Source organism: Mesorhizobium sp. P3_B5, assembly GCF_056402815.1.
On the sequence record NZ_JBFUGR010000004.1, the window covers coordinates 335959 to 393253 of the forward strand.

At 63.4% G+C, this 57295-nt stretch carries 54 protein-coding genes (1 of these 54 cut by a window edge); 18 read left to right on the forward strand and 36 right to left on the reverse strand.

Annotated elements, in window-relative coordinates; translation table 11 throughout:
* Positions 1-920, forward strand: the 3' portion of a protein-coding gene (locus AC1DVW_RS13705; RefSeq protein ID WP_477323694.1) for a GlxA family transcriptional regulator. It extends 28 nt beyond the left edge of the window; 920 of the gene's 948 nt are visible here — the last part of the coding sequence; the start codon falls outside the window, past its left edge; it ends in the stop codon at positions 918-920.
* Positions 921-949: 29 nt separating this feature from the next.
* Here the strand turns inward: AC1DVW_RS13705 and AC1DVW_RS13710 are convergent, their stop codons facing one another.
* Positions 950-1393: a CatB-related O-acetyltransferase gene (locus tag AC1DVW_RS13710; protein WP_477323695.1), complete on the reverse strand. Its 444-nt coding sequence runs from the start codon at positions 1391-1393 to the stop codon at positions 950-952.
* Positions 1394-1739: 346 nt separating this feature from the next.
* On the opposite strand from AC1DVW_RS13710, the gene AC1DVW_RS13715 reads away from it, so the two are divergent.
* Positions 1740-2747 carry a dihydroxyacetone kinase subunit DhaK gene (locus tag AC1DVW_RS13715; protein ID WP_477323697.1) on the forward strand — a complete coding sequence of 336 codons (1008 nt, stop codon included), beginning with the start codon at positions 1740-1742 and terminating at the stop codon, positions 2745-2747.
* A 26-nt stretch (positions 2748-2773) separates the two neighbouring features.
* Complete coding sequence (gene dhaL / locus AC1DVW_RS13720) at positions 2774-3415, forward strand: dihydroxyacetone kinase subunit DhaL (protein WP_477323698.1); 642 nt, start codon at positions 2774-2776, stop codon at positions 3413-3415.
* 79 nt (positions 3416-3494) lie between these two features.
* On the opposite strand, the gene derI is transcribed toward dhaL, so the two are convergent.
* From derI to AC1DVW_RS13785, 13 genes are all read right to left on the reverse strand, one after another.
* Positions 3495-3932 carry a D-erythrulose-4-phosphate isomerase gene (derI, locus tag AC1DVW_RS13725; RefSeq protein WP_477244275.1) on the reverse strand — a complete coding sequence of 146 codons (438 nt, stop codon included), beginning with the start codon at positions 3930-3932 and terminating at the stop codon, positions 3495-3497.
* 25 nt (positions 3933-3957) lie between these two features.
* Positions 3958-4725, reverse strand: a complete 768-nt coding sequence (locus AC1DVW_RS13730) for a triose-phosphate isomerase (protein ID WP_477323700.1) — start codon at positions 4723-4725, stop codon at positions 3958-3960.
* A 42-nt stretch (positions 4726-4767) separates the two neighbouring features.
* A complete protein-coding gene (locus AC1DVW_RS13735) occupies positions 4768-5706 on the reverse strand; it encodes a sugar phosphate isomerase/epimerase family protein (RefSeq protein WP_477323803.1) in 939 nt (312 codons plus the stop codon).
* The gene (locus AC1DVW_RS13740; RefSeq protein ID WP_477323702.1) at positions 5706-7223 is read right to left on the reverse strand and encodes a glycerol-3-phosphate dehydrogenase; all 1518 of its coding nucleotides are present in this window, start codon (positions 7221-7223) and stop codon (positions 5706-5708) included. Before AC1DVW_RS13740 ends, AC1DVW_RS13735 begins: the two co-directional genes overlap by 1 nt.
* A complete protein-coding gene (locus AC1DVW_RS13745; protein WP_477323704.1) occupies positions 7220-8779 on the reverse strand; it encodes an FGGY family carbohydrate kinase in 1560 nt (519 codons plus the stop codon). Before AC1DVW_RS13745 ends, AC1DVW_RS13740 begins: the two co-directional genes overlap by 4 nt.
* 109 nt (positions 8780-8888) lie before the next feature.
* Positions 8889-9830 carry a D-ribose ABC transporter substrate-binding protein gene (locus AC1DVW_RS13750; protein ID WP_081725422.1) on the reverse strand — a complete coding sequence of 314 codons (942 nt, stop codon included), beginning with the start codon at positions 9828-9830 and terminating at the stop codon, positions 8889-8891.
* A 37-nt stretch (positions 9831-9867) separates the two neighbouring features.
* The gene (locus tag AC1DVW_RS13755) at positions 9868-11001 is read right to left on the reverse strand and encodes an ABC transporter permease (RefSeq protein ID WP_477323706.1); all 1134 of its coding nucleotides are present in this window, start codon (positions 10999-11001) and stop codon (positions 9868-9870) included.
* A gap of 24 nt (positions 11002-11025) precedes the next feature.
* Positions 11026-12564 carry a sugar ABC transporter ATP-binding protein gene (locus AC1DVW_RS13760; RefSeq protein ID WP_477323708.1) on the reverse strand — a complete coding sequence of 513 codons (1539 nt, stop codon included), beginning with the start codon at positions 12562-12564 and terminating at the stop codon, positions 11026-11028.
* Positions 12561-13217, reverse strand: coding sequence for a DUF2291 family protein (locus AC1DVW_RS13765; protein ID WP_477323709.1), 657 nt, complete (start codon positions 13215-13217; stop codon positions 12561-12563). The genes AC1DVW_RS13760 and AC1DVW_RS13765 overlap by 4 nt, the downstream gene beginning before the upstream one ends.
* Positions 13218-13250: 33 nt before the next feature.
* On the reverse strand, positions 13251-14264 hold the full coding sequence (locus tag AC1DVW_RS13770) for a sugar-binding transcriptional regulator (protein ID WP_477323711.1): 1014 nt from the start codon (positions 14262-14264) through the stop codon (positions 13251-13253).
* A 383-nt stretch (positions 14265-14647) separates the two neighbouring features.
* On the reverse strand, positions 14648-16360 hold the full coding sequence (locus tag AC1DVW_RS13775; RefSeq protein WP_477323713.1) for a glycerol-3-phosphate dehydrogenase/oxidase: 1713 nt from the start codon (positions 16358-16360) through the stop codon (positions 14648-14650).
* Positions 16357-17133: a DeoR/GlpR family DNA-binding transcription regulator gene (locus AC1DVW_RS13780; protein ID WP_477275274.1), complete on the reverse strand. Its 777-nt coding sequence runs from the start codon at positions 17131-17133 to the stop codon at positions 16357-16359. The genes AC1DVW_RS13775 and AC1DVW_RS13780 overlap by 4 nt, the downstream gene beginning before the upstream one ends.
* Entirely contained in the window at positions 17130-18653 is a 1524-nt protein-coding gene (locus tag AC1DVW_RS13785) for an FGGY-family carbohydrate kinase (RefSeq protein WP_477323715.1), read from the reverse strand. The genes AC1DVW_RS13780 and AC1DVW_RS13785 overlap by 4 nt, the downstream gene beginning before the upstream one ends.
* Before the next feature lie 283 nt (positions 18654-18936).
* On the opposite strand from AC1DVW_RS13785, the gene AC1DVW_RS13790 reads away from it, so the two are divergent.
* The 7 genes from AC1DVW_RS13790 (at position 18937) to AC1DVW_RS13820 (ending at position 27031) form a co-directional block, all read left to right on the forward strand.
* Entirely contained in the window at positions 18937-20583 is a 1647-nt protein-coding gene (locus AC1DVW_RS13790; RefSeq protein WP_477323717.1) for an acetolactate synthase large subunit, read from the forward strand.
* Positions 20584-20809: 226 nt separating this feature from the next.
* The gene (locus AC1DVW_RS13795) at positions 20810-22165 is read left to right on the forward strand and encodes a glutamine synthetase family protein (RefSeq protein WP_477323719.1); all 1356 of its coding nucleotides are present in this window, start codon (positions 20810-20812) and stop codon (positions 22163-22165) included.
* 147 nt (positions 22166-22312) lie between these two features.
* The gene (msuE, locus tag AC1DVW_RS13800; protein ID WP_477244248.1) at positions 22313-22870 is read left to right on the forward strand and encodes an FMN reductase; all 558 of its coding nucleotides are present in this window, start codon (positions 22313-22315) and stop codon (positions 22868-22870) included.
* 60 nt (positions 22871-22930) lie between these two features.
* Positions 22931-24295 carry an LLM class flavin-dependent oxidoreductase gene (locus AC1DVW_RS13805; RefSeq protein ID WP_477244247.1) on the forward strand — a complete coding sequence of 455 codons (1365 nt, stop codon included), beginning with the start codon at positions 22931-22933 and terminating at the stop codon, positions 24293-24295.
* Between the two features lie 43 nt (positions 24296-24338).
* Positions 24339-25187 (forward strand): ABC transporter permease, encoded by an 849-nt coding sequence (locus tag AC1DVW_RS13810; protein WP_477244245.1) that lies wholly within the window; start codon positions 24339-24341, stop codon positions 25185-25187.
* A 54-nt stretch (positions 25188-25241) separates the two neighbouring features.
* Entirely contained in the window at positions 25242-26240 is a 999-nt protein-coding gene (locus AC1DVW_RS13815; protein WP_477244244.1) for an ABC transporter substrate-binding protein, read from the forward strand.
* 26 nt (positions 26241-26266) lie between these two features.
* The gene (locus AC1DVW_RS13820) at positions 26267-27031 is read left to right on the forward strand and encodes an ABC transporter ATP-binding protein (RefSeq protein ID WP_477244242.1); all 765 of its coding nucleotides are present in this window, start codon (positions 26267-26269) and stop codon (positions 27029-27031) included.
* A gap of 13 nt (positions 27032-27044) precedes the next feature.
* Here AC1DVW_RS13820 and AC1DVW_RS13825 read toward each other — a convergent pair whose 3' ends face one another.
* Positions 27045-27284 carry a BrnA antitoxin family protein gene (locus tag AC1DVW_RS13825; protein WP_477244240.1) on the reverse strand — a complete coding sequence of 80 codons (240 nt, stop codon included), beginning with the start codon at positions 27282-27284 and terminating at the stop codon, positions 27045-27047.
* A 271-nt stretch (positions 27285-27555) separates the two neighbouring features.
* Between AC1DVW_RS13825 and ftsZ the strand changes: the two genes are divergently transcribed.
* Positions 27556-28557 (forward strand): cell division protein FtsZ, encoded by a 1002-nt coding sequence (ftsZ, locus tag AC1DVW_RS13830; RefSeq protein ID WP_477244238.1) that lies wholly within the window; start codon positions 27556-27558, stop codon positions 28555-28557.
* Between the two features lie 68 nt (positions 28558-28625).
* Here ftsZ and AC1DVW_RS13835 read toward each other — a convergent pair whose 3' ends face one another.
* The 9 genes from AC1DVW_RS13835 to AC1DVW_RS13875 form a co-directional block, all read right to left on the reverse strand.
* Entirely contained in the window at positions 28626-29285 is a 660-nt protein-coding gene (locus AC1DVW_RS13835; protein ID WP_477244236.1) for a GntR family transcriptional regulator, read from the reverse strand.
* Positions 29286-29370: 85 nt separating this feature from the next.
* Entirely contained in the window at positions 29371-29703 is a 333-nt protein-coding gene (locus AC1DVW_RS13840) for a hypothetical protein (RefSeq protein WP_477244235.1), read from the reverse strand.
* 77 nt (positions 29704-29780) lie between these two features.
* Positions 29781-30896, reverse strand: coding sequence for an ABC transporter substrate-binding protein (locus AC1DVW_RS13845; protein WP_477244233.1), 1116 nt, complete (start codon positions 30894-30896; stop codon positions 29781-29783).
* A 65-nt stretch (positions 30897-30961) separates the two neighbouring features.
* Entirely contained in the window at positions 30962-31897 is a 936-nt protein-coding gene (locus AC1DVW_RS13850) for an SMP-30/gluconolactonase/LRE family protein (RefSeq protein WP_477244231.1), read from the reverse strand.
* Positions 31898-31925: 28 nt separating this feature from the next.
* Positions 31926-32981, reverse strand: a complete 1056-nt coding sequence (locus tag AC1DVW_RS13855) for an ABC transporter permease (RefSeq protein WP_477244229.1) — start codon at positions 32979-32981, stop codon at positions 31926-31928.
* Positions 32982-33000: 19 nt separating this feature from the next.
* Entirely contained in the window at positions 33001-34497 is a 1497-nt protein-coding gene (locus tag AC1DVW_RS13860) for a sugar ABC transporter ATP-binding protein (RefSeq protein ID WP_477244227.1), read from the reverse strand.
* 80 nt (positions 34498-34577) lie between these two features.
* A complete protein-coding gene (locus tag AC1DVW_RS13865) occupies positions 34578-35462 on the reverse strand; it encodes an NAD(P)-dependent oxidoreductase (RefSeq protein ID WP_477323721.1) in 885 nt (294 codons plus the stop codon).
* A 1-nt stretch (position 35463) separates the two neighbouring features.
* Entirely contained in the window at positions 35464-36036 is a 573-nt protein-coding gene (locus tag AC1DVW_RS13870) for a gluconokinase (protein WP_477244223.1), read from the reverse strand.
* Positions 36005-36742: an SDR family oxidoreductase gene (locus AC1DVW_RS13875; protein WP_477245001.1), complete on the reverse strand. Its 738-nt coding sequence runs from the start codon at positions 36740-36742 to the stop codon at positions 36005-36007. Before AC1DVW_RS13875 ends, AC1DVW_RS13870 begins: the two co-directional genes overlap by 32 nt.
* Before the next feature lie 125 nt (positions 36743-36867).
* Between AC1DVW_RS13875 and AC1DVW_RS13880 the strand changes: the two genes are divergently transcribed.
* A complete protein-coding gene (locus AC1DVW_RS13880; RefSeq protein ID WP_477323723.1) occupies positions 36868-37836 on the forward strand; it encodes a 2-hydroxyacid dehydrogenase in 969 nt (322 codons plus the stop codon).
* A gap of 14 nt (positions 37837-37850) precedes the next feature.
* A complete protein-coding gene (locus AC1DVW_RS13885; RefSeq protein WP_477323725.1) occupies positions 37851-38882 on the forward strand; it encodes an L-idonate 5-dehydrogenase in 1032 nt (343 codons plus the stop codon).
* A 14-nt stretch (positions 38883-38896) separates the two neighbouring features.
* Here the strand turns inward: AC1DVW_RS13885 and AC1DVW_RS13890 are convergent, their stop codons facing one another.
* Complete coding sequence (locus tag AC1DVW_RS13890) at positions 38897-39940, reverse strand: LacI family DNA-binding transcriptional regulator (RefSeq protein ID WP_477323726.1); 1044 nt, start codon at positions 39938-39940, stop codon at positions 38897-38899.
* A gap of 607 nt (positions 39941-40547) precedes the next feature.
* On the opposite strand from AC1DVW_RS13890, the gene AC1DVW_RS13895 reads away from it, so the two are divergent.
* Both AC1DVW_RS13895 and AC1DVW_RS13900 read left to right on the forward strand, forming a co-directional pair.
* Positions 40548-42407 (forward strand): ABC transporter ATP-binding protein, encoded by a 1860-nt coding sequence (locus AC1DVW_RS13895; protein ID WP_477323728.1) that lies wholly within the window; start codon positions 40548-40550, stop codon positions 42405-42407.
* Complete coding sequence (locus AC1DVW_RS13900) at positions 42407-44299, forward strand: ABC transporter ATP-binding protein (protein WP_477323730.1); 1893 nt, start codon at positions 42407-42409, stop codon at positions 44297-44299. Before AC1DVW_RS13895 ends, AC1DVW_RS13900 begins: the two co-directional genes overlap by 1 nt.
* 112 nt (positions 44300-44411) lie before the next feature.
* Here the strand turns inward: AC1DVW_RS13900 and AC1DVW_RS13905 are convergent, their stop codons facing one another.
* Positions 44412-45398 carry a hypothetical protein gene (locus tag AC1DVW_RS13905; RefSeq protein WP_477323732.1) on the reverse strand — a complete coding sequence of 329 codons (987 nt, stop codon included), beginning with the start codon at positions 45396-45398 and terminating at the stop codon, positions 44412-44414.
* A 114-nt stretch (positions 45399-45512) separates the two neighbouring features.
* Here AC1DVW_RS13905 and AC1DVW_RS13910 point away from each other — a divergent pair, with 114 nt between their 5' ends.
* On the forward strand, positions 45513-46178 hold the full coding sequence (locus AC1DVW_RS13910; RefSeq protein WP_477323734.1) for a hypothetical protein: 666 nt from the start codon (positions 45513-45515) through the stop codon (positions 46176-46178).
* 19 nt (positions 46179-46197) lie between these two features.
* Positions 46198-47451, forward strand: coding sequence for a cytochrome P450 (locus AC1DVW_RS13915; protein WP_477323736.1), 1254 nt, complete (start codon positions 46198-46200; stop codon positions 47449-47451).
* 427 nt (positions 47452-47878) lie between these two features.
* Here AC1DVW_RS13915 and AC1DVW_RS13920 read toward each other — a convergent pair whose 3' ends face one another.
* The 3 genes from AC1DVW_RS13920 to AC1DVW_RS13930 all read right to left on the reverse strand — a co-directional run bounded on the left by AC1DVW_RS13920 (position 47879) and on the right by AC1DVW_RS13930 (position 50192).
* A complete protein-coding gene (locus AC1DVW_RS13920) occupies positions 47879-48964 on the reverse strand; it encodes a DUF930 domain-containing protein (protein ID WP_477323738.1) in 1086 nt (361 codons plus the stop codon).
* A gap of 72 nt (positions 48965-49036) precedes the next feature.
* Positions 49037-50020, reverse strand: a complete 984-nt coding sequence (locus AC1DVW_RS13925; RefSeq protein ID WP_477275322.1) for an aldo/keto reductase — start codon at positions 50018-50020, stop codon at positions 49037-49039.
* A gap of 16 nt (positions 50021-50036) precedes the next feature.
* Positions 50037-50192, reverse strand: coding sequence for a YjiS-like domain-containing protein (locus AC1DVW_RS13930; RefSeq protein ID WP_477275324.1), 156 nt, complete (start codon positions 50190-50192; stop codon positions 50037-50039).
* A gap of 234 nt (positions 50193-50426) precedes the next feature.
* Here AC1DVW_RS13930 and AC1DVW_RS13935 point away from each other — a divergent pair, with 234 nt between their 5' ends.
* Positions 50427-51296, forward strand: a complete 870-nt coding sequence (locus tag AC1DVW_RS13935; protein WP_477323740.1) for a LysR family transcriptional regulator — start codon at positions 50427-50429, stop codon at positions 51294-51296.
* A 155-nt stretch (positions 51297-51451) separates the two neighbouring features.
* Here AC1DVW_RS13935 and AC1DVW_RS13940 read toward each other — a convergent pair whose 3' ends face one another.
* The 7 genes from AC1DVW_RS13940 to AC1DVW_RS13970 all read right to left on the reverse strand — a co-directional run bounded on the left by AC1DVW_RS13940 (position 51452) and on the right by AC1DVW_RS13970 (position 57199).
* Complete coding sequence (locus AC1DVW_RS13940; RefSeq protein ID WP_477275328.1) at positions 51452-51655, reverse strand: M20/M25/M40 family metallo-hydrolase; 204 nt, start codon at positions 51653-51655, stop codon at positions 51452-51454.
* Positions 51656-52012: 357 nt separating this feature from the next.
* Positions 52013-52228 carry a MurR/RpiR family transcriptional regulator gene (locus AC1DVW_RS13945; RefSeq protein ID WP_477244157.1) on the reverse strand — a complete coding sequence of 72 codons (216 nt, stop codon included), beginning with the start codon at positions 52226-52228 and terminating at the stop codon, positions 52013-52015.
* Between the two features lie 99 nt (positions 52229-52327).
* Entirely contained in the window at positions 52328-53350 is a 1023-nt protein-coding gene (locus AC1DVW_RS13950; RefSeq protein WP_477323742.1) for a Gfo/Idh/MocA family oxidoreductase, read from the reverse strand.
* Between the two features lie 28 nt (positions 53351-53378).
* On the reverse strand, positions 53379-54125 hold the full coding sequence (locus tag AC1DVW_RS13955; protein ID WP_477323805.1) for a TIM barrel protein: 747 nt from the start codon (positions 54123-54125) through the stop codon (positions 53379-53381).
* Between the two features lie 76 nt (positions 54126-54201).
* A complete protein-coding gene (locus AC1DVW_RS13960; protein ID WP_477323744.1) occupies positions 54202-55002 on the reverse strand; it encodes an ATP-binding cassette domain-containing protein in 801 nt (266 codons plus the stop codon).
* A gap of 2 nt (positions 55003-55004) precedes the next feature.
* Positions 55005-56123 carry an ABC transporter permease gene (locus tag AC1DVW_RS13965; RefSeq protein ID WP_477275335.1) on the reverse strand — a complete coding sequence of 373 codons (1119 nt, stop codon included), beginning with the start codon at positions 56121-56123 and terminating at the stop codon, positions 55005-55007.
* Positions 56124-56251: 128 nt separating this feature from the next.
* A complete protein-coding gene (locus AC1DVW_RS13970) occupies positions 56252-57199 on the reverse strand; it encodes a sugar ABC transporter substrate-binding protein (protein ID WP_477323746.1) in 948 nt (315 codons plus the stop codon).
* Positions 57200-57295: the final 96 nt, after the last annotated feature.

Genomic DNA, 57295 nt, shown 5'->3' on the forward strand with positions numbered 1-57295 from the left:
CCGACGTCCAGCTCCTCGATGTCAGCGGGCCGCTGCAGGTTTTTGCCAGCGCCAACGACTTCAGGATGCAGGCCAGCGAACCAGCTCCCTACGAGGTCGCGGTCGTCGCCGCCTCGCCGCGGATCAGGACATCGGCCGGTCTCGTGCTGGAGGCAGCGGCACTGCCGGCGCACGGGCTGGAGATCGACACGCTGATCGTGCCTGGCGGATGGGGCGTCAACGCGGCCTGCGAGGACTCCGAGCTGATAGATTGGGTGACCGGGCGCTCGCGCGACGCCACACGAACGGCCTCCGTCTGCAGCGGCGCCATGCTGCTGGCTACGGCAGGCCTGCTCGACGGCCGCCGCGCCGTTACCCATTGGGCACGTTGCGCCGAGTTCGCCCGGCGCTTTCCGGCGGTCCATCTCGAACCCGACCCGATTTTCATTCGTGACGGCAATGTCTGGACGTCCGCAGGCGTGACAGCGGGAATCGATCTCGCGCTTTCCTTCGTCGAGGCCGACCTTGGCCGGCATATGGCTCTTGCGGTGGCTCGCCAGTTGGTTGTCTTCCTGAAACGTCCCGGTGGCCAGGCGCAGTTCAGCCAGACCCTCAAGCTGCAGGATGGCGACGAGCGCTTCGACCGGCTGCATGGCTGGATCCTCGAAAATCTGGCCGGCGACCTCTCCCTGGCGCAGTTGGCCGACCACGCCAATATGAGCCCGCGCAGCTTCTCGCGCCGCTATCACGAGGCCACAGGCCGGACTCCCGCCCGCGCGATCGAGGAAATCCGGATCGAGGCGGCGAGGCGGATGCTGGAGCGGGGCCTGGCCGTCAACCAGACGGCCCGCCGCTGCGGCTTCGGCTCGGAAGAGACGATGCGGCGCGGCTTCCTGCGCGTCCTCGGCACGAACCCGCGCGATTATCGCGAGCGTTTTTAACACGTTAGCTGACGATCTATGACTGCCCTTCAGCAGCCGCCAAACCGGGCGACGAACTGTTCGGCCGGCAAGTCGAAGGCCGACTTTTCCTGCATCAATCTTTCCAAGGGCCAGTCCCACCAGCGGATGTTCAGCATCGCCGCGATTGTCTCGTCGGAAAACCGCTTCCTGATGAACTTGGCCGGATTGCCGCCGACAATGGCGTAAGGCGGGACGTCCTTCGTCACCACACTGCCGGCAGCGACCACGGCGCCGTCGCCGATGGTCACGCCGGACAGGATGATGGCATCCGTTCCGACCCAGACATCGTGGCCGAGTTTGATCGGGCCGTTTGTTCGCAGATACTCGTAGGTCGATTTGGTTTTGAACAGCTGGTGCTGAAGCGCGTAGTTCGCGGCTGTCTCCGTCGGATGATTGGCTTGGCAGAAAAACCTGACGCCGGGCCCGATGGCGCAGAATGCGCCAATGTCCACCGGGGATTGTTCGCTGCAGTTCACGAACGATCCACCGCGCAGGCTCTTTGAGTATCGGCCAATCCTGGCGTGGCGCGGGATAGAATTGGGGTCATCCTTCAACCCCAGCAATATTCGCAATCTTTTGAAAGCCATGGTTTTCAGGATCCCCACCCTTTGCGCCGGATCGCCGGCGGCATCAGAGAAATCCACAGCCTATGCACCAACGCAATCCTGATCTTGGCTGGAAGCGGGTGTTGGTGTGGTCTGGCACCATTTTGCCCGAACGACATAGCCAGCCGGCCACATGTCTTTTCCTTTGACGACCGCAATGGCATGGTCGACTGGCACTGTGGGAGGACACTTGTTGAAAACCAAGAAGCTCATCAACGACGGCGGCAAAGCGGTCGACGAGATGCTGGCCGGAATCCTCGCCGCGCATCCAGGACATCTTCACGCCGTGCCCGGCAGCCCGCGCTCGATCATTGCCAGGAACGGTCCGCGCCCCGGCAAGGTCGGTCTGGTCATCGGTGGCGGCTCCGGCCATGAGCCGACCTTCCTTGGCTACGTCGGCAAGGGCCTCGCCGACGCGGCGGCAATCGGCAACGTCTTTGCCTCCCCTCCTCCCGACCCGATCCTCGAATGCGCCAAGGCGGTCAGCGGCGGTGCCGGCGTGCTTTTCATGTATGGCAACTATGCCGGCGACGTCATGAACTTCGACATGGCGGCCGAAATGGCCGCGATGGACGATATCGAAGTGCGCACGGTTCTGAGCACCGACGACGTCGCATCCGCGCCGCGCGGCGAAAAGCACAAGCGTCGCGGCGTCGCCGGCAATTTCTTCATCTTCAAGGCGGCGGGTGCAGCTTGCGACCGCATGCTGTCCTTCGACGAGTGCGAGCGCATCGCCATAAAGGCCAACGACCACACCTTCACCATGGGTGTTGCGCTTTCCCCTTGCTCTCTGCCGCAAACAAGGCGGCCGAATTTCGAGATCGGCGACGACGAGATGGAGATCGGCATGGGCATCCATGGCGAGCCAGGCGTCGCGCGCGGGCCGCTGAGAAGCGCCGACGAAGTCACCGACGAAATGCTCGATCACATATTGCAGGACATGGCGCCGTCGCGTGGCGACCGCGTCGCCATTCTCGTCAATTCGCTCGGGTCGACACCCTTGATGGAACTCTACATCATGAACCGGCGGCTGTCGCAAAGGCTGGCTGACATCGGCGTCGGCGTCCACGCAACCTGGGTCGGCAATTACTGCACCTCGCTGGAGATGGCCGGCGCCTCGATCACGCTGCACCAACTCGACGGCGAGTTGCAGACGATGCTGGACCACCCTTGCGACTGCGCCATGTTCCACACCGGGTAAACTTGGTCAAGGGCAAGGAACAAGAGATGACGAGAATCGACAGCGCCCGCCTCGCCGGCATGTTTGCGACCATCGCCGACGCCATGTCAGCCGACCGGGACCGTCTGTGCGCGCTTGACGGCGTGATCGGTGACGCGGACCACGGCATCGCTATGGAGCTTGGGTTCTCCGCCGCCCGCGATGCGGTCGCGGCATTGGACGCTGGGGCGACCGATCCAACCGCCTTGCTGAATACGGCGGCGAAGTCGTTCCTCAACGCCGTCGGCGCCTCCTCGGGCCCGCTCTACGCCACGGCATTCATGCGCGGCGCGGCAGCGGTGAAAGGCAAGGCGACGCTTGATGATGCGGACACGGTCGCCTTGTTCCAGGCCATGGCCAAAGGCATCCAGGATCGCGGCAAGGCCGAGCCTGGGGAAAAGACGATGATCGACGCGTGGGCGCCGGCCGCCGCGGCGGCGGGCGAGGCCCTGGCCGCCGGCAGGGGGCTGGCCGGCAGCCTCGCCGCTGCAGCCGAAGCCGCAAGGGCCGGCGCGGAAGCGACCAAGACGATGATCGCCACCAAGGGACGGGCCTCCCGCCTTGGCGAGCGCTCGCTTGGCCATATGGATCCAGGTGCCGCGTCCGCCGTAACCGTAATCGAGGCGATGCGGATCGCCTTGACCGAATAGACCAACTCCCTTTCGGGAAAGATCATATTCAAACAATAGGATAGAGGCTTACCTTGACTCTATCCGGCAAGGCCCGTCTTCAGCGCTTCGCATCGAGCCTGTCGATGGCATCCACGTTTCCGGCAGAGGGGCCGTTCGGATCGAACTCCGAGGCCAGCCACGCATCGGCGATCGATTTCGCCAGTTCAGGGCCGATGACGCGGGCACCCATGGTGATGATCTGCGCATTATTCGACTTGGCGGCGCGCTCCGCCGAATAGGTGTCGTGGGTGAGCGCGGCGCGGATGCCCGGCACCTTGTTGGCCGAAATGCTGACGCCGATGCCGGTGCCGCAAAACAGGATGGCGCGGTCATAATTGCCGTCGACAATTTCGTGGCCGACTGCGGCGGCGATATCGGCGTAGTAGCCGGCCTGGCTGAGATCGACGACCTGCAGCTCGGGCTTGGTGGCGAGATGCTTGGCGATGACATCGAGCAGAGGCTTGCCGGCGCTGTCGGCTCCAAGTGCGATCTTCATGGCAATAACTCCTTTTGCCTCGTGGTCAGCGCGCGATGACGGCCGACGCCTTTTTCAGAATGTCGATATAGCCTTCCGCTTGCCATGCCGAGCGGCCGATGAAAAGGCCGTCTATATGCGGCTGACCGATCAGTTCGGCGGCATTTCCGGGATTGACGCTGCCGCCGTAGAGCACAAGCGGGGCGTCCGGCAATCGGCTGGCGGCGACCTGTTTGATCAGCGCCTGCTGCTTGTCGGCGTAGTCGGCGCTGGCCGGGATGCCCTTTTCGCCGATCGCCCACACTGGCTCATAGGCAAACAGGATTTCCGCCGACAATTCATTGTCCGCGAGGCCTTGCAGCGCGCCCAGCACCTGCGCGGTCAGGATTTCATCGGCGCGGCCGCCCTCGCGCTCGGCCAGCGTCTCTCCGACGCAGATCAACGGCACCAGGCCGTGCCTGACCGCCGCTGCCGTTTTCAGTCCCACGGTCTTGTCCGTCTCGCCAAAATGCTCGCGGCGCTCGCTATGGCCGAGCTCGACCAGGTCAAGCCCGCAATCCCTCAGCATCAGCGGCGAAATCTCGCCCGTCCAGGCGCCGGCATCGGCCCAGTGCATGTTCTGCGCGCCGACCTTGACGCGGGTGTCGGCGAGTGCCGCCTTCACCTGCCGCACGGCGGTGAAAGGCGGAATGACGAAAGGCTGTATCGCCGGATCGAAGCCCGGCGCGAAGGCCGCCAGCGCCTCGGCGAATTGCAACGCCTCCGCCAGCGTCTTGTTCATCTTCCAGCTCGTGCCGACCCAATATGGGGTCATTCTTTGTCTCCTTCGATCCGAAATTCGGATGATGCGTTTGCCTCAGGCGCGGGGCTTGAGACTGTCGCGGCCGCTGTCGATGTAGGGCGCCCAGAAATCCACCGACTCACGGATCATTGCAATCACCTGATGATCGACCGGTTCCCGCTCCCGGAAGGAAAGCTCAAGGCAGATCTCATTATCGGTTCCGCCACCAGCCCGCACGGTGTCGAGCAGCTTCTGCGGAAGGATGCGGCCGTCCTTGTTGTAGGCGGCGGTGAACGGCCAGTGTCCGCCCTTGTTCATGGAGGACTGCTTGATGTGGATGATCGGCGATTGCAACGGAAAGGCTTTCGCCCACGCATAGGGATCGGTGTCGTCAGGGTTGGGCGAGGTGACGTCGCCATGGTCGATGTCGACCATCATCTGCATCGGTATCGGCAGCTTCGCCGTATCGATGGCGGCCTGCAATTCGACGCAGCTTTCGATCGTGTGGCCAAACTCGCGCCCCACCGACATCGGTTCCCAGAACAAATAGGTCAGGCCCGCCGCCTTGGCGTGCTCGGCCACCTCGCGCCAGCATTCGAGCGCGATGTCGAGAAGGGCCGCGCGCCGCTGCGGATCGTCAAAATCCTTGTAGGTGAATATGGCGAACTGCGTGCCCATGCCCGATGCGCCCAGCTCGGCGGAAATGTCGGCAAAAGTCTTGAACCAATCGACATAGTAGCGCCGCACATCCGCGTCCGGGTGACCGAAATGGTTGAGCCGGCCATACGGACCGGTCATCCCCGAGGTGATGCGCATGCCGGTCCGCGCCAGCGCGCCGTTGAACCGGCGAATGAATTTGGCAATCGTTGCCGCCGGCCAGGCCGGATTGACGAATTCATGCGTCAGCTGCACGTCGCGAATGCCGATGCCATAGGCGATGGCGTCGATCAGATCGTCGGGATCGGCGAAGCGATTGACCAGCGGGTTAGTGTTGAGGGAAAGCGTGAAGGCCATCAGTTCGCCGCCGCCATGATCTTGGTGCACCAGTCTTCGAATGTCTTCCGCTCGGCCGCATTGACATGCAGGCCGTGTTTGGTCCGGCGTTCGAGAACGTCGGCGGCGGTCATCGCCCATTCGGTGTCGAACAGGAAAACAGCTTCCCGCTCGTAGAAATCCGGGCCGAAACGACGGCCAAGATCGGCTTCGCCTTTGACCCCTTTCAGCAAAGCGCGCGTGCGCGTGCCGTAGCTTCGCGCATAGTGCTTCACCAGCGACGGGCTAAGCCAGGAAAACTCGGCATGCAGATCGCCCAGGAACTGCTCGAAATCGGCGTTCGCCAGGTCGCCGCCCGGCAAGGGAATTTTGGCCGTCCAGGCTTTCTTCATCGTCGGAAAGAACGGCTGGATTTTTTCCAGCGCATGTTCGGACAGCTTGCGGAAGGTGGTGATCTTGCCGCCAAACACCGACAGCAGCGGCGCACCGCCATTCGGGGCATCGAGTTCAAAGATATAGTCGCGGGTCACCGCGCTTGGATTGTCGGCATTGTCGTCATAGAGCGGACGCACGCCCGAGAAACTGTAGACCACGTCTTGCGCGGTGAGCTGTCGCTTGAAGTAGCGATTGACCACCTTGATCAGATAGTCGATTTCGCCGGCCTCGGCTGCCACTTCCTCGGGCCTGCCCTCGTAGGGAATGTCGGTGGTGCCGATCAGCGCCAGATCGTTCTCATACGGGTTGACGAAGATCACCCGCTTGTCGTTGTTCTGGATCAGATAGGCCTGCCGTCCCTCCCAGAATTTCGGCACGACGATATGGCTGCCCTTTACCAGGCGAACGTTGCGGGTGGAATTTTGCCCAGCGACGCGGCTGACGATGTCATTGACCCACGGCCCCGCCGCATTGACCAGCCCTCGTGCGCGAACTTTCGTTACCGCGGCGGTGCGGCCGTCCTGCATGTCGATCGACCACAGGCTGCCTTCGCGCCGGGCCGCAATACAGGCGGTGCGGGTGAACACTTTTGCGCCGCGCTGACTGGCGTCGAGCGCATTGAGCAGCACCAGGCGGGCATCATCGACCCAGCAGTCGGAATATTCGAAGCCGCGCTTGAATTCGTCCTTGATCGGCGCGCCTTCCGGCGCGGTCCGCAGGTTCAGAGTTCTTGTTCCGGGCAGCCGCTTGCGGCCGCCAAGGTGGTCGTAGAGAAACAGTCCGAGCCGAACCAGCCAGGCCGGCCTGTCTTCGGGGCTGTGCGGCAGAACGAAGCGCATCGGCCAGATGATGTGCGGCGCCGCCTCCAGCAACACCTCGCGTTCGATCAGCGCTTCGCGCACCAGCCGGAACTCGTAATATTCGAGATAGCGCAGGCCGCCATGCACCAGTTTGCCGGAGCGCGAACTGGTGCCTTGCGCCAGATCGTCCTTCTCGCACAGGATGACCGACAGTCCGCGGCCGGCGGCATCGCGCGCTATGCCGGCGCCGTTGACGCCGCCGCCAATCACGAAGAGATCGACAACATCAGACGTATCGCTCAAGACTTTGCTCCTGTGCGGTGCGCCATACTCTTCCACACGGGCCGCAGCGCCTGGCGCGCCGCGACGAAGGATGGAAACAGCGCATCGTAGGTGTGGGAAAGCGCCTCGTCATAGGCATCGCATTCGCCCAGCAGCGGCGTCACCCATTCGGCGCAACAATCACCCATGGAGCGATAGACGCCGAGCCCGACCGCGGCCATCATCGCTGCACCCGCAGCACCTGCCTCCTGGCGGCTGCTGGTTCTGACCTGCGCGCGGGTCGCTGCGGCGATGATACGGCGCAGCGATGGGCTGCGCGCCGCCCCACCCGACAGGCGGATTTCACCCGGCATCGTGCCCATCGCCTCGTAGCAATCGCGTGCCGCGAACGCCAATCCCTCGAGAACCGCGCGCGCCAGATCGCCAAAGCCGTGCTTGACCGACAGGCCGATGAAGCCCGCGCGCGCATCGGGATCGACGAACGGGCCGCGTTCACCGGCGAGCGAGATGTAGGGCTGATAGACCAGCAATCCCGGCTCCGATCCTTCGACCCAGGCATCGAGTGCTTTCAACAGCTCGTCGCGCGAAGGTTTTGCGCCGCTGGCTGTCAACACGTCGCGCGCCAGGCCAAGCAGCCAGTCTATGTTGAGGGTCGCCGCCATATTGGATTGCAGTTGCGCATAAGCACCGGGAACAGGCATGGCGATCGTGTAGCCGGATGCATCGTCGTTGAGCACGACATCGTCGGCAGTGCGCGCCAGGCGCGTGTGGATGCCGGTCGAGCCGATGACGGTGCAGCCGACAGTGCCGCTCGGATCATAGAGGCCGGCGCCAAGCGCGGTGCTGACCATGTCGACATAACCCAGCACCACCGGCGTGCCCTCAAGCAGGTCGGTCTCTCCCGCTGCCGACACAGAGAGCGGATGATGGTCGGTCGTGCCTTCGAGCATGGGCGGCAACAGGCGCCGATGCGTCGTCAGATCGAGAATATCGAGCACCTCGTCGGAATAGCTGCGCGAGCGGAAATCGCCGAAGGTGAATGTGCCTTCCGAGGGATCGGTGGCGCGCTCGCCGGTCATCTTGAAATACAGCCAATCCTTGCAGTGAAAAGCAGTGGCGGCCTGCTCGAGGATTTCCGGGCTGTTCTTCTTCAGCCAACCGAGCTGAGCGCCTTGCTGACAGGCGTTGAGCCCGGTGCCGGTGATCTCGAACCGCGTGCGATCGCTGGCATCGGCGCGCATCTCGTCCACCAGATGCCCGGCGCGGGCGTCGAGCCAGAGCCAGGCGCGCCCGACCGGCATGCCGTCGCCATCGATCAGCCAGGTGCCGTCGCCCTGCCCGGTGATCGCCACCGCCGCGGTTCGCCGCGCGAGGTCGGGAACTTTCGTCGCCAGCTCGCGAACGGTCAGCACCATGTCGCGCCAGGTCTGATCCATGTCCTGCTCGGCGCCGCCGCCTTCCAGCGTGACGAAGCTGTTGCTCACCGACGCCATGGCGAGTTGCCGCCCCGAAAGATCGAAAGCGACCGATTTGATCACGGACGTTCCCGCGTCGATCCCGATCAGCAGGTCTTTCATGCGGCAAGTTCCGGATGGTTATGAAGGCAATTCACAAGCAGCAGTCTTTGTTGTCTGGAAGCCGTAGAAGAGGCAGGGAGTGTCCGCAAGGACACCCCCTGTGCAGGTTTTACTCCGACAGCACGAAGGGTGCGGTGTACTTGTCCACATTGTCCTTGGTGATGAGAAGGCAATCGAACAACTGCTTCTCGCTGGTAGCGCCGGTAGCGCCCGACTTGATGAACGAGTCGGCCTGCTGCACAGCCTTCGCCGAGAAGATGGCCACTGGCTGAAGCACAGTGTACTGCAGTTCGCCGGACTTGATGGCCGCAACCGCATCCGGCGAGCCGTCAAAGCCGCCGACCTTGATGCCGGCCAGCTTGCCGGCTTCCTTCAGCGCTGCAACCGCACCAAGCGCCATTTCGTCATTGCCGCTGATCACGGCGATGATGTCGGGATTGGCCTGCAGCATGCTCTGCATCTTGTCGTGGCCCTGGGTACGATCCCAGTTGGCGACCTGCGAAGCAGCCTTTTCGAGATCCGGGTACTGGCTCAGCACGGTGGCGTAGCCGTTCGAGCGCGTGGCGGCGTTGTTGTCCGACGGGGCGCCGAGCAGTTCGACATACTTGCCCTTTTCACCGACTGCCTGCACCCACTGCTGGGCACCGAGAGCCGCACCCTGCGCATTGTTGGAGACGAGCTGCCCCTTGGCGAGGCCTTCCTGGTTGATCTCGGCATTGACGAGGAAAACCGGGATGTTGGCGGCGATCGCCTTCTTCACCGCGCCGACCGAACCATCGGCATTGGCCGGGTCGAGGATGATCGCCACCGACTTGTTGGTGATGGCGGTGTCGATCAGATTGCTTTCCGTGTTGGTGTCGCCCTTATGGGCAGCGACATTGGCCGTGTAGCCGAGCTTTTCGGCCTCGGCCTTGGCGACGTTGCCTTCGGTCAGCCAGTACGGGTTGGCCGGATCGTTGACGATGATCGAGATCAGGCCCGCGGCCGATGCGGCTGCGCTAAACCCAACCACCATTGCGGCAGCAAGCAAACTTCTAAGCACGATTTTCATGTACATTCCTCCAATGATTTACGCGGTGTTGCTCCAGTCACCTGGCACTCTTCCCTTGGGCAGGATTGGCCGCTTCGGCCTTCCCCCGTTTCTGAGAAGTCGGTTGGCCGCCCGTCGAAGCTGGAAGCTTGCTACGGCGGCGATACTGAACGGCATTGAGGAGCACGGCGAGCACGATGACGGCGCCGGTGAACACTGTCTGCCAGTAGGACGAGATGCCGATGATCACCAGACCGTCGGACAGGAAGCCGATGACGAAGGCGCCAAGCAGGGTGCCGCGGATATTGCCGCGTCCGCCGGTCAGCGCCGCGCCGCCGATGACGACGGCGGCGATCGCCGTCAATTCGTAAGTGGTGCCCGCGGTCGGTCCGGCCGAGGTCAATTGCGAGGACAGGATCAGCCCGGCAATGGCGGCGCAGATGCCTGAGAGCACATAGACGGAAATCTGCACCGTCTTGACCGGAACGCCGGAGAGTTCGGCGGCACGCTCATTGCCGCCCGAGGCGTAGAGCCAGCGGCCGAAGGCGGTGCGGTTCAAGACGATGCTGCCGATCAGCGCGATGACCGCCAGCACCACGACGCCGGTCGGCACGCCGAACAGGCGGTTGAAGCCGAGCGCATCGAAGCCGGTGTTGCCCAGTTCCGGCTTGCCGCCGAGATTGTTGTAGGTCAGGCCGCTGGTCATCAGCAGCGCCAGCCCGCGCGCCATGTACATGACACCGAGCGTGGCGACGAAGGCCGGAACCTTGAAGCGTGCGATCAGCACGCCGTTGATCAGTCCGACGACGGCACCCAGCATGCAAGCCAGCACCGCGACCACCCAGACCGGCGGGTAGAGCACGACGCCCAGCCAGGTGAGCGTCACGCCTTGCATCAGAAAACCGGCGACGACGCCGGCAAGCCCGAGTGTCGATCCGACCGACAGGTCGATGCCGCCATTGAGGATGACGAGCAGCATGCCGACGGCGAGAATCCCGAATATGGCGACGTGCGAGGCCATGGTCAGGAAATTCGCCACTGAGAGGTAGTAGGGCGACAGGATCGAGAAGACGACGATGATGACGATCAGGGCAAAGAAAGCCCGGCCTTCGAGCAGCAGCTTGGCCACGTCGAAGCCCTCGCCGCCCGTGCTCGGACTGGACTGTTTGCTGGCCTGGCTGACATCGGTCATGAGAGGGGCTCCGAAATTCTATGATCAGGCGACCACGGCTTCGCCGGAGGCGGCCATGATCTGCTCTTTGGTGGCGTTCGCGCCGAATTCGGCTGAAATCTTGCCGCGCCGCATGACGACGATGCGGTGGGCGATGCTGAGGCACTCATTGACCTCAGAGGTCGAGAAAACGACCGCCAGGCCCTGCGCGACGCGCTCGCTGAGCAAGCGGAAGACCTCGGCCTTGGCGCCGACATCGATGCCGCGGCTCGGCTCGTCGAGAAGGATGACCTTGGGGTTGGTCGTCAGCATCTTGCCGATGACGACCTTCTGCTGATTGCCGCCCGACAGCGATCCGATCATGGCGTTGCCGCCGGCGGTCTTGATGGTCACCTTGCGGATCGAATCGTCGATCAGTGCGCGTTCCCTGGGCCGGGACAGGAACAGGCCTTTGGCGAATGCCTCGATGCTGGCAAGCGACAGATTGCGACCGACGGTCATGGTCTGGACCAGACCATCGCGCTGGCGGTCCTCGGGCACCAGCACAAGGCCTCTGGCGATACGCTGGGCAATGGACAGCCCCGAGACGTCCTCGCCTTCTAGCAGCGCCCGTCCTCCCGCCATCGGCACGCGTCCGGCGACAGATTCCAGCAACTCCGTGCGCCCGGCGCCCATCAGCCCATAGATGCAGACGATCTCGCCCGCTTTGACATCCAGCGACAGATGATCGACGACATAGCCTGAACCCGAAGCGTCGGTGACGCTGACATTCTCGATCGACAGCGCCACCTCGCCGAACGCATGGCCGGTTGGCGGAGAGCCGAGGTCGAAATTCTCGCCCACCATGTTGCGGACGATCCATTCGAGGTCGATGTCCTTGGCTTCGGCCGTCGCCGTGATCGCACCGTCGCGCAGCACAACGGCATAGTCTGTGATCTGCAACGCCTCTTCGAGGTGATGCGATATGTAGACGATGGAAACGCCGCGGCTGGTCAGGTCGCGGATCACCTTGAACAGCACCTCCACCTCTGTGGCGCTGAGCGCCGAGGTCGGCTCGTCCATGATCAGGATGCGGGAATCGACCGACAGCGCACGAGCGATCTCGACGATCTGCTGCTGCCCGAGACGCAGATCCTCGACCAACGTCATCGGATCGATGTCTTCTTCGAGATCGGCCATCAGCGCCCGCGCCTGGCGCGACTCCTCGGCGAAGTCGAGGCCGGTTCTGGTGCGCAGTTCGCGACCCATGAAGATGTTGTCGCGGACGCTCAGATTCGGCGCCAGGCTCAGTTCCTGGTGGATGATCGAGATGCCGCGATCGCGCGCGTCCGACGACGAGGAAAAGCTGACGAGATTGCCATCGAGCACGATGTCGCCGGATGTCGGCGTTACCACGCCGGACAGGATCTTCATCAGCGTCGACTTGCCGGCGCCATTCTCTCCGAACAGGGTCGTGACCTTGCCGCGATGGATGTCGAAGTTCACACCTTTGAGCGCGTGAACGCCGCCATAGGACATCACGACATTGCGCGCAGAGAGCACGGCGTCGCCATTGGCGGGCTCTGTGCCGGAAGCCGAATTCATTTGACCTCCAGCCTCACCGGTGTGACCAGCCAGCTCTTCGGATTGACCAGCTTGAAAGCGCCGACCACGGCTATGGTCTTGCCGGTCAAGGCGCTGGTATCGACTTTCGCCAGCACCTCCGTCTTCATCTCGTTGTTCAGCGCCGAGCCGGCGTCCTGATACTCGATCTGGTTGGTGAACTGACCGAAAGTGATCTTGCCGGTGGCGTCGCGAAGCTCGGTTCCGTTGATCGCCGGCCCTGTCTGCACGCGGACCGTCAACGTGTCCGGCAAACCGTCGACGGCAACCTTGTAGATCCCCGATTTTCCCTCGCCGACGACGCCGGTGAACTTGACCGAGATGACCGGTCCGACGCCTGCCGGCACACCATATTCCTTTTCGGCGGTCGCCCTGTCCTTGGCGATCGCTGTCGCCACCGTCGCGGCGTCGGCGGCGCGCGCCTCGACATCGGCCTGCACTTTGGGGAATTCAGACTTGCCATAATCGGCGGCGGAAAAGACGGCGTTGCGAACGTCGCCGGCCGATCCAATCGTCACCACTTTGGTGTCGAGCGCCATGGCGCCGAGCAGAACCAGAACCGCGGCACCGGCTAGTGCGCGGCGCAAGCCCGGCGAGGCCTGCCGGGCGGGTGCGGAGGCAGCCTTCGCGGTCATGATGCAACCGCCAGCGATGCGGATTTTCTGTTGTCACGCATTCGTCGATCCTCCGTTGACGCGGGGCTTCGTGGCACCGGCTGCATCGTCGAGCTCGACGAGCGCGCGGGCCGTGCACTCGTCGGTGATCAGGCCGCTGAGGTAGCGGCTTTCGAGCACCGCCTTGATGGCGCGCACCTTCACCTTGCCGCCAGCGACGGCGACGATCCTGCGGCCCTTCAACTGGTCGCGGGGAAGCGCCAGTATTCTCTCCGACAGCGCCGTTTCGACAGGGCGCCCCTTGTCGTCGAAGAAATGCGCCAGCAATTCACCGACACCGCCGTCACGCTTGACCTCATCGATTTCGGACGGCTCGATCATGCCTGTGGCGACCAGCGACGCCTCCCGCTCGGCCGTGCCTATTCCGACGAACATCAGGTCGGACCGGCTGGCGAGAGCGAAGACATCGCTGATGCCGCGCTGACCTAGCAGCACCTCGCGGTCCTCGGCGGTGTTGGCGACGAAAGGTACTGGCATGACAAAAGCCTGCGCGCCGGTCCGCTCGGCCAGGCGATGCATGACGTCGTGCGGGTTGGCGGCGAATTTGCGCGTCACGCCACCGAGCAGCGAGACGAAACGGATGTGGGCAGCCGTGGTGCGCGTCAGATATTCGACGCTGGCGGCAAGCGTGCGGCCGTGGCCGACGCCGATCAGCATGTCTTCGCCGCGATCGATTTCGCGCTTGAGGAACTGGGCGCCGGCAATTCCGAGCCCCTTCAACGGCAGCTCGTCCTGATCGAGATCGGGAACCACCTCGCAATAGTCGAGCCCATAGGCGGCAGTCAGGCGCTGTTCCAGATCGACGCATTCGGCGACGTCGCCGTCGATGAACACCCTGACCAGCCCTTCCTGGTTGGCCTTGGTGATGAGCCGATGCGCCTTGAGGCTGGTTAGGCCAAGCCGCTTGGCCACCTGAGCCTGCGTCAGACCCCCGGCATAGTGAAGCCAGGCCGCGCGCGTGGCGAGACTGGATTCATGGTCGCGGTTCGCGGCTCCACCGGATTTCAAGCCATCTCCTCCCTGAGATGATATTATTATCTTTGTGTGCAAAAATTTTCATACCTTTGCATCGCTGTCAATCCCTCCGCGGATGGTTGCCTTGGCCGACGGATCGGCAGCCAACGCAGGCCTATTAGGAGGTCAGCATATGAGGCGATCATATGGCGGTGTTAATTTAACGTCAATCTATGTTATCTCACACCGAAGTGAACAGGAATGTACAGACCGTAGCAGCCTGAATTGGCGATAAGTGTCTGTTTTTGCTCAAATGTTTCTGGAGTCTGAAAAATCCCAATCTGGCTGTGAGATGGGACATTTCGCGCGCAAGGCGCAACGAGGGCAAACCCATCGGATTGCCTCGGGAAAAGCTATCGGCATCGGCGATAGCGCGATTAGTCCAGCCGCATCAGGTTCCTGCCTTCGAGCTCGACAACAGCGGCTTCGACTTCCCGCGCGAGGCGCTCGGTGCTCCAGCCCAGCGCCCGCCCGGCGATCGCGGCAATCTCCTGCAGATCGCGGCTCGTCAGCGAACCGCCTATCGCCAAGGTGCTGCGACGCATGACGATGTCGGCCAGATGTTCGACGAATTCGTTGCGCGCGATGTAGTCGATTTCCGCCTTGCCATAGCCGTCGGAGTCCGGCAGGCGCCCCTCATCATTCGGCGCCCACTTGGCAATCCGCGTTGCAGTGGTCCCGTAGCGCGACAGCAATTGGTCGAGGCGCCCTTCCCCGGCGCCCGTTGCCTGCTGCGCCTCGGCCAGCCAGTCTGCCCGCGCCGCGACATTGGCCGGGAAATCTTTCCCGCCGCCGATCGGCATGGATTGCGTCGACACCTTGCGGCTGCGCTGCAGGCGGGCGAGCACGGTATCACTGACTTCCTCGGCAAAACCGCGGAACGTCGTCCACTTGCCACCGACCAGCGAGATGATCGCAAAGGGTCTGTTGCCGTCCGGCTCGGCAACCGGTGCCGAATGATCGCGGCTGATCAGTCCGGGCGTCGATACCTCGGACGTCGGCAGCGGTCTGATGCCGCTATAGGCATAGACGATCTGGTCGCGCTCGAAAATCATGCCCGGCAGCAGTGTGCGCACGCTCTCGAGCAGATACTCGACCTCTTCGGGTTCGCAGCGCACCGCGTCCGGATTGTCGGCCTTGATGTCGGTCGAGCCAACCAGCGCCAGGCCGAGATAGTCGTAGACCAGGCAGATGCGGCCGTCATCGGCCTCGAAATAAAGCATGCGCCCGGCCAGGCTTTTGACCAGCTCGTCATGCTTCAGCAGGATATGCGAGCCCTTGGTGCCGCCGATCATCTTCGACGGCGTGCCAAGCAGCGCGTTGACATCGTCGATCCACGGACCGGCGGCGTTCACCACCAGCTTTGGCCGCACCGAGAATGCATCGCCGTTTTCCGGCCGGAAGGTGAGCACGCCATCGGCTGAAGTCTCGAGTGCTGTGTAGTTGGCGCTGGCGGAGGCCGTACTTGCCTGCAGCCCATCGAGGATCAGTTCCAGCACCAGCCGTTCCGGGTGGCTTATCTTGGCGTCGTAATAGCTGCCGGTGGCAACGATCGCCGGATTGAGCGCCGGCATCTCGCCAAGCGCCTGCCGCCGCCCGACCATGCGGTGGCGCGGCATGACCTGGTTTCGCGAACCGTAGAAATCATAGATCATCAAGCCGATCTTGATCAGGACGGCGCCGCGGCTGCGCGGCGCGCTGGTCGAGCCGAACAGTGTTCGCAGCGCCGCCAGCATGCCCTTGCTCCACGAGAAGATCGGGATGACGGTCGGCAGCGGGCTGACATAGTGCGGCGCGTTTTGCAGAAGCAGATTGCGTTCGAGCGTCGACTGCGCCACCAGCCCAAACTCGCCGGTCTCGAGATATTTGAGGCCGCCATGGATGAGCCGCGATGGCGCGGCACTGGTGCCCGAGCCGAAATCCGCCTTGTCGACGATCAGGCAGCTGACGCCTTGCGCACACAGGTCGCGAAACAGCCCCGCCCCGTTGATGCCGGCGCCCAGAATGACGACGTCGACCTCGCCGGTCGCAGCCATGGCGGCGAGGCGTCCGGCGGGATTGTCCGCTCCTGCTCCGTCTGCTGGGCTCATGGCGCTTTCGTCTTGACGATGCGCAGCTTCACGCCCGCCCGCTCGAGGCTCTGCGCCTGCGCGTCGCCCAAGCCTTCGGTCACCAGCACGGCGTCGAAACTGGTCAGATCGTCGAAGACATGCAGCGCGATCCTGTCGAACTTTGCATGGTCGACCAAGAGGATGCGCTTGACCGATGCGGCCATCATCGCCTGCTTCACCCGCACGACATTCGGATCCTGGATGAAGGCTGTGGTTCCGGTAATCGCCGAAGCCGAACAGATCAGCACATTGGCGCGCAGCTGCGCCACGGCGTTCTCGCAGACGATGCCGATATAGGCGTTGTAGGTGCCGTGATATTGGCCGCCGAGACAGATGAAATCGATATCGTCGACATTGATCATCAGCGCCGCCGTCGACACGCTGTTGGTGACGACCGTCAGCGGCTTGACGTCAAGCAGCAGCGTCGCCACCGCGTTTGCCGTCGATGAATCGTCCAGCATCACCACCTGGCCAGCCTCGACATAATCCAGTGCTGCCCGCGCCAGCGCATCCTTCTCGGCCCTGTTGACCGTTACCCGGTAGCGGAAGGCGCTTTCGTAGAGACCGGACGGCTGGACCGTCACCGCGCCGTGCAGCTTGCGCAGCACGCCCTGCTGCGCCAGCCGGTCGATGTGCCGGTGGATGGTCATGCGCGACACGCCGAAATGCTCGACCAGATCGTCGATGCGCACCTGGCCGAGCTTGATCACATAGTCGGCGATCTCTTCGCGTCGTTCGTCGGCCTTGATCATGCTTCTCCCCTCGGCCGCGCCAGCCTTTCGATCTCCGGCCAATGCGACTTCATCTGCTCGGCGATGCGGCAGTAGAGCGAAAAACGCTCGTTGAACACAGCATTGGAGGCGGGCACGGGCTGGTATTTCCGCGCCGTCATGCCGACCTGCCTTGCACCCTCTTGTGGCGTCTTGAACAAGCCGACCGCGGCCCCTGCGCAAAGCGCTGCACCAAGGGCAGCGGCCTCATCCGTCGAGGTGACGGTGACCGGGGCGTTCAGCACGTCGGCAAACATCTGCACGAAAGCAGGGTTGCGCGAACTGCCGCCGGTCAGGCGGATCTCGCTGATAGCAAAGCCGTCACGCAAGGCTTCGACATGGGTGCGATGATTGAAGACGATGCCCTCCAGAACCGCCTTCAGCATATCGCCGCGATTGTGCCAGCCATGCAGGCCGACAAAGCTGCCGCTGGCCACATCGCCATAGGGAGAGCCGAACAGATAGGGATGAAACAGGATGGTCGAAGGTTTTTTCAGCGCAGCGTCGATCTCGCTCGCCAGCAATTCGTGGATGGAGCCGCCATCCGTCCTGTCCTGCTCCGCGCGGCAGAACGTGTCGAGAAACCAGTCATAGTTGGCGGTCGAGGCGGGAGAGATCGCCATGTTGTTCCAACGGCCGACGTCCAAGGCGTTGCGGCAGAACCAGCGCCGGTCGACGCGCGGCTCTGACGAAACGACTTCGTTGATGGAATAGGTGCCGGCGACGATGGCGAGCGTGCCCTCCTCATGGCCGCCCATGCCAAGCGCCGAGGCGGTCACGTCATGCAGGCCGCAGGCGACGGGCGTGCCCTTGGGCAGGCCGGTCATGTCGGCGGCCTCGGCCGTGACCTGCCCAACGATGTCGGCCGAATGCGCCACCGATGGCAGCGCCTCGAAAAGGTCGTCCAGGCCGAAGATGCGCATCGCTTCCGGCACGAAGGCTTGCGTGCGGAAATCCGTGAATGAGGTGCTGGCCTCTGTCCGGTCGGTGCCGATCGTGCCGGTCAGGCAAAAGCGCAGCCAGTCCTTGCAGGCCAGCACATGGCCGATGCGCCCATAACGGTCAGGATCGTTCTGCTTGATCCATGCCAGCAGCGCCGAGGGCGCCGAAACATGCGGCGTCTGGCCGCTCAGCGCCAGCGCTTCGTCGAAAACCGAACCTTGAGACCATTTTTCGACGATCTCGCCAGCACGGCTGTCGAGCGAAAGGATGCCGGGGCCCAGCGGCCGGCGGTCCTTGTCGAGCAGATACAGCCCGTCGCCATGCGCGGTCGCCGCCACCGCCTTGATGTCGCTGGCCGGCCGGCCACACAGCGCGATGGCCTCGCGGATGGCCTCGGCGGTCGCTTGCCACAGACCAGCCATGTCGCGTTCCACCCAGCGCGCATGCGGCATCGATTGCGGCACCCGCCGACGCGCAACGGAAAGCTGTGATCCGACGGCATCGAAGATCACCGCCTTAGTGACGGTGAGGCCGTTGTCAATTCCGAGCAGGCAAGGCACGGTTAGCGCCCTCCCGGCGTCATGGATTTTTCGATGCAGCGGCTTCGCATGGATTTGACGACAACCAATGAGCGACGCGGTACAAGAATGGAATCGGCACCCATACCGGCCAAATGAACCATATCGCGATGTTAAATTAACGTCAATTGATGTTCAAAACAGTCTCAACGCCTCAAAGAGTTGACTGGGCTGAAAGCGAAACGATCAACAACCTACTGATTCAGTTGGATTTATATCGCCGGCAAAATGTCTCACCAGATCCGTTCATTCCAGGAGTTGCCTCGTGTACAAGGGTTCTGACCTGCTCATTGCCGCCCTCGAGAATGAGGGCGTCGATCGCATCTTCGGAATTCCGGGCGAAGAAAACCTCGACGTCGTCGAATCCATTCGCAAATCGTCGATCCAGCTCATCCTGACCCGCCATGAGCAGGCCGCAGCGTTCATGGCGGCGACCTATGGCAGGCTCACCGGCAGGCCGGGCGTTTGCATCACCACGCTCGGGCCCGGTGCCCTGAACCTTACCACCGGTGCGGCCTATGCGCTGCTCGGAGCCATGCCGATGGTCATGATCACCGGGCAGAAAGGCATCCGGTCGTCGCGTCAGGCTCGTTTCCAGATTGTCGACATCGTCGCGGCGATGAAGCCGCTGACCAAGCATTCGCGCCAGATCATCTCGCCGAGGACGATCCCGGCCGTCGTGCGGGAAGCCTTCCGCATCGCCGAGGAGGAACGTCCGGGACCTGTGCACCTGGAACTTCCCGAAGACATCGCAGCCGAGGAATGCGAAGAGGCGGCGCTGATCCCGCCGCACCCGGTCGAGCTTCCGCTGGCCAGTCCGCTCGCGCTCGATCGCGCCGCGCAGATGATCATCAAGGCAAAGCGTCCGCTGGCCATGCTGGGGGCTGCCGCATCGCGGCCGCGCTCGACCTCCGACCTTGCCCAGTTCGTGCTGCGAACACAGATCCCGTATTTCACCACGCAGATGGGCAAGGGCACCGTGCCCGGCGGAACCGAGCTCTACATGGGCACGGCCGCACTTTCCGAGCGCGACTACGTGCATGAGGCGATCGAACAGGCCGACCTCATCATCACGATAGGCCACGACACGATCGAGAAGCCGCCCTTCATCATGGGCGCCAATGGGCCGAAGGTGATCCATGTCGGATATCAGCCGGCCAATGTCGAGCAGGTCTATTTTCCGCAGACGGAGGTGGTCGGCGACATCGGCGCCTCGCTCAGGCTGCTCGCCGACCGCGTCGAAGGCAAGATCCCCAACGCACAAGCCCTGCTGCCGCTGCGCGAGGGCATCTTGAACCGGATTGCCGCACGCGCCACCGAAGACCGCTTCACGCCGCAACGGCTGGTGCATGACGTGCGCGCGGTCATGCCGGCGGACGGCATTCTGGCCCTCGACAACGGCATGTACAAAATCTGGTTCGCGCGAAACTACCGTACCCGCGTCGCCAACACGCTGCTGCTCGACAACGCGCTGGCGACCATGGGCGCCGGCCTGCCCTCGGCGATGACGGCGGCCATGCTCTATCCCGAGCGTCGCGTCATGGCCGTCTGCGGCGACGGCGGCTTTATGATGAACAGCCAGGAGCTAGAAACCGCCGTCAGGCTCAAACTCAATCTGGTCGTCCTGCTCATCGAGGACAACGCCTTCGGCATGATCCGCTGGAAGCAGGCGGTCGACCAGTTTCCCGATTTCGGCATGACATTCGGCAATCCCGACTTCGTCAGATATGCCGAGGCCTATGGCGCCAGGGGAACCAGGGTCAGCGCGGTCAGTGAACTGCGATCCTCTCTGGAGAATGCCTTCGCCGGCGGCGGCGTGCATCTCGTCGTCGTCCCCATCGACTATTCGGAAAACAAGCGGGTTCTAGTCGATGAACTGAGCCAGCGGCTGCCGGCAGCGCCCGGGATCTGATGTCTCGACGCGCGAGCTTGGCTTTCTCCTGCCATGCCTCTATGTTGCCATGCAAATCGCACAATTGGTTTTGAAATGCCTCCCGATATCCCGGCTAGTGAATTGAAAAAATGAAGGAAAAGCATCTGGCGCCAGCCGGAGCGGTTTTCCGAAACTCACGAAGCTATTTTTATCAGGGATATCGCAACCCAAGAGGTTGCGGCCTTCAAAAACCAGGGGTTGGAAATTGAGCGATGCAATTGCGGACGTTTTGAACTGGCTCGAAAGCAGGGACGACATCCACAGCCTGAGGGCTGCGGTGTGCGACTTGAACGGCATCATGCGCGGCAAGCGCATCCCGGTCGAACAGGCCCGCAAGGCGCTCGAAGGCAAGTTGCGCATGCCTTTTTCGCTGATCGGGCTCGACATCTGGGGCGAGGACATCGAAGGCAATGCGCTGGTTTTCTCGACCGGCGACGCCGACGGCCTTTGCCAATGGACGGGACGCGGCATCCTGCCTGTCAGTTGGACAGCACACCCGACCGCCCTGGTCCCGCTTTGGCTTGCCGACGAAACCGGCGCGCCGTTTCTGGGCGACCCGCGGCGGGCACTGGCCCGCATCCTCGATCGCTACGCAGCCCTTGGCCTGACGCCGGTCGCAGCCACGGAACTTGAATTCTATCTGGTCGACCCGCAATCGCAGCGGCCGGTCGGGCCGGTGTCACCGGTGACCGGACGCCGGCTCGATTCCGACGCGGCCCTTTCGATCGACGAGATCGACGACTTCGAAGCCTTCATCCACGACGTCTACGACGCCTGCCGCACGCAAGGCATTCCCGTCGATACCGCGATTGCCGAGAACGGCGTCGGCCAGTTCGAGATCAATCTGAACCATGTCGCCGATGCCTTGCGCGCCGCCGACGATGCCGTGCTGTTCAAGCGCACCGTCAAGGGCATAGCCCGCAAGCATGGCTTTGCCGCCTGCTTCATGGCCAAGCCCTATGGCGACCGTGCCGGCAACGGTTTTCATGTCCATTTCAGCCTGACCGATACTGAAGGCCGCAATGTCTTCGACGACGGTAGCGACCAGGGTTCGGAGACAATGCGCCATGCGGTCGGTGGTCTGCTCGCCGCCATGGCCGAGAGCACGCTGGTATTTGCGCCGCACTTCAATTCCTACCGCCGGCTGCGGCCGCGCTCCTATGCACCGACAGCGGTTGCCTGGGGTTATGAGAACCGCATGGTCGCCATCCGCATTCCCGGTGGACCGACGAGCGCACGCCGCATCGAGCATCGCGTGTCGGGAGCCGACGCCAATCCATACCTGGTGCTTGCGGCAATCCTCGGTGCGGCGCTGATCGGCATCGAGAGGCAGCTGTCGCCAGGCGATCCCGCCGGCAATGACGGGCAAGGACTTCCGCCGGCCAAGCTGCCGCCGGATTGGGCCTCGGCAATCGCCAGTTTCGAGAGCGGGCAGCATGTGGCGGAGATCTTCCCGGACATCCTGCGCGACTCCTTCATCGCCTGCAAACGCCAGGAGCTGAACACGTTCGCGCTCAATGTCAGCGACTTCGAGATCGAGACCTATCTCGAAAGCGTCTAGGTCACCTTCGCATCGAATAATCCAATCAACGGCAATCTGCCGCAAACTCAATCCGCTTGCCGGGTTTGTTTTGAAATCTCCTCGCTCATTTAATTCTACAAAATCGGTAGGCTTAATGCACATCGAATGCTTTGCGAGGAGCCCAAAATGTCGAAAAAGCTGGTGGTGGGGGTGTCGGGCAATTTGACCCGTCCGTCGAAAACCAAGGCATTCGTCAGCCACATCGTCGGCGCAGTGGCGCAAAACACCGGCGCGGCTTCGATCGTCTTCGACATCGAGGATCTCGGTCCTTCCTTCCCGCTGGCAAGGCGCCTTGCCGATCTCGATCCATCGGCCCGCAACGTCGTCGAGCAGTTGCTGGGCGCCGATATATTGGTCGTCGGCTCGCCCACCTTCAAAGGCAGCTATACCGGGCTTTTCAAGCATTTCTTCGACCTGCTCGATCCGTCATCGCTCAGGGGAAAGCCGATAATCCTCGCAGCGACCGGTGGCGGCGAGCGTCATTCGCTGATTGTCGAGCACCAGCTACGGCCGCTGTTCGGCTTCTTCGAGGCGCTGACCTTGCCGACCGCGATCTACGCTTCCGACAAGGACTTCGCCAATGGCGTGCTGGTGTCCGAGGCCATCCAGGCCCGCGCCCGGCAAGCAGTCGCCGAGGCAAGCCGGATCATCGGGGTGCCCGCCAGCGTCAGTGTTGCCGCCTGAAACGCGCCACTGACCAACAATCCAGGATCCCCTTCCCGCACAGTCCAGAAGGAAAGCGCAATGACCAGACCCAGCAAGTCCCGACAGATCAAACTTGGCGCCTTCCTGCCTGGTGGCGGGCAGCATATTGCGGCATGGCGCCATCCCGACGCGCCGGCCGACGGCGCAACCAATTTTGAGTTCCACAAGCAGCTTGCGCTGACCGCCGAGCGCGGCCTGTTCGACGCCTATTTCCTGGCCGACAATCTGACGGTTGGCCTCGGCGCCCGCGAAGGCGGCAACGCCAAGATCGCCGGCTTCGAGCCGGTGACGCTGTTTGCGGCTTTGGCGCCGCTGACCACGCATCTGGGCTTCATCGCCACAGCGTCCACCACCTATGAAGAGCCCTATACGCTGGCGCGCAAATTCGCTTCGCTCGATTTGTTGTCCAACGGCCGGGCTGGCTGGAATGTCGTGACTTCGGCCGGCGACGAAACCGCCCAGAACTTCAACCGCGATGTCCAGCCCAACCATGCCGAGCGCTATGCAAGGGCGCATGAGCATGTCGACACGGTCAAGGCGCTGTGGGACAGCTGGGAGGACGACGCCTTCATCCGCGACAAGCAGTCTGGCCGCTTCTACGACAAGGACAAGCTGCACGACGTCGACCACAAGGGCGAGCATTTCAGCGTCAAAGGTCCGCTCAACGTGCCGCGCCCCGTGCAGGGCCACCCGGTGGTGGTGCAGGCCGGGCAGTCCGAGGATGGGCGCGGGCTCGCCGCGCACTCGGCCGAGGTCATCTTCACCGCTCATCAGAAGTTGGAGACGGCGCAGGAATTCTATCGCGACATCAAGGCGCGCGTGGCGGCTGTCGGCCGCGATCCCGACCAGGTGCTGATCATGCCCGGCGTGGCGCCCTTCGTTGGCCGCACAACTGAAGAGGCGCGAGAGAAGTACCAGCAGCTCAACGACCTCATCCTGCCCGAGGACGGCGTCGCTCTGCTCAACGGCCTCGCCGGCCAGACGCTCGACATCAGGGGCTATCCGCTCGACGGCCCGCTGCCGCCGAGCAAGGAAACCGAAGGCATGAAGAGCCGCCAGGCGCTGATCCGCCAGATCGCCGACGAGAACAACTTCACCATCCGCCAGCTCTACCAATGGGTAGCGACGGCGCGCGGCCACTACACCATCGTCGGCAGCGCCACTGAGGTGGCCGACCTGCTCGAGGAATGGTTCACCAGCGACGCCGCCGACGGCTTCAACATCCTGCCGCCCTGGCTTCCGGGCGCACTCGACGACTTCGTCGACCTGGTCATCCCCGAGCTGCAGCGCCGGGGCCTGTTCCGCACGGCTTACGAAGGCAGGACGCTGCGCGAAAACCTTGGCCTCAGGCGGCCGGAAAACCCGTGGACATCAGCCCGCTCGACCGTGCTGGCCGCCGAATAAATCCCCCGACGCGCCAACCAGCTTCCAGGGAAAGGGCAAGACGATGACTTTGCAGCACATTGAGCGGCCGATCACGATCGGCGCACGCCGCAGCGGAACAGGCGTAGACACTGACTTCCTGCGACCCAGCGGCCGGGCGGCCGTCCGTTTCCTGTCGCGCTACGGCGTTCTTCTAGGGTTCCTGGCGCTCTGGCAGGTGGCGAGCAGCGTCGGATGGGTCAATGCGGCGGTGCTGCCGCCTGTCGACATGATCGTTGCCGCCCTGTGGAAAGGGCTCGCCGGCGGCGTCTTGCTCGGCGACATCGCCATCAGCCTGCAGCGCGCCGGCATTGCCTTCGCCGCCGCCGTTGCTGTCGCCATTCCGCTTGGCCTGTTCATGGGCCAGGTGCGCGCTGTCGAAACCGCGCTCGATCCGATCCTGCAACTGTTCCGGCAGACCTCGGCGCTGGCGCTCTACCCGGTGTTCATCCTGCTGCTGGGGCTCGGCGAAACCTCCAAGATCTTCGTCATCTTCTGGGCGACTTTGTTTCCGCTGCTGCTCAACACCACCAGCGGCGTCAAGGAAGTCGATCCAAAGCTGCTCGAAATGGCGCGCGTCTATGGCGCGACGCGTCTCACCGTGTTCCGCCGCGTCGTACTGCCCGGTGCCATTCCCTCGATCTTCGTCGGCTTGAGGCTGAGCGCCACCACGGCACTCTTGCTGCTGATCGCATCCGAGATGATCGGCGCCAACAAGGGCATCGGCTTCCAGGTGATGAACGCGCAATACAATTTCCAGATCCCGCTGATGTTCGCGGCGATCGTCATCCTGGCCGGCCTCGGCCTGATCGCCAACCAGGCGCTGGTTGTCCTGCAGCGGCGGCTCTGCCGCTGGAGCAATCCCGTCAACTGACCAACCCTCTCAATCTAGGCCTGCCCCTGCTCTCATCTTAGGAAAGATCGGACCATGAAAATCACGCGTCGTTCCCTGCTAGCCCGTGCACCGCTTGCCGCCGGCATCATCGCCGCCGGCCTGCCCCGCTTCGCCTTTGCCGAGGCCGCACCTGTCAAATTTCGCTACCTCGCCAGCCGGGGCGGCATCTCCCCGCATGAGCTGGCCTACGAGCTCGGCTATTTCAAAGACCTTGGCATCGAGCTGGAGAATGTCGGCTATGCCGCCGGCGGCCCGGAATCGCTGTTTGCGCTTTCCTCCGGCAGCGTCGACCTTGGTTCGGCCGCCACCGCCGCGGTGATCAACTCGATCTCCGGCGGCAACGACTTCGTCGCCGCCTATCCGAGCAACGGCATCAACAAAGACGTGAAAAGCGTCTTCTATGTGCTCGAAGACAGCCCGATCAAATCGATCGCCGACATCGCCGGCAAGACCATCTCGGTCAACACGCTCGGCGCCCATCTCGACTACACGGTGCGCGAGGCGCTGCACAGCGTCGGCCTGCCGCCAGATGCCGCCAACCTCGTCGTCGTGCCCGGGCCGCAACTCGAACAGACCTTGCGCTCGCGCCAGGTCGATATCGCGGGCCTCGGCTACTGGCAGGCGACCTTCGCCGGCGCGCTGGTCGCCAATGGCGGCGTGCGCGGCGTGTTCAACGACACCGACGTGCTGGGCGAACTCGCCGGCGGCTTCGTCGTGCTGCGGCGCGACTTCATCGCCGCCAACCCGGACGCCGCCCGCAACTTCGTTGAGCAGTCGGCACGCGCCTCCGACTGGTCGCGGCAGAATCCGGACGAAGCGCGCAAGGTGCTGGCCGACATCCTCAACAAGCGCGGCGAAAACGGCGATCTCGCCCGCTACTGGACCGGCTTTGGCTTGCGCGAAGGCGCGCAAGCCACCGACCGCGACATCGATTTCTGGGTCGCCATACTGGAACGTGACGGCCGCCTGGCCAAGGGCAAGCTGAAGGCCGCCGACATTCTGTACCGGCCCGGTGAAACCAAGACCAACTGAGAGCTGAGAAGGACTGGGAGCTGGAAATGACGGGCACCAACCGCGGCGGAGAGGTCTCGATCCGTGACCTCTCCAAATCCTTCACGCTGGGCGGGCGTCAGCTTGCCGTGCTGAGGACGCTCAGCCTCGACGTCCGCTCCGGTGAATGCCTGGTCATCGTCGGCGCCAGCGGCTCGGGCAAGACCACGCTGCTGCGCATTCTCGCCGGGCTGGAGGCCGCCGACAGCGGCGGCGTCGCCATCGACGGCAAGCCGGTCCACGGCGTCGGCGCCGAGCGCGCGGTGATTTTCCAGGAACCGCGCCTGTTGCCCTGGCTGACCGTGCTCGGCAATGTCGCCTTCGGCCTCGAAGTGCGCGGCGTGGCCAAGGCCGACGCCGAGGAAAGGGCCCGCTTCTACATCGCGCTCGTCGGCCTCGCCGAATTCGCCGACGCTTGGCCCAGACAGCTCTCGGGCGGCATGGCACAGCGCGTCGGCATCGCCCGGGCGCTGACCGTGCAGCCGGAAATCCTGCTGCTCGACGAACCGCTCGGCGCGCTCGACGCCATGACCAAGATCGGCATGCAGGAGGAACTGGCCCGCATCTGGAGCGAGGAGAACGTCACCATGGTCATGGTCACCCACGATCTGGAAGAGGCGATCTATCTTGCCGACCGGGTGCTGATCCTGCCCAAGGAGAAAGGCGGCGCGGCCAGGTTGATCGACGTCGACCTGCCCCGCCCGCGCGACCGCAGCGAAAGCCGGTTCGTGCGCTATCGCGAAGAACTGCTGCGCGAATTCGGCCTGCACTGACCGAGCAGACGAGCTAGACGATCGGCTTGCCGGCCACCAACTCCCGCAGCGCGTCGTTGATGCGATCCTGCCAGCCGGGTCCATCCTCCTGGAAATGATCCAGCACGGCCCGGTCGATCCTGATTGAAACGAGCTCCCTGACATTGGGCGCGACCGACGCTTCCCGAACCGGCGCCGCCGGCTTCTTGATCGGCTTGAAGGCGGCTTCGGCGGCCTCCATCGGATTTGTCGGTCGGCGCGGTGGATTTGCCATGGATTGACCCCGGGTGACGACGACTTTGACGCTGCACGAATGCGCCACGATAACCCATGTGGCGCGAGATTGTCGTTCATTTCACCGGCAAAACCACAGAATTCACCTTCCGTGTGACATCAGCAACGTGCATTGCACCTTGCCGCAGACTCCGCGTTCTGATTCCCTGTGGCATGGCCACGAGCCTGATTCTGGCATCCCGTGCGACCAAGTTTTCGTGCGGGTGCCGGCAACGATTATGTCGACCACCGCTTTCCAGGGAGAAACGGCAATGAACACCGCGACCAGGCCGGAAATCTCCGAGATGAGGCCGAAGATAACGGTTGTCGGCGTCGGCGGCGGTGGCGGCAACGCCATCAACAACATGATTTCAGAGGGCCTGCAGGGCGCGGAATTCATCGTCGCCAACACCGATGCCCAGGCGCTGACCATGTCGAAGGCATCGCGGCTGATCCAGTTGGGAGCTCACATCACGGAGGGCCTGGGGGCCGGGTCCCTGCCCGAGGTCGGCCGCGCCGCAGCCGTGGAATCGATCGACGAGATCATGGACCATCTGGCGGGAACGCATATGTGTTTCGTCACCGCCGGCATGGGCGGCGGAACCGGGACCGGTGCCGCGCCTGTCATCGCGCAGGCGGCGCGGGCAGCGGGAATTCTGACCGTGGCCGTCGTCACCAAGCCGTTTACCTTCGAAGGCAAACGCCGGATGCAATCGGCTGAAGAGGGCATTGAGCGGCTTCGCGAATGCGCCGATACGGTGATTGTCATCCCCAACCAGAATCTGTTCAGGATCGTCGATGCCAAGACGACATTCGCCGACGCTTTCGTCATGGCGGACCGCGTCCTCTATTCGGGCGTCGGCTGCATCACCGACCTCATCGTCAAGGAAGGCCTGATCAATCTCGATTTTGCCGATGTGAAGTCGGTGATGCGCGATATGGGCCGCGCCATGATGGGCACCGGCGAAGCCACGGGCGAAGGCCGCGCCAAGCGGGCCGCCGAGGCGGCGATCGCCAACCCGCTTCTCGATGAAGCCTCGATGATCGGCGCCAAGGGCGTGCTGGTCTCGATCTCGGGCGGCATGGACATGACGCTGTTCGAAGTCGACGAGGCCGCCACCCGCATCCGCGAGGAGGTCGACGCCGACGCCGACATCATCGTCGGCGCCATATTCGACCGGGCGCTGGCCGGCAAATTCAGGGTGTCGGTGGTTGCGACGGGATTGCGGCGCGCGGTTGAGATGCCGCTGCTGGCGGATCAGAAATTCGCATGAACTGAACGACGCCGCTCGACCATGGGCCTCGGCCCGGCATTCGCGGCTGCCGCTAGCGGCTGCGTTCACTATCCCGCCTTCTCGACTTCCTCGAGGTAGTAGATCTTGCTGGGTTGCAGATGGTCGACGCAAAGCTGGGCCAGAACCCAGTTGTCCTTCCGCTTCAGCGCTTCGATCATGAACCCGTGATGCTGGCGCGACACTTCCAGTTTCTCGCGGTCGGCCAGCGAATTGGCCCGAATCGGCAGGCTGAGCCGCATATAGTGGTCGATCGACGACACCAGATAGTCGTTGCCGCAGGCCGAGAAAATAGTCATGTGAAAGCGGTCATTGGCCTCGTGGATGCCACGCAGATAGTGGTTGTCGACATGGGCGTTGTAGACCCGGTTGATCTCCAACAGCTCCGCGATCAACGACTCGCTTGCCGGCAGCGGGATCATCAGCGCGGCCTGGCGCTGCAGCAGTTCGCGCACTTCGTAGATCTGCCGCACCTCGTCCGGCGTCAGCCGCCTTACCATCGCACCCTTGTTGCGCTCGCGGGTAACGACGCCGAGCTTTTCGAGCTGGTAGAGCGCCTGGCGAATGGTGTGGCGCGACACCGGAAACCGGGACAGCAGCACATCCTCGACCAGCCGCGCGCCGGGCTCAAGCTGGCCGAAGATGATGTCTTCTTCCAGCGCGCGCACGACATCGGCTTCCTTGCCGCCATAGTCTGCCACGTTGAGCATCATCACGTCCTCGCGCCGTCTCGGCCGGCCAGTTTAGCCGCAGAGACAGGCATCCGGCAATTAATGATGATACCAGCCGTCCCGATCACGCCGGAGCGTATTCGTTAGCCTCGAAAACATGGTGATGCACGCGGCCGGTGAACATCTTCAGCAGTTCACCGGTGACCTCCCGGCTTTGAAATCTTACGTCGGATTGAAGCGCCCGGTTGCAGGTGTCCATGTCCGGATAGCGAATGGCCAGCGCCATCGCGTAGGCGGGCGCACCTTCGTCGCGCGCCGTGCCGTCGAGAACGCGCACTTCCTCGGCGCCGGGAAACTGCGTCCACAGCGGCACCAGCCTGTCCCTGACGAAGCGCCGGAATTCGCCCTCTTGTCCGGGATGGATTTCACCTTCGAAGAGGGCGTAGCGAATGATCATGGCGAGGCTTTCCTGACTTTGTGCGCTTGAGACGTCTGTGCGGGCGCATCGAGTGATGCGCCCGCCTCGGTGCGTGCTTATTTGCCCCAGATTTTCTTGTACTGGTCGCGGTAGCCATTCTCGGGGTCGAAGGCATTCTTCGGACCGCCGTCGAACTCGACATTGTCGGCCGTCACCACATGCAGCGGCGACAGATAGCCCGACCATTTTTCACCGGCAATGGCGCGGTTCAGTTCGTCGACCAGTTGCCAGCCCTGCAGGTTGAGCGGTTCGGCGACCGTCACCTTCTGGAACTGGCCGGCGCGGATGCGCTGATAGGCCGATTCCGAACCGTCGCCGGCGGCGACATTGATCGGCGCGTCGGTGCCGGCCTTGCCGGCCGCGGCCAGCGAAGGTCCCATGAAGTCGAAATAGAGGTCGTTGATCGCCAGCGAATGCGTCCAGGCATCGCCGTATTTCTGCAGCAGCGAGGTAGTGAGCTGCGGCATGCGCTGCGAGGTCTCGGCGATCGGCGTGTCGACATATTCGAGCACCTTGCCGCCCAGCCGCTCGATCTCCGCCTTCATCTTGTCGGCCTTGGCGATGGCGATGGCGTAGGTCGAATCGGTGAAGATGACGACTCCGGGTTTGCCCTTGGCATCGGCATAGGCCCAGTCGGCGGCAGCCGTGGAGACCTGCATGGCGTCGGTCGAGACGTTGGCGAAGACGCCGCTCTTTTCATCGGGCCCGATCACCGGCCCGGCATGCCAGGAAACCAGCGGGATGCCGGCGGCCTTCGCCTGTTCCAGCGCCGGCGCCTGCTCCACGGCGTCGAAACCGTTGATGACGATGCCATTCGGCTTCAGCGCCATCGCCTGGCCGAAGGCAGCGGTGCGGCCACCGATCGAACCGGCGCCGTCAATCACCTTGACCTCCCAGCCGATCGCCTTGGCCGCTTCCTCGACGCCGGTGGTGACGCCCAGAATGCCGCCGTTCTTGAGGTCGCCGGCGAGCACGACGATCGTCTTGCCCGGCTGCGCCTTCGGACCGGTGGTCGGGCCGTCCCAGGCAGTGACTTTCTGCGCATATTTTTCGACCACCGCCATGGCGTCGGCCATCGCGTCCGCCCGTGCATGGCCGGCGAACAGGACTGGAGCAGCGATTGTGATCGCCATCAAGGCGACGGATGATTTCAGGAATGTTCTGCGTTGCATGTTGGTACCTCTCTTGGTTTCAAAAAAATTGTCTGGTCTTCCGGGACTCGACTTCGGGCGCCAGGTCACTGGCTGATATGCCCAGCCACCGGGCCCAAACCGGCTGGATGCGCGTTGACATAGATGGAATAAAGCGACGTCTGGGCGGTGATGTAGAGGCGGTTGCGCTTCGGACCGCCGAAGCACAGATTGGAGACGATTTCGGGAACCAGGATGCGCCCGATCAGCGTCCCGTCCGGCGCGTAGACGCGAACCGCATCGGCGCTGGAGGCCCAGATGTTGCCATCGCGATCGACGCGGAACCCGTCGAAGAATCCTGCCTCGCATTCGGCGAGCGTGCCGCGCGGCCGCAGCGAACGGCCGTCCGCGGCGACATCATAGGTCTTGATCGCCCGCGGCAGGCCCTGAACATGGCTTGCGCCGGTATCCGACACGTAGAGGATTTTCTCGTCGGGTGAAAAAGCCAGCCCGTTCGGCTGCACCATATCGGTGATGACCGCAGCCACCTCCCCTGTGGCTTCGTCGAACCGGTAGACATAAGACGCGCCGATCTCCGGCCGGGCAATCATGCCTTCATAGTGGCTGTCGATGCCGTAGACCGGGTCGGTGAACCAGATCGTCCCATCGGATTTGACCACCACATCGTTGGGCGAATTGAACCGCTTGCCATCGATGGCATCGACAAGCGGCAGCCAGCGCCCATCATGCTCAAGCCGGGAGATGCGCCGGCCGCGATGCTCGCAGGCGACGACGCGGCCTTCGCCATCGAGCGTGTGGCCGTTCTGGTTGTTGCAAGGGGTTTCGAAGACACTGACCGAGCCGTCGCTTTCGTCGTAGCGCAGCAACCGGTCGTTGGGGATATCCGACCACAGCAAATGCTTTGCCGAGGGAACATAGACCGGCCCCTCGGCCCAGCGGCTGCCGGTCCACAGCCGTTCGAGCTTGGCATGCCCGATCGTCAGCTTTCGGAAGCGATCGTCCAGAATCTCATAGTCGCTCATTCCATTATTCCCGGGTGGATTCGACTTGTCACTTCGAGGACTGCGCTACGGTCTTGGTCCTGGCCCTGTGCGCGGCGCCGCGCTTGCGCTGGGCGTAACCGGCGATGCCGATGGCGACGAGCAGCGTCACGCCGTTGAACAGCGGCTCGACGAAGAACGAGCCGCCGAACTGCTGGATACCGGAAATGCCCACCGCCAGGATGATGACGCCGATCATCGTGCCCCAGACATTGACGCGTCCGGGCTTAATCGTGGTCGAGCCGAGAAAGGCGCCGACCAGCGCCGGCAGCAGATATTCCAGCCCGACGCTCGCCTGGCCGATGCGCAGCTTGGAGGCAAGCAGCACGCCTGTCAGCGCCGTCAGGAAGCCCGACGAGATGAAGGCGCCGATGACGAAGCGACGCACCGGAATGCCGTTGAGCGCCGCAGCCTTCGGATTGGCACCGATGGCATAGACGTAGCGGCCGATCGGAAGATATTCGAGGATGATCCACAGCGCGACGGCGATGGCCAAAACATAGAGGCCGGTGATCGGCAGCCCGAATACCATCGTGCCGTTGAGCGCGTAGAACCCGTTCGGCAGCACGCCGACAACCTGCCGGCCGCCAGTGTGCCATAGCGCCAGCGCGTAGAGCACTGTCCCCGTGCCGAGCGTGGCGATGAAAGAGTCGATACGGGCGACTTCGACCAGCAGTCCGTTCAGGAAGCCGGTTGCAGCACCGAGAAGCAGCACGATGATCACCGCCAGCGGCCATGGAACGCCGAACATGGTCTGCAGGCTGATGGCTAGGATGTGCCACAGCACGATGCCGTAGCCGACGGTGAGGTCGATGCGACCGGACGCCATCGGGATCATCGCCGCCAGCGACAGCAGCGCGATGATTGCCTTGTCGGAGATGATAGAGCGCAAATTGAGCAGGGTCGGAAAGGTGTTCGGCAGCAGGATCGAAAACAAAAGGATCAGCAGCGCCGTCAGGATCACCAGTCCGTAGACCGGCAGCAGCCGGATGATCTTCTGCCCCAACGGCAAACCCGCCATTTCACCACGGGTCGGTTCGAGTGCGCTGGATTCGATCGATTGCATGGGTTCGCTCCCAGAAAAATCAGGCGGCTTCGGAAGCCGATGCCGCAATGATCACGGCGGATGTGGTCAGGTCGTTGCCGGAGAGTTCGCGCACGATCTGTCCGCGCGAAAACACCAGGGCGCGGTGACAGATATGGGCGATCTCCTCGAAATCGGTCGACACCACGACGACGGCGAGGCCGGCTTCAAGCGCGCGGCCGATCAACCGGTAGATCTCGGCCTTGGCGCCGACATCGACGCCTGCGGTCGGATCTTCGGCGATCAGCAAGGTGCGGCCGGTGTGGAGCCAGCGCCCGACGACCACCTTTTGCTGGTTGCCGCCCGAAAGCGCCTCGATCGGCAGGTTCGGATCGTTGGGGCGCAACCCGACCGAGCCGCCGATAACTTGCGCCAGGGCAGCCTCCTTATGCGGCGCCAGAAAGGAGAACAGGCCGCGCTTGCCGGCGCCCGGATTGAGAAAGCTGTTCTCGCGGATCGACAAGGAGGCCGCGATGGATTCCTCGGTCCGGTCGCGGGCGATGAGGCCGACGCCGGCCAACATCGCCGCGATCGGGCTCGACAGGTCGGGCGCAACACCGTTGATCGTCACCGAGCCGGAAAAGGCCTGGCAGCCGAACAGCGCCCGGCCGACTAGTTCCTGCCCGGCGCCGCGCAAGCCGACCAGGCCGAGCAGTTCACCCTTGCGCACGTCGAACGACACCGGCCCGGCGCCGGTGCAGACCAGGTCACGGACCGCGCACACCGTCTCGCCAGCCTGCGTCTGGGCCTTGCTGAAAACCTGGCTGACCGGACGACCGACGATCATCTCGACCAGTTCGTCGGGCCTGGTGTCGGCGACCTTCTTCTGGCCGACCAGCCTGCCGTCGCGCAGCACGGCGACGCGATCGGCGATGCGGAAAATCTCGTCGAGGCGATGCGAGACATAGATCATGCCGACGCCGCGCTGCTTGAGCGGGCGGATGGCGTCGAACAGACGGTCGACCTCGTCGGCCGGAAGACTGGCGGTCGGTTCATCGAGCACCAGCACATCGGCCTCGGTGGCCAGAGCGCGGGCGATGGCGACCAGTGATTTTTCGGTGCGGGTCAAATCCTGGACGCGCGTCGTCGGATCGAAATCGCAGCCGACCAGCTTCAGCGCCTCGTGCGCCCGCTTTTCGGTGGAACGCCAGTCGATGAGACCGGAGCGCAGCGAAAATCCCTGCGCGAGGCCGACATTCTCGCCGACCGTCATCCATTCGATCAGACCGAGATCCTGGTGAATGAAAGCGACGGACTGGCGCTGGTTCGGCCGCGGCGGGCGATGATGATAGGGCTCGCCGCGAAACAGGATGCTGCCGCCATCGGGACGGTAGATGCCGGCTAGCGTCTTGATCAGCGTCGACTTGCCGGCGCCATTCTCGCCGAGCAGCGCCAGGATCTCGCCCTTGTGCAGATCGAGCGACACGTCGGAGAGCGCGCGGGTGCCGCCAAACACCTTCGTAATCGACTGGAACTCGATCAGTTTTTCTTCAGACACAAAGCGTTCCTCCCAAGATCGCCAAATGATGTTATCGATAACATTTCTGAGCGTCAAGCGACAAAATCAGGGCTCTCCGCTTAGCTGGTCTTGCCGTCGAGCAGGCGCATCATCTCGGCCGAATCCTTCGGTCCGAGGCCGGCGGCGCAAAGCAGGCGGTGGATCTCGACCACCTGCCCGGTCATCGGCATCGGCGTCTTGGTCTTGAGCGCAAAAGCCTGCAGCGAATCCAGGTCCTTCAGCATGTTGTCGATGCGGCCGGTGGCTGAAAAATCACGGGCGGCGAACTTTGCCATGAACTCCTGCATGATGCTGGAATCGGCCCGCCCGCCCTTCAGCGCCGCCGGGATTGCCTTCGGATCGACGCCGCCGGCTTCGGCAAGCTTTACCGCTTCAGCGACGGCCTGGAACAGAACGGCGCAGAACAGCTGGTTGATCAGCTTGGTCGTCTGCCCTGCCCCGCTCGGCCCCATCAGCGTGTAGTTGGCGCAGAGATGCTGCATCACAGTGCGCGCCTGTTCGAAGTCTGCGGCGTCACCGCCCGCCATGACGGTCAACCGGCCGGCCAGCGCGCCGGGAACCCCGCCCGAAAGCGGACAGTCGAGCCATTTCATGCCGGTCTCGGCCGAGAGTTTCTTCGCCATCGAAGCAGTGTCGGCCGGGTCGATCGACGACATGTCGATGAGCAGCTTTGCGGGCGACGCCGCAGCCGTGACACCCGCATCGCCGAACACCACCGAACGCACGATATCGGCATGGTTGAGACTGAGAATGACGAAGTCGTTCGCCCGCGTTGCCTCCGCAACCGACGCAGCGTCAACCGCACCCTTGGCGGTCAGGGCGTTTACTTTGGCCTTGTCCAGATCGAACACCGTCACCGCCTGATTGGACTCAATCAACCGGGTGGCGATCGCCGATCCCATGATGCCGGCGCCGACAACGGCGACTCTTGCAGCTTGCGTCATCTCAACGAGCCTCTTTCCTGATCCTGGCGGGGCCGACCCCAAAGGCGCCCAGGCCCTGCAGCGCCGCATCGGCGATGCTGTCGACGGGCGCGTCGATATCAACGGTGACCACCAGCTTTTCGTCGCCGGGATGTTCCAGCGCCGCGAACTGGCTGTCGAGCAAGGCCGGCGGGAAGAAGTGGTCGCGGCGCGCGGCGAGCCTGGCTTGCAGCAGCGAGCGCGACCCCTCCAGGAATACGAAAAACAGCGGCCCGCCCGCCGCATGGCGAAGCCGATCGCGATAGGACTTCTTCAGCGCCGAGCAAGAGACGACGAGCCCGCGGCCCTCTTCACGCGCCTGGCGCAAGGCTGCGCCGACCAGATCCAGCCAGGGCCAACGATCGTCGTCGGCAAGCGGGATGCCCGCCGACATTTTTTCGACATTGCCACGCGGATGCAGCGTATCGCCTTCGACGAAGGCAAGGCCAAGCCGCGCGGCGATCTCGACGCCAACTTTGGTCTTGCCGCAGCCGCTGACGCCCATCACGACGATGAGCGCGGGTTCAAAGACAGGTCGTGATGCCGCCGTCGACATAGAGCGTGTGTCCATTGACAAAGGATGAGGCCGGTCCGGCCAGAAACACCGCCGCGCCGACCAGTTCGCCGACGTCGCCCCAGCGTCCCGCGGGCGTGCGGTTGGTCAGCCAGGCAGAAAATTCGGGATTGTCGACCAGCGCCTGGTTGAGCGGCGTCTTGAAGTAGCCCGGCGCGATGGAATTGACCTGCAAGCCATGCTTGGCCCAGTCGGCGCACATGCCGCGCGTCAGGTTGCGCACCGCGCCTTTCGTGGCCGTATAGGGCGCGATGTTGGTCCGCGCCAGCTCGCTTTGCACCGAAGCGATGTTGATGATCTTGCCGCGCTTGCGCGGGATCATGTGCCGCGCCACCGCTTGCCCGACGAAGAACACGCTGGAGATGTTGGTGCGCAGCAATTCGTCCCATTTGTCGGCGGGGAAATCCTCGAGCGGCATGCGGAACTGCATGCCGGCATTGTTGATGAGGATGTCGATGGCGCCGATCGTCGTCTCGATCTCGGCAACGCCATTCGCCACCGCCGCGTGATCGGTGACGTCGAAGACGGCGCTATGGGCCTTGTACCCCTTGGCCGCCAGCGCATCCGCGGCTGCTTTGATTTTTTCGGCGCTGCGCCCGTTGAGCACGATTTCGGCGCCGTGCTGCGCCAACCCCTCCGCCAAGGCCAGGCCGATCCCCTGCCCCGAACCGGTGACCAGCGCCCGCATGCCGGTCAAATCGAACAACGAACTGCTCACGTGCTCCTCCCGAGGAATGTCCCTGAAGCGGGATACGATTTCCGCCGCGCCGCCGCCAGTGCCTATTGACATGAATGTTATCGATAACATAGTCAATGGAAAAATGCAGTTGCGCGGGAGACGATGCCGTGACCGACATATTGATGACCGGCCCCTATCCGGACTGGGACATGGCTGACCTCGAAGCGAAATATCGCGTCCACAAGCTTTGGCGGGCCGACGACAAGGACGCGCTGATATCAAGCCATTGCGATGCCATCCGCGCCATCGCGACGCGCGGCGAGCTTGGCGCCAGCGCTACGCTGATGGCAAAGCTGCCGAAGCTCGAAATCGTCTCCTGCTATGGCATGGGCACCGACGCCATCGATCTTGCCTATGCCAGAGAAAACGGCATCCGTGTCACCAACACCCCTGACGTACTGACCGAGGATGTGGCCGATATCGGCATCGGGCTGCTGCTCGCTGTGGCGCGCCAGATTCCCCAGGCCGACGCCTATGTGCGCGATGGCAGCTGGCGCAAGGCCAACATGCCGCTGGTCTCGCGCGTTTACGGAAAGAGGCTCGGCATTGTCGGCATGGGCCGCATCGGCAAGGCGGTGGCCCGGCGCGCTTCTGCCTTCGACTGCGAGATCGCCTATTTCGGCACCCGCAAACATGACGACCTGCCCTACGACTTCGTCGGCGATCTGGTCGACCTGGCACGCCGGAGCGAGTTCCTGATCGTCACGCTGGCCGGCGGCGAAGGCACCAGGAACATCGTGAATGCAGAGGCTCTGGCGGCGCTCGGGCCGGATGGCATCCTGATCAACATCGCGCGCGGCAGCACGGTCGACGAAACGGCGCTGCTCGCCGCGCTGGAATCCGGCGCCATCAAGGGCGCCGGGCTCGACGTGTTCTGGAACGAGCCGACGATCGACGAGCGCTTCGCAAAACTTTCCAACGTCGTGCTGCAACCGCACCATGGCAGCGGCACGGTGGAGACCCGCAAGGCCATGGGTCAGTTGGTTCGCGACAATCTGGCGGCCCATTTCGGCGGGCAGACCTTGCTGACGCCGGTCGTCTGAGACAGGATCACCTCATGAAGTCGATCGTCATCCACGCAGCAAAAGATTTGCGGATCGAGGAGACCGATCCGGGCGTCCTCGGCGACGGACAGGTAGAGATCGCGGTCGAGGCCGGCGGCATCTGCGGCTCGGACCTGCACTACTACAATCATGGCGGCTTCGGCACGATCCGCCTGCGCGAACCGATGATCCTCGGCCACGAGGTGGCCGGCACCGTGAAGGCCATCGGCGGCGGCGTTTCCTCACTCGCCATCGGCGACCGCGTCGCCATCTCGCCCAGCCGTCCCTGCAATGCCTGCCGCTACTGCCTGCAAGGCATGCAGAACCAGTGCCTCAACATGCGCTTTTACGGCAGCGCCATGCCGATGCCGCACATCCAGGGCGCGTTCCGCCAACGCCTGGTCGCCGAGGCGTGGCAGTGCCACAAAATAGCCGACCACGTCTCCATCAACGAAGCCGCCTTCGCCGAGCCTTTTGCGGTGACGCTGCATGCCATGAACCGCGCCGGCTCACTGCTCGGCAAGCGCGTTCTGATCACCGGCTGCGGGCCGATCGGCGCGCTTTGCATCCTCGCAGCCAGAGCCCACGGCGCGCGCGAAATCGTCGCCACCGATGTCATGGACGGCGTGCTGGCCAAGGCCCTGGAGATCGGCGCCGACCGCACCATCAATGTCGCGACCAACGGCGAAGAACTCGCCGCCTACAATGTCGACAAGGGCAGTTTCGACGTGATGTTCGAGGCCTCCGGCAACGAACGCGCCGTGCGGTCCGGCCTCGATGTTCTGAAGCCGCGCGGCGTGCTGATGCAGCTCGGCCTCGGCGGCGACGTGTCGATCCCGCAGAACCTGATCGTCGCCAAGGAAATCGAGATGCGCGGCAGCTTCCGCTTCCACGACGAGTTCGCGCTCGCCGTCGACCTGATCAACCGCCGTCGGGTGGATGTCAAACCGCTGCTATCCGGCATCTATCCGCTCGACGAGGCGGTTGCGGCTTTCGAGATCGCCGGTGACCGCAACAAGTCGATGAAGGTCCAGATCGCTTTCTGAAGCGACACGGCACGTCAAGTGCTTTCCCGCTCGACGACGCGATAGCTGGTCAGGACGATTTCCTGGCCGTGCCGTTTCTCGTCGCCACGGATCACTTGGATCAATCTTCGTGCAGCCTGTTGCCCGATGCCGTAGCAGTCGACATTCACGGTGGTGATGCCGGGGTGGCAGAAGGCGGCGACCTCATAGTCGCCAAAGCCGGCAATGGCGATGTCCTGCGGCACCCGCATGCCCCGGCGCTTGCATTCCATCAGCGCGCCGAAGGCCGAGAGGTCCGAGACGCAAAGCACGGCTTGCGTGTCCGGCCAGCGCTCCAGCATGCTGACGACGGCCTGGCCGCCTTGCTCGATGGAGATCGGCGGCACACCGAAGGAAACGAGCCGGCCGGTCGGCAGGCCGAGTTCCTCGATGGCCCTGACGAAACCTTCGCGCCGCTGGCTGCCGCGCGTGTCGCGCGAGGTCGTGCCGCCGATGTAGCCGAATTTTCGGTAGCCCTTTTTGGCAAGCGTCTTGACCAGCAGACCCATCGCCTCTTCGTTGGAGAACCCAACCACCTGATCGATCGGCTTGGCCGGCAGCTCCCAGGTTTCGACCACGGGAATGCCGGCGCTTTTCAAAAGGCGGCGAGCGCGGTCGGTATGCGCGCCGCCGGTCAGGATGATGCCTTCCGGCCGCCGTCGCAGCATCGCCTCGATCAGCTGTTCTTCCTTCTCAGCCGTGTAATCGGTGTAGCCGAGCAAAAGCTGAAGCCCGGTGCTCTCCAGCTCGTCAGTAATGCCGCGTGCGGTGTCGGCGAAGTTGGAATTGTTGATCGAGGGAACGATCGCCGCGACGAACCCTGTCTTGCGCGAGGACAGGCTGCCGGCCGATTGGTCGAGCACGTAGCCGAGGTCGTTGACCGCGGCCATGATCTTTTCGCGCGTCGCCTTGGAGACGCGGCTGCCTTCCTTCAAGGCGCGCGACACCGTCATGGTCGACACACCAGCGCGCAGCGCCACGTCGACCATTGTCGGCGTGTGGCTTTCGCCCGGCCTCGATGTGGCAGCCTTGGCCATCATTCCGCTCCCCCTGATGGCGCTGGTCTGCTCCAGGCAAACGCCAGACTATCGAGCACAAGGTCCCTCTGGCGTCCAGCCTCGTTCATGCACCCCACCTCGTGGAATCGGATCAGGTTGGACATGTTATCGATATCACGAAAGGCTGGCAACAACCCGTGTCAAGTCACGTTAAACCTCGGATTTTAGGGTGGAGCTATCACCCACCAAGGCCATCGCGTATGGCGCAGAAATAGCGATCGGTTCCGACCCTGGCCGAGCCGAAAATGTCCGCCCAAGTCGACACCGCGGCGGCCGATATCGCGAATGGCGGATGCTCTTTCGCTGATCGGTGCCCTTGGTGCTGCCTGACTGCAGAAAGGCAGAGCCACCCTCTAGAGAGGGCGCAGCCGGCCATCTGATCGCATGCTGGCGCCACGGCCAAGGTTCATGAGCGATCACCGGCACCCTGAACACTCGCTGCAGCAGTTCCCTTTCAGGCACAGTGCGAGGCCGTCATTGGCTCTTGAACGGTCAAGCCGGACACGCGTAACATCGCGCCGAATTAACCGCTCACATTGAGTCTGCTTCATTAGTCCGGGCTAAACCCCGGGCGGGTCTGGATATTTCCTTGAATACGGATGCGGCCAGCGGCGCGCCGAAGCGCGGCAAATCGTTTGCCCATGTGGCGGAGGCGTCATGGGGCAAGGGCCTCAGCACCTTGCTGCGTATTGCCCGCATGACGCTTCGCCATCCCTGGCAAGTTGCCATCACCATCGTCTCGACCTTCATCGCCGCGACGCTGCAGCTTTTCATTCCGCGCCTGCTGGGGCGCGCCATCGATCAGGCGCAAGGCGTGATCGCTACCGGTGCCGGCGTGGCGGCCGAGCACGCGCTGTGGAACACGGCGCTCACGCTGCTCGTCGTCAGCATCCTGCGCGGCCTCTTCACCATGGCGCAGAACTACTATGGCGAGGCCGTCGGCCATCGCACCGGCTATGAGCTGCGCCTGGCTTTCTATGAGAAGATCCAGCGCCTGAGCTTCTCCTTCCATGACAAGGTCCATACCGGCGATCTCATCACGCTTGGGCTGCTCGATCTCGACGGCGTGCGCATGTTCTTTTCCACCGGCATATTGCGCGTAGTCCTGCTCGGTGTGCTGATCGGCGTCGGCTCGTACCTCTTGATCAGCACCGACCTTGAGCTCGGGTTGCTCAGCCTGAGTTTCGTGCCGTTCGTCGCCTGGCGCTCCTCGGTCACTCAACTGGCCTTGCGCAGCACCTGGCTGACGCTGCAGGAGCGCCTGTCGGTGCTGAGCCGGGTGATGGACGAGAATCTCGGCGGCATCCGCGTCGTGCGGGCCTTTGCGGCGCAGAAACACGAGCTGGAAAAATTCGACCGCGCCAAGCGGTCGGCGCTGGAGCTTGCCAATCAGCGTGTCGACATTCGCGTCTCCAACACCAGCGCCATGAATTTCTCGTTCCTCGCCGCCATGGGCCTGGTGCTGTGGTTCGGCGGCCAGAAGGTGATTGCAGGTGAGATCAGCGTTGGCACGCTGGCCCAGTTCCTCACTTTCATGACCATCCTGCAGATGCCGGTGCGCCAGCTCGGCCTGATGGTCAATTCGTTTGCGCGCGCCTCGACCTGCGGCACCCGGCTGTTCGAACTGCTCGACGCCGAGCTCGACATCAAGGACGCACCTGACGCCAGGGACCTCGTCATCACTGACGGCGTGCTGCGCTTCGACAATGTCGGCTTCCGCTACGCGGGCGCGGGCGAGCGGCAGACACTGTCCGGCATTTCCTTCGAGGCCAGGTCCGGCGAGACCATCGGCATTGTCGGCCCGCCGGGCAGCGGCAAGTCGACCATCGCCCATCTGATCCCGCGCTTCTACGATGTGACGTCGGGCTCGATCACCATCGACGGCCAGGACATCCGTGCGGTGACGCTGCAATCGCTGCGCAAGGCCGTCGGCGTCGTGCAGCAGGACGCGTTCCTGTTCACCACCTCGATCGAAAACAACATCGCCTATGGCAATCCCTGGGCGCGCGAAACCCGCATCGGGCAGGCAGCCGAGTTTGCCCAGTTGCACAACTACATCATCGGGCTTCCCGCCGGCTACACCACGGTCGTCGGCGAACGCGGCGCGTCGCTTTCCGGTGGCCAGCGCCAGCGTCTGACCATCGCGCGCAGTCTGATGCTGCGGCCATCGGTGCTGGTCTTCGACGATTCCACCGCGGCCATCGACGCCGGCACTGAGCAGCGTATCCGGACGGCGATGAAGCGCTTCGCCAAGGACCGCGTCACTCTCATCATCTCGCACCGGCTGAGTTCGCTGATGCATGCCGACCAGATCCTGTTCGTTGAAAACGGCCAAGTTGTCGAGCGCGGCACGCATGACGAACTGCTGGCGCTCGGTGGACGCTATCGCGCGCTTTACGACCTGCAGCTGCGGCCGGAAGACGACCGGCCGCAGCTGGGAGCCGCATGATGTCGACACAGAACGACGACGAGAAGGACGATACCAGTGGACGGCCGACAAAGGCTGTCGTCGGCTCGCATCGCGACGAGGAAGAGGTTTTCGGCAAAGCCTACGATCCGCGCATTATCAGGCGCATCTGGAGCTTCGTGAAACCGTATCAGGGCCGGATTTTCATCTCGGTCGCCGCAGTGCTGGTGTTCACGCTGACGCAGCTGGCGATCCCGCTGATCATCCGCTACGCCATCGACCACGGCATGACGGAGGGCAGGTTCGACCGGTCGGTGATGAACTCTGCGATCGGCGCTTTCGCGGCCGTCATCCTGGTCAACTATGCCGCCTCCTATGTGCAGGAAAGCGTCGTCGGCAAGGTCGCCGAAAATGTGCTGTCCGACCTGCGCCGCGCCATGTTCAGTCACCTGCAGCTTGTCTCGTTGAGCTTCATGGACAAGACCGAAGTGGGACGGCTGATGTCGCGCCTGCAAGGTGACGTCAATTCGATGCAGGAATTCCTCGAGACATCGGTGATGTCGGTGGGCGACATCGTGCTGTTGTTCGGCATCGTCAGCGTCCTGCTCTGGCTGGATTTCCGGCTCGGCCTGCTGACGCTGTCGACCATGCCGGTGCTGTTCATCGTGCGCCTGTTCTGGCTGCCGCGCGCCAAGGTCGCCTTCATGGCCGCGCACGAAACCAACTCCATTGCCAACGGCGCGCTGGCCGAAGGCATTCATGGCGTGCGCACCGTGCAGAGCCTCGAACGCCAGCACGTCAATTTCGACCTCTACGACGAAAAGGTGCTGGCCAATCTCAATGCCCATCTGCGGTCGGCCAGATACGCGCAAGTGATGGTGCCGATAGTCGACACGCTGACCGGCGTCGCCATGGCGACGGTCATCGTTGTCGGCGGTTCTATGGTGCTTTCGCAAAACCTCGACATCGGCGTCATGGTGGCGTTCCTGTTCTACATCCAGCGCTTCTTCGACCCGATCCGCTCGCTCACCATGCAGTACAGCGTCATGCAGCGCGCCATGGCTTCTGGCCAGCGCATCTCCGAAGTGCTCGACGTGCCGATAGATGTCAGCGACAAGGACGATGCCTTCGCGCTGTCGCGCGACATGGACGGCTCGGTCGAGTTCAGGAACGTAACCTTCGGCTACCGGCAGAACCTGCCGGTGCTGAAGAACATCTCCTTCCGCGTCAATCCGGGCGAGACTGTCGCGCTGGTCGGTCCGACCGGGTCGGGCAAGTCCAGTTCCATGGCGCTGGTGCACCGCTTCTACGATGTCTGGTCGGGTCAGGTCCTGGTCGGCGGCCATGATGTGCGTGACCTCACCCAGGATTCGCTCGGCGATCAGGTGGCCATGGTCCTGCAGGAGCCGTTCCTGTTCTCGGGCTCGGTGCTGGAAAACATTCGCTACCACAAGACCGGCGCCAGCCGCGAAGAGGTGGTCCGTGCCGCACAGGCTGTCGGCGCGCACGACTTCATCGAGCAACTGCCCGACGGCTACGACACCGAACTCGAGCAGCGCGGCGGCAATCTCTCGCTCGGCCAGCGCCAGCTGATCAGCTTCGCACGCGCACTGGTTGCCGACGCCAAGATTCTTGTGCTCGACGAAGCCACAGCCAGCATCGATTCCTACACCGAGATGCTGATCCAGAAGGCGCTGGTCACGCTGCTGGAAGGCCGCACCGGGCTCGTCATCGCCCACCGCCTGGCCACCATCCGCGGCGCCGACCGCATCATCGTCCTGCAGAATGGCGAGATCGTCGAAAGCGGAAGCCACGAGCAATTGATGGCAGGAAAAGGCCTCTACGCCCGCCTCTACAACATGAACTACGCCTCGTTCGACGACATCTCAGACAGCGAGATGGAACTGGACGCCGCGGTCGGCAAAGCGACGTGATTGGATCCGGTCGTCGACGGTCACCTCGTCATGCGTTCGCCATCGAAGGCTTCCGTTCCCCGTTGGTCCGGTGCCTGGCTGGCGAGAAACGCTTGGCTGTGCTGGGGAAGGATTATTTTCCCTGAACTCGCTTGAAGACTTTCAGCAGCACGAGCTTCAGCCGCTTGAATTGATAGCGGCGGCGCAATTTGGCCAGGACCGCTCGATTGGCGGCGTCGATCGCGGGCAGCGTGTCCGGCGCGGTCGCCTGCGGCAGTGCGAGCAGCGCATCGGCGTGGTGGTCGGCGAAGCGCTGCGGGTCATAGGTGGCGAACGGCGTCGGCGGGTCGCTGAGCACGGTCGGGTTGCTGTTGATCTCGAACACCAGCAGCTTGCCATCCGCCAGCGCGTAGTCGACCCGTCCATAGTGCATGCGGGCTTTTTCGAAGACCTGCATCACCTGGCCGGCATGCGGATTGGCGGCAATGTAGGCCCTGATCTCGTCGAAATGTGCCGGCAGCAGCCCCTCGGCCGAATTCTTGACGAACCACGATTTCGACATGGCGCAATGCTGGGCGTAGATCGTAGTGCCGACGCGAAAGGCGGCGAATTTCCTGAAATAACCGTCCGGACCAGCCGTGCCGACCATCTCCACCACCATCGGCCGCACCAGCCTGCTGCGGTCCAGCTTGGCGAGTGCGGTGTCCAGCGCCGGTCGGTCGTGCAGCAGCGGCGGCTCCTCGTAGAGCGCCCCCACCTCGTCGCGGATGAAGACGGGATAGCGTATCGTGTCGCTCAGCTGCTGCGGCCTGAAGACGCGAAAAGCGTTGCTGCCATCGTCGTGCAGCATGCGTAGCAGATCGAAGCGCTGCAAGCTGACGCCCGGGTGGTTCAGCTGCGTCAGGCTCGTTTCCCGTGCCAGCTCCGCACTGAGGCTGGCCGCCCGCTCTATCTCGTCGGCGGTCAGCCGGTCCATGTCCGACCAGATCACCACACCCGCGTCAACGCCGCGCAGCAGCCCGGCATCCTCATAGCGCACCAGCCGGAATGACGCTTGCAGGTCAGTCCGGTGATAGAGAAGCACGACCGCATGGGTATAGGCGTGCTTTCTATGCGTCACATAGAATATCATTCGGATCCACTTTTTCGTCTACAATCGCAAACGGGGGTTGTGGTGACTAGCAAAAAGCGGCGGTGCCCCCTATAGCGCGTCTTGAGTCGAGACAGCCGAGAGATGAACTTCGAGAGCACTGCGCTTCCCGTCCGCCAGCTGGGCACGAACGATATGCCGCTGCTGATGGAGCTTGAGGCTGCCGCCTGGGCCGCTCCGTTGCAGGCCAGCGAAGCGACCATCCGCCGGCGGCTGGCGCTCGGGCACACCATGCTCGGGGCGATCGACGGCGATGTGCTTGCTGGCACGCTCTGCTTCACCGAAACGAGCCAGGACCCGCTGGTGCGCGCTGATTTCCCGGCGAATTTCGACGTCTTTGCGTCGCTGCCACGCAGCGAGCCGGTGTACGCCCTCTATGCCTACAATCTCTGCGTCCGCCCAAGCCACCGCGGCGGCAACACGGCGATCCGGCTGCTGAAGGAAATGGAGCGCCACGGCCGCCGCCTCGGCGCGCGCTGGCTGATCGGTGATGGCCGCTGCTCGGCCTATGCCGGCTCATCGGGCGACGACGACAAGATCAAGGCCGACCCGCGGTTCCGCGCCACCATCGATCGCTGGAACGAGACCGGCATACGGCCGCCGCTGGAAGAGATCATCCGCGATCCGCTGCTGCGTCTGCACTACCGCGTCCTCGAATGCGAGTTTCTCTACGTCATGCCGGATTTCTTCCCGCACGATGCTGCATCAGGCGGTTTCCGGGTTATTTCAGCCAAGGATCTCAAGAAATGACATGCGAGCCGCCCGCGCCATGACGGTTCCTTTCTTCGATCCCTTCGTGCTCGGCGACGATCCGTTTCGGCATTTTGCCCGCATGCGCGCGGCCGGCGGCATCGCGCGCGGCATGGCGCCCTATCCCGAAATTGCCGGCGCGTATTATGTCTTCAGCCATGAGCTGGTGTCGGGCGTGCTGAAGCATCCCGCTCTGCTGCAGGCGCCGCCCGGCACCTACGAGGAGGTCCGCCGCAAGCTTGTCGACCAGGCGCCGATGGCGCTGCTCACCCGGTCTTTGCTGCTCGCCGATCCGCCGCACCATGGTGGACTGCGCCGGCCGGTTGCCGGCTACCTCTCCCGGCCGGCGGTCGAGACGTTGTCGCGGGGCCTGCGCGCGCTCAGCCGCGACCTGGTCGACCAGGCGCTGGATAACGGCAGCATTGACACCGTCGCCGGCCTCGCAGTGCCGGTGTCCTTCTGGCTGCTGCAGGAAATTCTTGGGCTCGAGATCGAGGACCCATGGGCGCTGAAATCACTGACCCGTCGCATGGCGAGCGCCTTCGACCTGCGAAAGGAGCAGCCGGCAGCAGCCAGCGCCGAAGCCTGTGGCGAATGCCAGGCCTTTGTCGAGGAGCGGCTGGCGCGGCAAGCCTTCCGACCGGATGGAATGGTCGCCGGCATGGTGCGGGAAGTGACGGAAGGCCGCTGGTCGCGCGAGGACATGGTGGCCAACGTCGTCTTCCTGCTGTTTGCCGGACAGGAAACCGTCGTCGACGCGCTCGGTAACGCCATAGTGGCGCTGGACCGTTTCCCCGAGCAGCGCGCCCTGCTCGACCGCGGCGCCGTCGACTGGAACACCGCCGCCGCCGAACTGCTGCGTTATGGCGCCTCCATCCACTACGCGGCCACCCGCATCGCGGCGGAAGACATTGACCTCGGCAACGTCAGGATCGCGGCCGGCGAGGCGGTGGTGCCGGTGCTTGGCAGCGGCAACCGCGACAATGCCGTCTTCGCGGACGGTGACCGGCTGGACCTCACCCGCTCGGCGGCCTCGTCGATGACCTTCGGCACCGGCCTGCATGTCTGCCTCGGCCAGCATGTCGCCCGCATCGAGATCGCAGCGATGATCGAGGCGCTGTTCACCCGCGCCCCCGGCTGGCGGCTCGATGCCGCCAATGCCAAACGCCGCCCGTCGCTGACGTTTTACGGCATGAGCGCCGTGCCGCTGATTCTCAGTCGCGCTGGCGAAACGGACGCGTCTGCTCGAGGATCGCCGGATCGAGCGACCTGACGATCTCCGCGATCTTCGTCCGCAGGGCGTTCGCGGCGTCAACATCGTCAACATCGTCACCTCGGGTGGTCCGGCGGGTCGCGACGGTTCACCGCGACCGCCATATGCAGCGCCTCCGAAGATCCCGGCGCTGCTTGTCTGCCAGCGGCGGGCGAGCAAGACTAATCCGCAGTCGACTCCGATTGGATCAAGCTTTCGAGAAGATCAAGCAGGCGCTCTTGCTGCTCGGCGCCGTGGCGTTGCTCGATCGCCGTATAGATGGCGGCGCACTCGGGCGACAGCTCCTCGATCAGCGCCAGTCCGGCCGGACTGATAGCAAGCAGCGTCCGGCGCCCATTCGTGCGCCCGGGTCGAAGCGCGCCACGGCGACAGTATCGTTGCCGATTTCGGTCCGCACGGAACGATCCGCGTCGCTTTTGCCTGATAGCTAGCGCAGATCAGGTAGTCCAAGGCGGGCCTGTTCGTCAGGCGGGATGGCAGCTCCCACGCGGAGGTTTAGAGACAAGACCTTTGTCGCATCGGTGTCGATCTCGCACCGGAAGCTCAGCCAGTACCATCTTCCTTGTGCATGGAAAGTGGCGTTCGGGACGTCGAAGACATTGCCTGTCTTCACCGGAATGCGTGGCACCAGATCGGGAAAATAAGAGGCATCCAGCAGTTGCTGCTGCATCGCGCTGGCGCAAAGGTTGTCAACCCGCTGATCACGCGTCATGCCATCCATCGCGGTCGTAGCGAACGCACTGCCGGTCGCGCCCTTCGAGTAGAGCTTGCGGACACCCGGAAGACCCGAATACGCCCGGGCGGCGACCACATTCGTGGAGCCTGGCGTCCTGGCGTTAGCTTTTACAGGCTTCGAGACCTTTACAGATTTCGGCACATTTTCGGGTCTGGCCTGCGGCGCTTGAGCCGACGTGGGAAGCTCGATCTCGCCGTCGCCGCCGGCAGCAGTCAACGGCGTGGCCGGCGCGGCGGCGTCCTGCGTAGGTTCGATGTCCTTCGCCACGGCTGCCGGCTTCTGGTCAACCTTGGCTGACTCCCCGGAGTCTGGCGACGCGGCCGCTTTTGTCTCTGCATCCTTCGGCACGACAGGCGGCTTCGAATCGTCATCCTTGGCCGGCGGCGGCGCGTTGTCTTGAGCGCTGGCCCCATCCAGGGATTTCCTGGGGCCGGTGTCCTTGTCGCCGAACTGAAAAACCGGCTTCAGAACCTCGATTTTCGACGGGTTTTCCGGCGCAGGCGGCTTTTCAGCCTTTTGCTCGGGCGGTTTTTCAACTTTCGGTTCCGGCGGCTTTTCGGCCTCGGGTTTCTTTGGAGACGGCGTCGGAACAGGTTTCGGTTTTGGCTGATCCGGTGGAGGCACGAGTTCGACATTGACCGCTTGCTCGTCCTGCGGCTTCTGGAGAGTACTAGGCAGGCCGTAGACCAGGAACGCGGTGACGAGCGCATGCAGGATCAGCGATGCGGGCAAGGCCCACAGCAAAGTCCGACGCCGCTCAACTGTCTCGTCCTTCATCCCTCACGATGTGGCGTGAAAGTGCGGCGGCATCAAGCATGGCCACCGGATTGGCGCAATTTAGCCGCCGCTTCAGGCGGTCTCGGCACCATTCAGCACACCGTCGATCTCGGCCATCACCGCTGCCGGCAGCGGCCCTTTTTCCAGCGCACCGAGATTATCCTCGACCTGCTCGGGCCGCGTGAAGCCGGGAACCGGCAAGGCGATCGCCGACCTGGCGAGGATCCAGCCGAGCGCGCCCTGCGCAAGCGTGCGTCCGCCCGAGGTGAGCAGGTCGCGGATTGCCGCTAGCCTTGACAGATAGTGCGGGTTGGCGGCGCCTTCCCTGAAGAACACCATCCATTCGGCATTCCCGCCGCGCACGTCATCGGCAGGCAGCTTCATGGCCGGCGTGTATTTGCCGGTGAGCAGTCCCATTGCCAGCGGCAGCCGGCTGAACGAGATGAGGTTCGCGCGCGCCGCAACGGCCATCAGTTCGTTCGCCGGGGTAAACACGTTGAAGTCGTTCTCTACGGCGACGAAACCCTCGCGCTGCGCGTAGGTGGCAAGCCGTTCGTGGTGATCGGTGCTCCAGCCGAAGCCGCCGATCTTGCCCTCCTGACGCAACAGGCCGAGCGTATCGAACACCTCACCGGCGCGCTCGATCGGATATTCGTTGATATGCAGCAGCGCGACGTCGATACGATCGCGCTGCAGGCGCTGCCGCGAATTGTCGATCGATGTGCGGATCGCCGCGGCGGAGGCATCCTCGGGAGCGATCTTGCGCGTTTCGGGATCGCCGAAATAGCCGACCTTGGTGACGATGACGGCGTCGTCCCTGCCCTTCAACGCCCGCCCGAGGATCAGCTCGGCATTGCCGGCGCCATAGGCGGCTGCCGTGTCGAACACCCGCGCACCGATATCATAGGCCATTGCCAGCGCGGCTTGCGACCTGCTGTCGTCGACCTCGCCATAGATGGTCGCTGTATCATTCCAGCGCGCGGCGCCACCCGCCGCCCAGGTGCCGATCCCGATGCGCGGCACCGAACGGCCGTCCCAAAGCTCCATCATCTGCATGGCCGTCTCCATAGTCTCAACGGCGCAGGCTGGCGTGGCGGGCACGCGCGCGGATCTCTTCGCGAGAAATGCCGGCATCCGCCAGCGTGCTGTCCGAGGCCTGCCTCAGCCTCGCAAGCGTCTGGCGGTAGACAAGCCAGCGGGCGAAACGGTGTCGAAGGTCGTACAGCATGATCGTCTCCTTTGGCGCGGAAAATGCCCGCGGCATGGATTGCTTGAAAACGCAAAACATCTGCGAAAAGCGCTTGCGTGATCGAAAGGATTGCGCTGGCTTGCTGGCCAGTCGAGGCGCTTGTCACTGTCCCGCCAGGCAGGATTGTCCAATGCCTCCAACGCCTGCATACTTGCGTGTGATACCCACTTCGCGCTACAGCCATGGTCGCAAGGAGTTTTTCATTTCTGAAAAATGGATATTGGCTGGGACGATCTGAGGTTGTTTCTCGACGTTGCGCGGCTGGGTGGCTTGAGCGCGGCGACGGCAACCACGCGCCTTAGCGCAGCCACCCTTGGACGACGCGTCACCGCGCTCGAAAAGCAGATCGGCGAACCGCTGTTCGTACGCCAGCAGACCGGCTACCAGCTGACCCCGGTCGGCGAAGAACTGCTGCGGCGCGCCGAAGACGTCGAGGCTGCGATGCGGTCGCTGACCCGCTGGCGCGAAGGAAACCTGCCCGACCGCATTGTCCGCGTCTCGGCCGGGCCGTGGACCTCGGCCTTCATTTCTGCCCACATCGGCGAGATCTGGACGGTCGATGACGGCATAAGGGTGGAGTTCCTCACCACCACCGACCGGGTCGACATCGGTCGCCGTGCCGCCGACATCGGCACCCGCAGCGAGCGCCCGACCGAACAATGGCTGGCCGGCCGTCAGAGCGGCAAGGTCGCCCACGCCCTTTATTCCGGACGCCACCTTATCAACGGCATCGCCGCCGGGCTGTTCGTCGGCGTCACCGGCGAAGGGGCAAACATTGCCTCGGCGCGCTGGCTGCAAGCCCATCACGGCGACCGCATCGCCGTGCGCGGCAACAACACCCATTCGGTGCGCGAGCTGGTGGCAGCCGGCGCCGGCCTTTCGATCTTTCCGTGCTTCGTCGGCGACAGCGATCCGCGGCTGGTGCGCGTCGCTCAGCCCATCCCCGAACTCGAAACCGACCAATGGATCGTCACCCATCACGAGGAACGTCACGCCCCAGCGGTGCGAAAGGTAGCCAACCGGATTGCCGGCTTGATGCGGGCGCACCAGCCGCTCTTTCGCGGCGATACGCCGATCCGGTAAGTCCCACGCGTCGCATGCTAGCACTGCCGTCGCGCGCTGCATCCATAAAGGCGTCAGGCGTCACGCCTAAGGACTTGAAGAGATCGTCGAGCAGCATCAACTGGCCCTTGGCCGTACGGGCCATAGAGGCAAATCATGTCAGTGCGTTGGCTTGGTCAAGCCCGATCGGCGTGCGCCACAACGCCGTGGAGCAGCACGTTGAGACCGGGCGCGATCTCATCCCTGGTCGTGAACTCCGCATTGTTGTGGGTAATGCCGTCCTTGCACGGCGTGAAGATCATGGTGGTCGGACAAATGCGCGCCATGAAATAGGCATCGTGACCGGCCTGGCTCGGCAGGTCGCGATGGCTGTAGCCCAACTGTTGCGCCTTCCGCCGCACCAGATCGACTAGAGTCGGCGCGAATTGAGCGCCGCGATGGGAGCTCGCTCCCCGGTACGCCTTGGCGGTCAGCTCGCACTTCTGATAGATGGCGCTTATGGCCAGGCCATCACCTTCGGCACTTCAGAACTGCGGGAGAACCTGCTTGGCGCAGTAGCTCAATTGATCGACGCAGAGGTGAATCAGAGCGCGGGCTCGTGAAAGCCTTTGGGCGGAACAGCTACCAGAAATCGCGGTGACGCAACAAGCCCGGGTGCGGCTGATCTGGTGACCGGATCAGCAGGCATTTTGGCAATCGGTGCGGCAACGTTGAGTTCCTGCCGCCCAATATCGCTTCTAGCTCAAACGACGCCGAAGCTCTGTCTGGAAAATACCGCGCGCCTGGGCAAAGTTGCGGAACCCGATATGGGTGACGAAGCGGATCACGGTGGAGGTGGATACGCCGATGTGCTTGGCGATCTGGGGGGCACTTTCGAAGGCCATAAGCTCCGGTTGGGCGAGCACCTTCCTCGCAACGCTTTCAACGCTGTGAGGAAAGGTTACCTGCCGCATTGCGATCGCTCGCCTCAGTTCCTCAAGACTTAGAGGCGGAGTGTCCAAAACGCGAAGATGTCTTGGCATTCGCTTCACTCCCTCCCACTAGCTGTCCCGTCAGACATCTGAAAGTTGGACTGTCCGTCGCTCCGAGACCGATTTGATGCAGGCGAGCGCGATGGCGAGCGCGTTGCGGGCGTCCTTGCCGGTTGGGCCGGTAACGGTGCCGGTCCTCGTGGCTTCGACGAAGGAGGCGAGCTGCGCCGTGTAGCCGTGCACGAAGTGGTCGGTGTCGCGCCGCCAGGTATCGTTCGAGACGCCATTCTTGTCGTACAGCGTCATGGAGGAGCGACGCACATCGCCCATCGTCACCATGCCGCCCGAGCCGAAGACCTCGCCGCGGATGTCGTAGCCGTACATGGCGCAAAAATTCGCTTCCGCGACGGCGATCGAACCGTTGTCGAAGCGGATGGTAACGACGGCGGTGTCGTGAAAGCCCTGGCCGGCGAAATCCGGGCGCACCAGCGCGTCGGCAATGGCGGTGACTTCGATCGGCTTTGCCGCCGGGTTGAGCCACAAAAGCGTGTCGAAGTCGTGGATCAGTGTTTCGTAGAAGATCGTCCACAACGGCGTCTTGGCCGGATCACCGCCGTACGGTCCGGGATCTCGCGTCAGCGAGCGCAGCAGCTGGACCGAGCCGACCTTGCCGGCGTCGATGGCGGCGCGGCCCTCGTGAAAAGCCTGGTCCCAGCGCCGGTTGAAGCCGACCTGAAGCGGCACTTTCGCAGCCGCAGTAGCAGCGATCGCCTGGTCCGCCTCTTCGAGCGTCAGCGCCATCGGCTTTTCGCAGAACACCGCCTTTCCGGCCTTCGCCGCCTCGACGACGACGCTGGCATGGAGGCGCGCCGGTGTCGCGATGACGACGCCTTCAATCTCGGGATTGGCGAGAAGTTCCGAAACGCTCGTATAGGCGTTTGGCGCACCGAGTTTGGCGGCCAGCTTCTCGGCGGCGCCGGGGGCCGGGTCGGCAATGGCGACGAGATCGGCGTCGACGAGGCGACGGGCGATGCTTTCAGCATGGAAAGATCCAATGCGCCCGGCACCGATGAGGCCGATGTTCACGGGACGATGGCTGGGCATGCAATACTCCTGAAGTCTGTTTGTCTGGCTAGATTGAGAAGACGTTGCGGAAGCGCGAGAGCGCCAGTTCGTCGTCGCCCGACGGCCAGGCCTCCATTCCGATCGTTCCGCGATAACCCATATCGTTCAGTGCACGGGCGATCGCCGGATAATTGATCTCGCCGGTCCCAGGCTCCTTGCGGCCGGGAACGTCGGCAACCTGGATCTCGCCGATATGGGGCAACGCCTGACGGCACAGCTCGATGAGATTCCCCTCCCCGATCTGCGCGTGGTAGAGGTCGAGATTGAGCTTCAGCGACGGCCTGTTGACGGCGGCCACCAGCGCAATCGTGTCGGCCGCCTTGGCGAACGGCGTCTTCGGGTGGTCGACGGCTTCGTTGAGGTTTTCGAGGACGAAGGTGACGCCCTCCGCTTCTCCGAGATCGGCGATCCGCCTGAGCGTGTCGGCGGCCTTCAACCACATGGCCGCGGAAACAAATTCGGACTTAACGATGGGCAAGCCTTGCCCGTCGAGCCCGGTGCCGTGCAGATTGAGACGCGGGCAGTTCAGCTCCCTGGCAACGGGGATCGAGAGCCGAGCCGTGCGCAGAAGCTCGTCCGCGCCGGCATCGTCCGCAAGCGTGCCCGTCACATAGCCGGTCATCGAGGAGAAAATGGCCCCGGACTTCGCGATCGCTGCAATATTGTGCTTCGTCCAGTCCCAGATCTCAGCCTGAAAACCGAGTTCGGTGATGCGCTTCAGACGCTCGAGCACCGGCTGCGAGCGAAACACCATTTCGGCGCAGACTGCGAGCGTAAATGGCGATGATGTGGTTGTCGTGGTCAAGGTCGCTTCCTGATTGTTTGCGGGGTCAGACTGTGCCGCCGAGTTCGCCGGCGAGCACCTGCAGTTCCTTGCCGCCGGCCATGAGGTTCTGCAGTTCCTCGATGGAGACCGCGCCCTTGTCGAAAGTGCCCAGCGTCTTGCCGCGGTTGAGAACGGTGAAGCGATCGCCGACCGCGAAGGCGTGGCGCACGTTGTGGGTGATGAAAATCACGCCCAGGCCCTTTTGCTGCACCTGATGGATATACTTCAGCACCATCGAGGTCTGGGCCACGCCGAGCGCCGATGTCGGCTCGTCGAGGATCAGGATCTTGGCGCCGAAATAGACCGCTCGTGCGATTGCCACGCATTGCCGCTCGCCGCCCGAAAGCGTACCCACCGCCTGGCTCGGGTCACGAACATCGATGCCGATCTTGTGCATCTCCTCGCGGGTCACCTGGTCGCAATGACGGAAATCGATGTGGCGGAACGGCACTATGCCCCTGAGCGGCTCGCGACCCATGAAGAAATTGCGGGTTATCGACATTAGCGGGATCATCGCCAGGTCCTGGTAGACGGTCGCGATGCCGGCATCGAGCGCGTCACGCGGGCTGGTGAAAGCGACTGGTTTGCCATCGACCAGGAAATCGCCGCTGGACGGGCGGACCACGCCCGAAAGGGTCTTGATCAGGGTGGATTTTCCGGCGCCGTTGTCGCCAAGCAGGCACAGGACTTCGCCTTGCGACACCTTCATCGAGACGCCCGAAAGTGCGATGACGGAACCGTAGTGTTTTACGATGTCCCGGACTTCGATGACCGGGGGGGCAGTTTCAACTTTGCTCTCAACCATGATCAACGCTCCCCTGTCACCTTGCGGCGGATGAAACTGTTGAAGAGGACGGCCAGCAGCAGCATCGAGCCGAGGAACACCTGGAACCAGTCCGAGTCGAACTTGGTGTAGGTCAGGCCGATGGAAACAAGGCCGAAGATGATCGCGCCGAAGAAGGCGCCGATCGCCGAGCCGTAGCCGCCCGTCAGCAGGCATCCGCCAATCACGGCGGCGATGATTGCCTCGAACTCCTTCTGGAAGCCGCGGCGCGCGTCGGTCGAGCCGGCATCGAGCACGGTGATGATCGCGACGAGCGCTGCGGCGCATGCCGTCAGGACGAAAAGCCCGGTCTTCACACGATCGACCGGCACACCGGAGTTACGCGCCGCATTGGGATCGCCACCGGCAGCGAAGATCCAGTTGCCGATACGGGTGCGCAAAAGCACCCATGTGGCGACACCGGCAACGACGATGAACCAGACGACGGACACCGGAACGCCGGTTACCTTCGGCACGCCATTGTCGAATTTTTCGATCAGGCCGTGTGCAGCGAGCCAGCTGAAGAGATCCTGAAAGGCAACCCCGGAGAACAGGCGCCTCAGAGGTCCGTCGCCAACGAGGTCATTTATCCCGCGAAGCTGTGTCGAGCCGCCGGTCGCCCATTTGAGACCAACGAGGGTCAAGCCGCGCAGAATGAAGAGGAATGCAAGCGTCACGATGAACGACGGCAATCGGGTTCTGATGACGATCTGCCCATTGACCGCGCCCATGGCGCCGGCCAGCAGCATCGTGAAGATGATGGCCATCCAGGCGGGCTGACCGAAATTGGTCAATGCAGCACCGAAGATCAGACCGGAGAAAGCCACCATCGAACCGATCGACAGATCGAACTCGCCACCGATCATCAGCAGGGCGGCGGCGACGGCGAGAATTCCCAATTGCGACGCTGGAGCCAGGATCGTCATCGCGCCTGAAAGCGAAAACATGGAGCGATCCGCAGTGAAAAAGAAAAAGATCACCACCAGGACGAGACCGGCAACGGCACCGAGCTCGGGGCGACGCATCAGCTGTGTGAGAATTCCCACCTGCCTGAGCCGCTCGTCGGATTTTGCCGCATCCGCGGCTTTCTGTTCCGGAGTCATGATACCTCCCAATGGATTGCAGTTGCCGAAGCACCGCGGGCAACCCTCGTCGCCCGCTTCGCCAGCCGAAGGCCCTCCCCGAAACCGGGGAGGGATTGTCGACGATCACGTGTTTCAGCAGTGGTGCATCAGCGGATGCCCTGAGCCGAGAGTTCGACGACCTGCGCCGCCTTGTCCTTGGTGATCAGGTTCGGACCGGAGGGCACATTGCCGCCGGGGATCAGACCGTACTTCGCATAGTTTGCGAGGAAGACCACGGGCAGATAGCCCTGGAGGAACTGTTGCTGATCGATGGCAAAGGCAGCATCGCCGGCCGCGACAGCCTTCAGGAAGTCTGCCGAAAGGTCGAAGGTCGCGACCTTGACCTTGCCGGTCATGCCGGCATCGGCAACAGCGGCCAGGGACGGCTCGCCGGCGGTGCTGGCACCGAGTGCCATGATGGTGTCGACTTCAGCATTGGCGCTGAGTGCGGCCTTCACCTTTGCCCGGACGTCAGCCGGATCGTTGGAAACCGGCAACACCGTGGCACTGCCAGCAAAACCATCGGAGAAACCCTTGCAGCGCAGGTCGAGTGCCACGTTGCCGACTTCCTGATTGACGCAGATTGCGACTTTGCCGCCCAATTCCTTCAGCTTTTCGCCGGCCGCCTTGCCGGCACTGTATTCGTCCTGACCGACATGCAGGAGCGCACCCAGCGACTTCGAAACGTCGGAGCCCGAGTTGATCGAGATGACCGGAATGCCGGCGGCAACAGCCTTCTGGATCGACGGCCCCAAGGCCGAAGAATCCGGGATCGAGACGATCAGGCCGTCCGGCTTCTGGTTGACCGCCGCATCGATGAGCTGGCTCATGGCCACCATGTCGAAGGTTTCCGGTGCGCGATAGTCGATGTGGACGGCTGCATCCTTGGCGCCTGCCGCCATGCCGTTCTTGACCACGGACCAGAACGGATCGTTGGCCTGACCGTGGGTCACGGCGATGATGGAAATGTCCTTGGCAGAGGCGACACTCGAAGCGGCACCAAGCGCGCCCGCGAACGCCACACCAAGCACGATGTTGCGAAGAAACGACTTCATTTCAAACTCCTCCCAAAAGAATGCCCCGCGCCACCTGGCACGAGCACGATTGTTGCGCCCCACACGGCGCGTCTGCTACCGGGTGCAAACTTTCTT

Coding starts and splice junctions, on each gene's coding strand:
- AC1DVW_RS13875 (WP_477245001.1), bottom strand. CDS start 36,742: ATGCGGGCGCTGGTCACCGGTTCGGGGCAGGGGATCGGCCTGGCCTTG.
- AC1DVW_RS13855 (WP_477244229.1), bottom strand. CDS start 32,981: ATGCAATCGATCGAATCCAGCGCACTCGAACCGACCCGTGGTGAAATG.
- AC1DVW_RS13755 (WP_477323706.1), bottom strand. CDS start 11,001: ATGACCGATGTCAGCCAGGCCAGCAAACAGTCCAGTCCGAGCACGGGC.
- AC1DVW_RS13835 (WP_477244236.1), bottom strand. CDS start 29,285: ATGCTCAACGTGGCAGACTATGGCGGCAAGGAAGCCGATGTCGTGCGC.
- AC1DVW_RS13880 (WP_477323723.1), top strand. CDS start 36,868: ATGGAAAAATGCAGTTGCGCGGGAGACGATGCCGTGACCGACATATTG.
- msuE (WP_477244248.1), top strand. CDS start 22,313: ATGTCGAAAAAGCTGGTGGTGGGGGTGTCGGGCAATTTGACCCGTCCG.
- AC1DVW_RS13775 (WP_477323713.1), bottom strand. CDS start 16,360: ATGAGCCCAGCAGACGGAGCAGGAGCGGACAATCCCGCCGGACGCCTC.
- AC1DVW_RS13935 (WP_477323740.1), top strand. CDS start 50,427: ATGGATATTGGCTGGGACGATCTGAGGTTGTTTCTCGACGTTGCGCGG.
- AC1DVW_RS13820 (WP_477244242.1), top strand. CDS start 26,267: ATGACGGGCACCAACCGCGGCGGAGAGGTCTCGATCCGTGACCTCTCC.
- AC1DVW_RS13845 (WP_477244233.1), bottom strand. CDS start 30,896: ATGCAACGCAGAACATTCCTGAAATCATCCGTCGCCTTGATGGCGATC.
- AC1DVW_RS13745 (WP_477323704.1), bottom strand. CDS start 8,779: ATGAAAGACCTGCTGATCGGGATCGACGCGGGAACGTCCGTGATCAAA.
- AC1DVW_RS13970 (WP_477323746.1), bottom strand. CDS start 57,199: ATGAAGTCGTTTCTTCGCAACATCGTGCTTGGTGTGGCGTTCGCGGGC.
- AC1DVW_RS13885 (WP_477323725.1), top strand. CDS start 37,851: ATGAAGTCGATCGTCATCCACGCAGCAAAAGATTTGCGGATCGAGGAG.
- AC1DVW_RS13960 (WP_477323744.1), bottom strand. CDS start 55,002: ATGGTTGAGAGCAAAGTTGAAACTGCCCCCCCGGTCATCGAAGTCCGG.
- AC1DVW_RS13890 (WP_477323726.1), bottom strand. CDS start 39,940: ATGATGGCCAAGGCTGCCACATCGAGGCCGGGCGAAAGCCACACGCCG.
- AC1DVW_RS13870 (WP_477244223.1), bottom strand. CDS start 36,036: ATGTCGACGGCGGCATCACGACCTGTCTTTGAACCCGCGCTCATCGTC.
- AC1DVW_RS13825 (WP_477244240.1), bottom strand. CDS start 27,284: ATGGCAAATCCACCGCGCCGACCGACAAATCCGATGGAGGCCGCCGAA.
- dhaL (WP_477323698.1), top strand. CDS start 2,774: ATGACGAGAATCGACAGCGCCCGCCTCGCCGGCATGTTTGCGACCATC.
- AC1DVW_RS13920 (WP_477323738.1), bottom strand. CDS start 48,964: ATGAAGGACGAGACAGTTGAGCGGCGTCGGACTTTGCTGTGGGCCTTG.
- AC1DVW_RS13965 (WP_477275335.1), bottom strand. CDS start 56,123: ATGACTCCGGAACAGAAAGCCGCGGATGCGGCAAAATCCGACGAGCGG.
- AC1DVW_RS13780 (WP_477275274.1), bottom strand. CDS start 17,133: ATGATCAAGGCCGACGAACGACGCGAAGAGATCGCCGACTATGTGATC.
- AC1DVW_RS13945 (WP_477244157.1), bottom strand. CDS start 52,228: ATGCGGCAGGTAACCTTTCCTCACAGCGTTGAAAGCGTTGCGAGGAAG.
- AC1DVW_RS13865 (WP_477323721.1), bottom strand. CDS start 35,462: ATGACGCAAGCTGCAAGAGTCGCCGTTGTCGGCGCCGGCATCATGGGA.
- AC1DVW_RS13910 (WP_477323734.1), top strand. CDS start 45,513: ATGAACTTCGAGAGCACTGCGCTTCCCGTCCGCCAGCTGGGCACGAAC.
- AC1DVW_RS13730 (WP_477323700.1), bottom strand. CDS start 4,725: ATGACCCCATATTGGGTCGGCACGAGCTGGAAGATGAACAAGACGCTG.
- AC1DVW_RS13765 (WP_477323709.1), bottom strand. CDS start 13,217: ATGACCGCGAAGGCTGCCTCCGCACCCGCCCGGCAGGCCTCGCCGGGC.
- derI (WP_477244275.1), bottom strand. CDS start 3,932: ATGAAGATCGCACTTGGAGCCGACAGCGCCGGCAAGCCTCTGCTCGAT.
- AC1DVW_RS13805 (WP_477244247.1), top strand. CDS start 22,931: ATGACCAGACCCAGCAAGTCCCGACAGATCAAACTTGGCGCCTTCCTG.
- AC1DVW_RS13840 (WP_477244235.1), bottom strand. CDS start 29,703: ATGATCATTCGCTACGCCCTCTTCGAAGGTGAAATCCATCCCGGACAA.
- ftsZ (WP_477244238.1), top strand. CDS start 27,556: ATGAACACCGCGACCAGGCCGGAAATCTCCGAGATGAGGCCGAAGATA.
- AC1DVW_RS13930 (WP_477275324.1), bottom strand. CDS start 50,192: ATGCTGTACGACCTTCGACACCGTTTCGCCCGCTGGCTTGTCTACCGC.
- AC1DVW_RS13810 (WP_477244245.1), top strand. CDS start 24,339: ATGACTTTGCAGCACATTGAGCGGCCGATCACGATCGGCGCACGCCGC.
- AC1DVW_RS13750 (WP_081725422.1), bottom strand. CDS start 9,830: ATGAAAATCGTGCTTAGAAGTTTGCTTGCTGCCGCAATGGTGGTTGGG.
- AC1DVW_RS13900 (WP_477323730.1), top strand. CDS start 42,407: ATGTCGACACAGAACGACGACGAGAAGGACGATACCAGTGGACGGCCG.
- AC1DVW_RS13925 (WP_477275322.1), bottom strand. CDS start 50,020: ATGCAGATGATGGAGCTTTGGGACGGCCGTTCGGTGCCGCGCATCGGG.
- AC1DVW_RS13955 (WP_477323805.1), bottom strand. CDS start 54,125: ATGGTGTTTCGCTCGCAGCCGGTGCTCGAGCGTCTGAAGCGCATCACC.
- AC1DVW_RS13735 (WP_477323803.1), bottom strand. CDS start 5,706: ATGGCCTTCACGCTTTCCCTCAACACTAACCCGCTGGTCAATCGCTTC.
- AC1DVW_RS13950 (WP_477323742.1), bottom strand. CDS start 53,350: ATGCCCAGCCATCGTCCCGTGAACATCGGCCTCATCGGTGCCGGGCGC.
- AC1DVW_RS13915 (WP_477323736.1), top strand. CDS start 46,198: ATGACGGTTCCTTTCTTCGATCCCTTCGTGCTCGGCGACGATCCGTTT.
- AC1DVW_RS13815 (WP_477244244.1), top strand. CDS start 25,242: ATGAAAATCACGCGTCGTTCCCTGCTAGCCCGTGCACCGCTTGCCGCC.
- AC1DVW_RS13760 (WP_477323708.1), bottom strand. CDS start 12,564: ATGAATTCGGCTTCCGGCACAGAGCCCGCCAATGGCGACGCCGTGCTC.
- AC1DVW_RS13850 (WP_477244231.1), bottom strand. CDS start 31,897: ATGAGCGACTATGAGATTCTGGACGATCGCTTCCGAAAGCTGACGATC.